The 57308-nt window shown below is 61.1% G+C and carries 51 protein-coding genes (2 of these 51 cut by a window edge); 38 read left to right on the top strand and 13 right to left on the bottom strand.

Annotated features, from left to right (window positions below; genetic code table 11):
- The 5 genes from NFR87_RS02480 to NFR87_RS02460 all read left to right on the top strand — a co-directional run.
- Positions 1–805 carry the 3' end of a hypothetical protein gene (locus NFR87_RS02480; protein WP_251445866.1) on the top strand. It extends 875 nt beyond the left edge of the window, so only the last 805 of its 1680 coding nucleotides appear in the window; its start codon lies off the left edge, out of view; its stop codon occupies positions 803–805.
- A 47-nt stretch (positions 806–852) separates the two neighbouring features.
- A complete protein-coding gene (locus NFR87_RS02475; protein ID WP_251445863.1) occupies positions 853–2649 on the top strand; it encodes an ATP-binding protein in 1797 nt (598 codons plus the stop codon).
- Complete coding sequence (locus NFR87_RS02470; RefSeq protein WP_251445861.1) at positions 2636–3952, top strand: hypothetical protein; 1317 nt, start codon at positions 2636–2638, stop codon at positions 3950–3952. Before NFR87_RS02475 ends, NFR87_RS02470 begins: the two co-directional genes overlap by 14 nt.
- A gap of 21 nt (positions 3953–3973) precedes the next feature.
- On the top strand, positions 3974–4792 hold the full coding sequence (locus tag NFR87_RS02465) for a two-component system regulatory protein YycI (protein ID WP_251445858.1): 819 nt from the start codon (positions 3974–3976) through the stop codon (positions 4790–4792).
- A gap of 107 nt (positions 4793–4899) precedes the next feature.
- Positions 4900–5271, top strand: coding sequence for a hypothetical protein (locus NFR87_RS02460; protein WP_251445855.1), 372 nt, complete (start codon positions 4900–4902; stop codon positions 5269–5271).
- An 84-nt stretch (positions 5272–5355) separates the two neighbouring features.
- On the opposite strand, the gene NFR87_RS02455 is transcribed toward NFR87_RS02460, so the two are convergent.
- Positions 5356–8478, bottom strand: coding sequence for an S-layer homology domain-containing protein (locus NFR87_RS02455; protein ID WP_251445852.1), 3123 nt, complete (start codon positions 8476–8478; stop codon positions 5356–5358).
- A 366-nt stretch (positions 8479–8844) separates the two neighbouring features.
- Between NFR87_RS02455 and NFR87_RS02450 the strand changes: the two genes are divergently transcribed.
- The 5 genes from NFR87_RS02450 to NFR87_RS02430 all read left to right on the top strand — a co-directional run bounded on the left by NFR87_RS02450 (position 8845) and on the right by NFR87_RS02430 (position 18439).
- Positions 8845–10593, top strand: a complete 1749-nt coding sequence (locus tag NFR87_RS02450) for an efflux RND transporter periplasmic adaptor subunit (RefSeq protein ID WP_251445849.1) — start codon at positions 8845–8847, stop codon at positions 10591–10593.
- A 10-nt stretch (positions 10594–10603) separates the two neighbouring features.
- Entirely contained in the window at positions 10604–11299 is a 696-nt protein-coding gene (locus NFR87_RS02445; protein WP_277613118.1) for an ABC transporter ATP-binding protein, read from the top strand.
- 20 nt (positions 11300–11319) lie between these two features.
- Positions 11320–12609: an ABC transporter permease gene (locus tag NFR87_RS02440; protein ID WP_420910697.1), complete on the top strand. Its 1290-nt coding sequence runs from the start codon at positions 11320–11322 to the stop codon at positions 12607–12609.
- Positions 12610–12627: 18 nt separating this feature from the next.
- Complete coding sequence (locus NFR87_RS02435; protein ID WP_251445843.1) at positions 12628–15051, top strand: S-layer homology domain-containing protein; 2424 nt, start codon at positions 12628–12630, stop codon at positions 15049–15051.
- A 361-nt stretch (positions 15052–15412) separates the two neighbouring features.
- Positions 15413–18439, top strand: a complete 3027-nt coding sequence (locus NFR87_RS02430) for an S-layer homology domain-containing protein (RefSeq protein WP_251445840.1) — start codon at positions 15413–15415, stop codon at positions 18437–18439.
- Between the two features lie 90 nt (positions 18440–18529).
- On the opposite strand, the gene NFR87_RS02425 is transcribed toward NFR87_RS02430, so the two are convergent.
- Positions 18530–18931 carry a hypothetical protein gene (locus NFR87_RS02425; RefSeq protein WP_251445837.1) on the bottom strand — a complete coding sequence of 134 codons (402 nt, stop codon included), beginning with the start codon at positions 18929–18931 and terminating at the stop codon, positions 18530–18532.
- A gap of 142 nt (positions 18932–19073) precedes the next feature.
- On the opposite strand from NFR87_RS02425, the gene NFR87_RS02420 reads away from it, so the two are divergent.
- On the top strand, positions 19074–19448 hold the full coding sequence (locus NFR87_RS02420) for a hypothetical protein (RefSeq protein ID WP_251445834.1): 375 nt from the start codon (positions 19074–19076) through the stop codon (positions 19446–19448).
- 88 nt (positions 19449–19536) lie between these two features.
- Here the strand turns inward: NFR87_RS02420 and NFR87_RS02415 are convergent, their stop codons facing one another.
- A complete protein-coding gene (locus tag NFR87_RS02415; RefSeq protein ID WP_251445831.1) occupies positions 19537–22581 on the bottom strand; it encodes an S-layer homology domain-containing protein in 3045 nt (1014 codons plus the stop codon).
- A 406-nt stretch (positions 22582–22987) separates the two neighbouring features.
- On the opposite strand from NFR87_RS02415, the gene NFR87_RS02410 reads away from it, so the two are divergent.
- On the top strand, positions 22988–23374 hold the full coding sequence (locus NFR87_RS02410) for a hypothetical protein (protein ID WP_251445828.1): 387 nt from the start codon (positions 22988–22990) through the stop codon (positions 23372–23374).
- A 78-nt stretch (positions 23375–23452) separates the two neighbouring features.
- On the opposite strand, the gene NFR87_RS02405 is transcribed toward NFR87_RS02410, so the two are convergent.
- On the bottom strand, positions 23453–23731 hold the full coding sequence (locus NFR87_RS02405) for a hypothetical protein (RefSeq protein ID WP_251445826.1): 279 nt from the start codon (positions 23729–23731) through the stop codon (positions 23453–23455).
- A gap of 75 nt (positions 23732–23806) precedes the next feature.
- Here NFR87_RS02405 and NFR87_RS02400 point away from each other — a divergent pair, with 75 nt between their 5' ends.
- The 3 genes from NFR87_RS02400 to NFR87_RS02390 are packed head-to-tail and all read left to right on the top strand — an operon-like array spanning position 23807 to position 26736.
- Complete coding sequence (locus NFR87_RS02400) at positions 23807–25291, top strand: carbon-nitrogen hydrolase family protein (protein ID WP_251445823.1); 1485 nt, start codon at positions 23807–23809, stop codon at positions 25289–25291.
- Positions 25292–25303: 12 nt separating this feature from the next.
- A complete protein-coding gene (locus NFR87_RS02395) occupies positions 25304–26134 on the top strand; it encodes a winged helix-turn-helix domain-containing protein (protein WP_251445820.1) in 831 nt (276 codons plus the stop codon).
- 5 nt (positions 26135–26139) lie between these two features.
- Positions 26140–26736, top strand: coding sequence for a hypothetical protein (locus NFR87_RS02390; RefSeq protein WP_251445817.1), 597 nt, complete (start codon positions 26140–26142; stop codon positions 26734–26736).
- 99 nt (positions 26737–26835) lie between these two features.
- Here NFR87_RS02390 and NFR87_RS02385 read toward each other — a convergent pair whose 3' ends face one another.
- The 5 genes from NFR87_RS02385 to NFR87_RS02365 form a co-directional block, all read right to left on the bottom strand.
- On the bottom strand, positions 26836–30075 hold the full coding sequence (locus NFR87_RS02385; protein WP_251445814.1) for an S-layer homology domain-containing protein: 3240 nt from the start codon (positions 30073–30075) through the stop codon (positions 26836–26838).
- A 377-nt stretch (positions 30076–30452) separates the two neighbouring features.
- A complete protein-coding gene (locus NFR87_RS02380) occupies positions 30453–32180 on the bottom strand; it encodes a phospho-sugar mutase (protein ID WP_251445811.1) in 1728 nt (575 codons plus the stop codon).
- A 138-nt stretch (positions 32181–32318) separates the two neighbouring features.
- Positions 32319–32807: a 23S rRNA (pseudouridine(1915)-N(3))-methyltransferase RlmH gene (gene rlmH, locus NFR87_RS02375; protein WP_251445808.1), complete on the bottom strand. Its 489-nt coding sequence runs from the start codon at positions 32805–32807 to the stop codon at positions 32319–32321.
- A 3-nt stretch (positions 32808–32810) separates the two neighbouring features.
- The gene (locus tag NFR87_RS02370; RefSeq protein WP_251445805.1) at positions 32811–33596 is read right to left on the bottom strand and encodes an MBL fold metallo-hydrolase; all 786 of its coding nucleotides are present in this window, start codon (positions 33594–33596) and stop codon (positions 32811–32813) included.
- 104 nt (positions 33597–33700) lie between these two features.
- The gene (locus tag NFR87_RS02365) at positions 33701–34993 is read right to left on the bottom strand and encodes a UDP-N-acetylglucosamine 1-carboxyvinyltransferase (protein WP_251445802.1); all 1293 of its coding nucleotides are present in this window, start codon (positions 34991–34993) and stop codon (positions 33701–33703) included.
- Positions 34994–35284: 291 nt separating this feature from the next.
- Between NFR87_RS02365 and NFR87_RS02360 the strand changes: the two genes are divergently transcribed.
- The 20 genes from NFR87_RS02360 (at position 35285) to NFR87_RS02265 (ending at position 48058) form a co-directional block, all read left to right on the top strand.
- Complete coding sequence (locus NFR87_RS02360) at positions 35285–35575, top strand: XRE family transcriptional regulator (RefSeq protein WP_251445799.1); 291 nt, start codon at positions 35285–35287, stop codon at positions 35573–35575.
- Positions 35576–35614: 39 nt separating this feature from the next.
- Entirely contained in the window at positions 35615–36826 is a 1212-nt protein-coding gene (locus NFR87_RS02355) for a PBSX family phage terminase large subunit (RefSeq protein WP_251445796.1), read from the top strand.
- A 19-nt stretch (positions 36827–36845) separates the two neighbouring features.
- Positions 36846–37985, top strand: coding sequence for a phage portal protein (locus tag NFR87_RS02350; RefSeq protein ID WP_251445903.1), 1140 nt, complete (start codon positions 36846–36848; stop codon positions 37983–37985).
- On the top strand, positions 37982–38899 hold the full coding sequence (locus NFR87_RS02345) for a hypothetical protein (protein WP_251445793.1): 918 nt from the start codon (positions 37982–37984) through the stop codon (positions 38897–38899). The genes NFR87_RS02350 and NFR87_RS02345 overlap by 4 nt, the downstream gene beginning before the upstream one ends.
- 26 nt (positions 38900–38925) lie before the next feature.
- Positions 38926–39276 (top strand): hypothetical protein, encoded by a 351-nt coding sequence (locus tag NFR87_RS02340; RefSeq protein ID WP_251445790.1) that lies wholly within the window; start codon positions 38926–38928, stop codon positions 39274–39276.
- A gap of 14 nt (positions 39277–39290) precedes the next feature.
- Positions 39291–40322 (top strand): phage major capsid protein, encoded by a 1032-nt coding sequence (locus tag NFR87_RS02335; RefSeq protein ID WP_251445788.1) that lies wholly within the window; start codon positions 39291–39293, stop codon positions 40320–40322.
- A gap of 66 nt (positions 40323–40388) precedes the next feature.
- Positions 40389–40736 carry a hypothetical protein gene (locus tag NFR87_RS02330; protein ID WP_251445785.1) on the top strand — a complete coding sequence of 116 codons (348 nt, stop codon included), beginning with the start codon at positions 40389–40391 and terminating at the stop codon, positions 40734–40736.
- A complete protein-coding gene (locus NFR87_RS02325; protein WP_251445782.1) occupies positions 40736–41062 on the top strand; it encodes a hypothetical protein in 327 nt (108 codons plus the stop codon). The genes NFR87_RS02330 and NFR87_RS02325 overlap by 1 nt, the downstream gene beginning before the upstream one ends.
- The gene (locus NFR87_RS02320; RefSeq protein ID WP_251445780.1) at positions 41059–41553 is read left to right on the top strand and encodes a hypothetical protein; all 495 of its coding nucleotides are present in this window, start codon (positions 41059–41061) and stop codon (positions 41551–41553) included. The genes NFR87_RS02325 and NFR87_RS02320 overlap by 4 nt, the downstream gene beginning before the upstream one ends.
- Positions 41550–42572 carry a phage tail sheath C-terminal domain-containing protein gene (locus NFR87_RS02315; protein WP_251445777.1) on the top strand — a complete coding sequence of 341 codons (1023 nt, stop codon included), beginning with the start codon at positions 41550–41552 and terminating at the stop codon, positions 42570–42572. Before NFR87_RS02320 ends, NFR87_RS02315 begins: the two co-directional genes overlap by 4 nt.
- Positions 42573–42583: 11 nt before the next feature.
- Positions 42584–42976 (top strand): hypothetical protein, encoded by a 393-nt coding sequence (locus NFR87_RS02310; protein WP_251445774.1) that lies wholly within the window; start codon positions 42584–42586, stop codon positions 42974–42976.
- A gap of 17 nt (positions 42977–42993) precedes the next feature.
- Complete coding sequence (locus NFR87_RS02305; RefSeq protein ID WP_251445770.1) at positions 42994–43392, top strand: hypothetical protein; 399 nt, start codon at positions 42994–42996, stop codon at positions 43390–43392.
- Complete coding sequence (locus tag NFR87_RS02300; RefSeq protein ID WP_251445767.1) at positions 43389–43589, top strand: molybdopterin oxidoreductase; 201 nt, start codon at positions 43389–43391, stop codon at positions 43587–43589. The genes NFR87_RS02305 and NFR87_RS02300 overlap by 4 nt, the downstream gene beginning before the upstream one ends.
- Positions 43586–44179: a hypothetical protein gene (locus tag NFR87_RS02295; protein WP_251445764.1), complete on the top strand. Its 594-nt coding sequence runs from the start codon at positions 43586–43588 to the stop codon at positions 44177–44179. Before NFR87_RS02300 ends, NFR87_RS02295 begins: the two co-directional genes overlap by 4 nt.
- Positions 44180–44190: 11 nt before the next feature.
- Entirely contained in the window at positions 44191–44772 is a 582-nt protein-coding gene (locus NFR87_RS02290; protein WP_251445761.1) for a LysM peptidoglycan-binding domain-containing protein, read from the top strand.
- Positions 44769–45704, top strand: coding sequence for a hypothetical protein (locus NFR87_RS02285; protein WP_251445758.1), 936 nt, complete (start codon positions 44769–44771; stop codon positions 45702–45704). Before NFR87_RS02290 ends, NFR87_RS02285 begins: the two co-directional genes overlap by 4 nt.
- Positions 45705–45709: 5 nt before the next feature.
- Positions 45710–46084, top strand: a complete 375-nt coding sequence (locus NFR87_RS02280) for a hypothetical protein (protein WP_251445755.1) — start codon at positions 45710–45712, stop codon at positions 46082–46084.
- Between the two features lie 5 nt (positions 46085–46089).
- On the top strand, positions 46090–46443 hold the full coding sequence (locus NFR87_RS02275) for a hypothetical protein (RefSeq protein ID WP_251445752.1): 354 nt from the start codon (positions 46090–46092) through the stop codon (positions 46441–46443).
- On the top strand, positions 46440–47495 hold the full coding sequence (locus tag NFR87_RS02270) for a baseplate J/gp47 family protein (protein WP_251445748.1): 1056 nt from the start codon (positions 46440–46442) through the stop codon (positions 47493–47495). The genes NFR87_RS02275 and NFR87_RS02270 overlap by 4 nt, the downstream gene beginning before the upstream one ends.
- Positions 47492–48058: a YmfQ family protein gene (locus NFR87_RS02265; RefSeq protein ID WP_251445745.1), complete on the top strand. Its 567-nt coding sequence runs from the start codon at positions 47492–47494 to the stop codon at positions 48056–48058. Before NFR87_RS02270 ends, NFR87_RS02265 begins: the two co-directional genes overlap by 4 nt.
- Before the next feature lie 59 nt (positions 48059–48117).
- On the opposite strand, the gene NFR87_RS02260 is transcribed toward NFR87_RS02265, so the two are convergent.
- The 4 genes from NFR87_RS02260 to NFR87_RS02245 all read right to left on the bottom strand — a co-directional run bounded on the left by NFR87_RS02260 (position 48118) and on the right by NFR87_RS02245 (position 54885).
- Positions 48118–48609: an S-layer homology domain-containing protein gene (locus tag NFR87_RS02260; RefSeq protein ID WP_251445743.1), complete on the bottom strand. Its 492-nt coding sequence runs from the start codon at positions 48607–48609 to the stop codon at positions 48118–48120.
- Between the two features lie 64 nt (positions 48610–48673).
- The gene (locus tag NFR87_RS02255; protein WP_251445740.1) at positions 48674–49630 is read right to left on the bottom strand and encodes a D-2-hydroxyacid dehydrogenase; all 957 of its coding nucleotides are present in this window, start codon (positions 49628–49630) and stop codon (positions 48674–48676) included.
- 47 nt (positions 49631–49677) lie between these two features.
- Complete coding sequence (locus NFR87_RS02250; RefSeq protein WP_277613117.1) at positions 49678–53106, bottom strand: pyruvate carboxylase; 3429 nt, start codon at positions 53104–53106, stop codon at positions 49678–49680.
- A gap of 168 nt (positions 53107–53274) precedes the next feature.
- On the bottom strand, positions 53275–54885 hold the full coding sequence (locus NFR87_RS02245) for a 2-dehydropantoate 2-reductase (protein ID WP_251445737.1): 1611 nt from the start codon (positions 54883–54885) through the stop codon (positions 53275–53277).
- Between the two features lie 292 nt (positions 54886–55177).
- Here NFR87_RS02245 and NFR87_RS02240 point away from each other — a divergent pair, with 292 nt between their 5' ends.
- The 3 genes from NFR87_RS02240 to NFR87_RS02230 all read left to right on the top strand — a co-directional run.
- On the top strand, positions 55178–56227 hold the full coding sequence (locus tag NFR87_RS02240) for a TRAP transporter substrate-binding protein (RefSeq protein WP_251445734.1): 1050 nt from the start codon (positions 55178–55180) through the stop codon (positions 56225–56227).
- A 102-nt stretch (positions 56228–56329) separates the two neighbouring features.
- Positions 56330–56848: a TRAP transporter small permease gene (locus NFR87_RS02235; RefSeq protein ID WP_251445731.1), complete on the top strand. Its 519-nt coding sequence runs from the start codon at positions 56330–56332 to the stop codon at positions 56846–56848.
- Positions 56845–57308, top strand: the beginning of a protein-coding gene (locus NFR87_RS02230; protein ID WP_251445728.1) for a TRAP transporter large permease. The gene runs 847 nt beyond the window's last position; the window shows 464 of its 1311 coding nt (coding positions 1–464); it begins with the start codon at positions 56845–56847; the stop codon falls past the right edge of the window. Before NFR87_RS02235 ends, NFR87_RS02230 begins: the two co-directional genes overlap by 4 nt.

Genomic DNA, 57308 nt, shown 5'->3' with positions numbered 1-57308 from the left:
GGTGGCCGCCAGCGACCCCAAGGTATTCCGTCTGCTGCCCGACGGGGGCTTTTGGGGTGGCTTCCTCTTCGCCTCCGACTACGGCCCCCCCGCCTATGCAGTCGCCCGGTTTGGGCCGGATGGGCGGCCCCGATGGAGCAGGGCCCTGCCCCAATTTACCAGCGTGATGACGGTCACCCAGGAGCGCGTCTATATTTCCGATACCAGCGATGAAGAGTGCCAGCGGCTGTCCTGGCTTGATCTGGAGGGGCGGCAGGGCTCCCAGGCAGAAGTGGAACAGAACACCCGGTTCCTTCTGCGGAGAGAGGGCCTCTATTTGGTCAGGACGGACTATCTCGCGCAAAAAACCACGCTTTTCCGTTTGGACGCCGAGCTGAATCTGCTGGGCCGGGTGGAGCTGCCCGGCTGGTGCAATTGGGATGTCGCCTTTTCTCCCAGTGGGGATACCCTGTTTTTGTCCTCTTATACCCAGGGCCTGTGGCTCCTGGATCCCGGGGATCTGTCCATCCGCCAACAGCTTCTCGTGAAGGACAAGCAGTGGGGAGCCTGGGCCGACCGGGCGGGCCGCTATTGGGTCTGCTCGGGCAGCGGCACCCTGATGGGCTATGACGAGACCCTCCGCCCCGTCTCCCGCCACCGGCTCAAGGGGGCGGTCTGCGGCGTCGTGGCCGGGGAGGCGGGCCTCACCGTGGCGGCCTATGACGAGGCCAAATACGATTACCGGCTGGTGGATGGAGAGCTGATCTCCAAACCCAAGGATCCCAAGCGTCCCTACAGCACCCTGCGGGTCTATCAGATCTCCTGATATATCCCCGCATAATTCCTTTCCATTTTCCCAAAGGGGGTGGCCCTGTGTTCCGCAGCCTGCATATGAAGCTCATGCTCATCATGACGCTGCTCATTATCTCGCTGATGACCGTGGTGGGCGCATTTTTGGTGAACTCGGTGTCCGGGTTTTATCTCAACCAGTTTTACGACCAGATGCAAAGCGTGTTCCAAAATGACGTGGAGTTCGTCCAGGATCTGCAAAATGCCGCCGAGGACGAGGAGGACGGTGCGGAGCAGATCGGGCAGATGCTGCGCACCTATACAGGCAATCTGGGCGTGGACGGCCAGACCCGGAACTATTATGTGCTGGACGCCGCCACCAGCGCATGCCTGACCAGCTCTGACAGCGCCGAGCACAGCGGGAACCTGCCTATGACCCACAACCTCTCCGCTGCCCTCACCGGGACGGTGGGGGACGCCTCCGACGCCTCGGCGGCCTATATGGACGTGGCCATCCCCATTTGCCGGGGAGGGCGGGACTATGTGGTCTACATCAAGGACAACAAGCAGACCGTGCAGAACCTGACCGGTCAGATGGTGACCCTCATCCTGGAGGCGCTGGCCTTTGGCATCGCCATTTCCGTACTGCTCTCCTTCCTGCTGTCCAAGACCCTCATCACCCCCATTGAACGGCTCACCGAGGGCGCGGAGGAGGTGGCGGAGGGCGATTTCTCCCACAAGATCGAGGTGGACTCCAGGGATGAGATCGGCGTGCTCACCGCCACCTTCAACAACATGGCGGGGCAGCTGAAAAACACCATCCAGGAGGTGGAAAACGAGCGCAACAAGCTGGACACCCTCTTTTTGTGCATGACCGACGGGGTGCTGGCCTTTACGCCCAGGGGGGAGATCATCCACTCCAACCCCGCCGCCGAGGAGATGCTGGGCCGGCCGCTTCCGGTGGGGGAGGTCATTGACTACGCCGCCATCTTCGGCGGCGGGGCGATCCAGGAGGAGCTGCTGGCCGACCGGCGGGAGGGCTATGTCTCCGCCAGCCTGGAGCTGGGAGGACGAAGCCTGGAGCTGCTGATGGCGCTTTTTGACAAGGAGCACCGGGAGCAGACCGGCGTGCTGGTGGTGATCCACGATGTGACCGAACGGCACAAGACCGAGGAGATGCGCAAGGAGTTTGTGGCCAACGTCTCCCACGAGCTGCGCACCCCCCTGACCAATATCCACTCCTATGCCGAGACCCTGGTGGACAACGCCGGGGCCCTGCCGGCGGACACGGAAAAAAACTTTTTGAGCGTGATCCTCAGCGAGTCTGACCGGATGGCTCACATTGTCCAGGACCTGCTCACCCTGTCCCGGTTCGACTCCGGCCGGGGAGAGCTGAACCTGACCTCCTTTTCCTTTGCCGAAGCCATCGAGAGCATGGTCAGCGCCAACATGATGGAGGCCCAGCGCCACGGCCACAGCCTGACCATGGTGCTGGAGCCGGGACTGCCCCAGATCACGGCGGATCGGGAGCGGGTGACCCAGGTGATGATGAACGTGGTGTCCAACGCCATCAAATATACTCCAGACGGAGGGAAGATCGAGGTCTCTGCCGGGAAGCTGGACAGCGGCCGGGTATGGCTGGAGGTCAGCGACAACGGCATCGGCATCCCCAAGCAGGACAGAGGCCGCATCTTTGAGCGGTTCTACCGGGTGGACAAGGCCCGCTCCCGGGAGTCGGGCGGCACCGGCCTGGGGCTGTCCATCGCCAAGGAGATCGTAGACCAGCATCAGGGAGATATCCGCATCGTGGACAAGCCCGAGCCCGGCCTTACCATCCGGGTGGAGCTGCCAGTGAGGGGGCCGAAGAATGGCAAGGCGTAAGTGGTCGCCGCCCATGGCCAGGCCCACCGCCAGACAGCGGGTGGTGGAGCTGTGCAAGGACGCGCTCATTCTGGCGCTGACCTGCTCAGCGGTGCTGCTGGCCCTCCAGACCCCCATGTTCTCTCAGATGCAGGACTGGATGGCCGAACCGGCGGAGCCGGTCTCAACGGTGGATCAGCCCCGCTATGAGGCGGTGGCCCCCTATCTGGTATCGGTGCGCAACGGTATGGGGCTCTATGGGGTGAGCTATGACGAAAATCTGGTGGGCCGGGCCTTTGACCGGATCTCCTACCTGCTGGGGGAGGGCTTCGCCACCGCCGGTACGGCGGAGAGCATGACCCGCCGCCAGTTCCAGGAGCTGATGGAAGCGCCGGGGCTGTACTGCGCCTTTCAGGGCACGCCGCCTATGAGTGTGCTGTCGGACTGGCTGGGCAGCGGGCAAGACATTTCCGGGCAGGCAGAGGCGCTGCTGCTGGCCTGGGACGGTACGGAGGTATGGCTGTGCTGGCGGACGGGCAACGTTTACCGCCGCGCCCGCACCCAGGTGGTCTATGAGGGGCACCTGGAGGAAGTCCTTGGGGAATTCAGCCCCAACGGCGCGGCCTTCGCCTACACGCTGACCCAATATGACAAGACCTACGGAACCCTGGATCCCTTTGTGCTGGTGCCCATGGTCGCGCCCCAGCCCCAGATATACGCCGCCTCCTCTCCGGATCTGGTGGGAGACCGGGAGGCGCTGGAGCGGGTGCTGGGCTCCCTGGGCTTTCAGTCCGGGGTGGATTTCGCCTACGAGTCCGCAGGCGAGCTGGCCATCAACGAAAATGGAGACCGGCTGCGGCTGAGCGCGGCGGGAAAGGTGACCTTCCACGCCGGGGAGGAGAGCCGCTACGCGGTGAGCGGCCAGGGGGAGACGCCTACTGCCGCCGAGGCCGCCGAGACCGCCTGGGAGCTGCTGAACCGGGCGGTGGGGCCCTGGAAGGGTGAGATGGGCTATGTCCTCTCCGGGGTGGAGGCCACCGCCGAGGGCTGGCTGGTGCGCTTCCAGGCCCGGCTGGGCGGCGTCCCCGTGTGGACAGGGGAGACCGGGGAGGCGGCCTGGTTCTCCGTCAAGGGCCACCGGATCAGCGATTTCAGCCTGAACCTGCGCGCTTGCGCAGGGACGGGATTGACCGCCACTGTGCCGGGGGAGCGGCTGGCCGCCGCCGCGATGGATTCCCTGCCCCAGGCGGGGGGGAAGCTGGCGCTGCGCTACAGCGACAACGGCCAGCTGGAGCTGACCGCCGGCTGGGTGGCAGAGGAATGACCGGGAGATAGGAGTGTCACCATGGGTTGGTCGAAGATCAAAAACATCATTATCCTGCTGCTGGTGATCGTCAACGTGTCCCTGCTGGTCATGGTGGGTCAGCGCTACTGGCGCAATGAGCAAAACCAGCGGGAGACCCGGCAGCGGGTCATTGCCATGATGGAGAAAAACGAGATCTCCTTCCTGCCCGCCGAGGTGCCGGGAGAGCTGGAGCTCACCGGCCGGCGGGTGGCCCTGGAGCCGCCGGGGGAGGCGGAGGCCGCCCAGCTGGCGGGAGAGCTCACCGGCCACAGGACGGTGGGCGCCCGCACCACCTGGGAGGGGACGCGGGGCACCGTGACCGTGTCCGCCTCGGGAGAGCTGGAGGCGGCGCTGAAGGGCGCTTATCCGCCGGAGACCGCCGACATGACTGCCCAGGGACTGGAGCTGCTTGCCTCTCTGGGCTTCCAGGCCCGCTATACCGGGCGGGAGGAGCAGGGGGACGATACCGTCCTGCGCTATGTCCAGCTCTGGGACGGGGCCCCCGTACCGGAGTGGACGGCGGAGCTGACCTGGGGCACGGAGGGGCTGGAACATCTCTCTCTGCGCCGCCTGGCGGGGACGGAGGAGACGATGGCGGGGGAGGAGACCATTGACGCCGCCACCGCCCTGGCCCGGTTCCTGGAGGCACTGAACCGGGAGGGCTATGTCTGTTCCCAGGTGACGAATTTGTACGCCGGATACGCCGCCACAGGCACCGGGACGGTGACGCTGCGGCCCACCTGGTATGTGGAGACGGACACCAGTCCCTGGCGGTTTGCCATTGACGGAGTGACGGGGACGGTAACGGCGGTGGAATAAAAGACGGAGGAGCGTGCAAAAAAGCGCAAAAAGGCCCCGAAGACGGTGTATGCCGTTTTCGGGTATCTTTTTGCGCTGTTTCTCCCGGTTTGAAGGGAGGTTTGACTATGTCAAGTCACAAAACAGAAAATTACAAGCTCCACATCTGGGAGGCGGAGGACGACTTTTTGCGGGAGGAGTTCAACGAGAACTTTGCCCTGCTGGATACCTCAGTGCGAATGGTCACCGGGGCCTATACCGGGGACGGCGCGGCCCAGCGCGTCATCGACCTGGGCCTCACGCCCCTGGCGGTGCTGGTGTTCCACAGCATGAGCGCCTTCGACGACCGCAAGGGCCTGGCCATGCCGGGGCACCCCTGCCGGGACATTGGCTCCGGCCACGAGATATACCTGGAGGTGGTGGAAGGGGGCTTCCGGCTGACCAAGGCGGGCGGCTGCGACCTCAACGGGCACGAATACCACTATCTGGCCCTTTGGTGAGGGCGCTCCAGGGGCGATAGAAAGACCCCGGACGGAATATCCGTCCGGGGTCCTTTTTTGCCTTTTCAGAAGTATGGGACTATCTTACTTCGCGGCAGTGAGGGTCAGGGTAGCGGCAGTGGAAGTCTTCACCTTGAAGGTGATGGTCTTGGTCGCGTTCGCATCACTATTGGTGAAGGTAACGCCGGCAGAGATGTCCTCAATGTTGGCGTCAGCACCCAGAGTGAAGGTCTCAGCATCAGTGGGAGCGGTGGTGCACTTGATGGAGATGGTCACGATGCCGCCCTTGATGACCTTGGCGCCGGCAGCGGGGTTCATGGTGACCTCATACACGCCGCCGTTACCGGTGACAGTGGTGGCGGTGGGAGCGGCAGGCAGAGTCATCTCCACCTTGGTGCCGAAGGTAGCCAGAGTCTCGTTGGCCAGGATGTTCTTCTCCCGGGAGGTCTCGATGATGATCACGTCCACCAGGCCCTTGCTGTTGGTGTGGTACACAGCATTGGCGTAGCCGTTGTCGGGGTTGAACTCCTGCACGCCGATCTCATCGCCGGCCTTGCCGTCCTTGGCGTTGACGTAGAAGATCTTTACGTCCTTATCCACGGTCTCGGTGCCCACAACACCCTTGCCGGTAAAGGCGGAGTTGACGTCGGCCTTCTCGGTGGCGGTGTAGAAGGAGAGCAGGTTGACCTTCTCGTCAAAGCTCTTAATGGCCACGGGGGCGCTCATCTTCTCGGCAGTGACAGCGGAAGCGGCAAACTTGATGAAGTCGCCGGTCTCATAGACGGTGGAGGTCTTCTCGTCGAACTTGACCACGTCCTTGGCCTTCAGGGAGGCGGTGGTCTCGTCGATGTGAACCACCAGATCCTCATCGCGGCCCACGGCCACCTTATAGGCCCAAACGGTGTTGTCCTTGTCGGTGGGATCGGCAACCTGGCCGTCCACGGAGGTGACAATGCCGTACAGGGTGTCGGCACTGTCGCTGACGGGCTTGGCGGGCAGCTCCACATAGGCGGCGGTCACCAGGCCGTCGCTGTTCAGGAACACGGCGACAGTTTTGTCAACAGCGGAGGTGGTGTCATTCTCCAGGCTGAACACGCCCAGGTCACGCAGGTTGTAGGCGTTGTACTTGACGCCGTTGGCGCCAGTGGTCTTTACGAAGAGAACGGCGTCGGAAGCGGCGGTAGCAGCGGTAGTGCCGTTATAGGTCAGCTTCTTGGTGTCCTTGTCCCAGATCTTGACGGAGCCGTTGCCGTTGCTGTCCTTGGCAGGCACATTGACCTTGCCGGTGCCGTTGTACTTGTCGGCAGTGGCGATGCCAGTGATACCAGTGCCGTCCACCACGTTCTTGATCTTGATGGAGGTGTCGTTAATGGAGGTGTACTCCACCAGCACGCCCTTGACAAACTTGCTCTCGTCAGAGCCGGGAACGACCTTGGTGGCGGGCACGGAACCGTCGGGGGTGGAGTTCTTGTCGATGACAACGGTCTTCTCGGTGCCGTCGGGCAGAAGGACGGTGATGCGGTAGGGGTTCAGCTTGGAATCGATCTTGTTGCCGCTGGAAGAAGGATCGTTGTCAATGATCAGGGCGTACTTGCCGCCGGTCTGCTCCATGGCCTGGATGGCAACCACCTTGCCGCCGGCCAGATACACCTTCACGGTGTCGCCGATCTTGCAGTCATTGCCGGGATTCCGAATGGCGTCGTCGGTGAGGTCGGCAATGGTGCCGGTAGCGGGCTCGCCGTTGATCTTGTAGGTGGTGCCGTCCACGGTGACGTTGACGTGCTTGCCGGAGTCGTTCTTGTAGCCTTCCAGCTTGCCCTCGGCGGTCTCAGCCTTGGCCACGGTGAAGTAGGCCTTGCTGGCGTCGGTGGCGTTGTAGTAACGGGTGTAGACCACCACGTCGTCCTTGGCAATGCCCTCGTAGACGTCGTTCTTGTCGATCTCGAAGGTGCCGGCGCCGGAGACAGTCACCTTGCTGGAGGTCACGGAGGTGACCTTGCCGGCCTTGACCTCGGTCACATAAGCGCCGTCGATCTTGCCGTCAGTGTTGCAGGTGAACTTGATCTCGTCCACGTTCTTCTCGCCGCGCCAGGTGGTGTTGATGGTGGCCACGTTGGCGGTGCCGGAAGTGACGTAGTTGGTCACGGTGGGGATGGAGGCGGCAGAGAGCTCGTACTTGCTGTCGTTGAACTTGATCTTGCTGGAGCTCTCGGAGTCCTGCAGGTCGCTCTTGGTGACCCGATAGACCTCGGTCACGCCGGTGTTGAACACGCCGTAAACGGTGTCCTTCTTGTCAGGACGGTTGGGGGTGCCGCCGGTCACGTCCTTGTAGACCACCTTGACCTGCTCGCCGATGTTCTCGATGCCCAGGTCGGAGGTGAAGGTGACAGTGGCGGTGCGGGAGGCCTCGTCGGTCTTGATATTGCCGGCGTTGGTCAGCTGGATGCAGCCGTCGTCCACGGTGGAGATGCTGTCATCGTTGCCGGCATAGGTACCGACCCACACGGTGGCGCCGTAGCGCTCCTCCAGGAGGGTGTTCTCGCTGTCAACATAGTTCCAGGAGACCTCGCCGTTGTTCTTGTTCTCGCCGGGGTTGACGATGCGGGTGTTGTTCTGAAGGCCGTTCCAGATCAGCTGGGCGGCGGTGTCACGGGTGGCGTTGGCGGCCATCATGACAGTCTCCAGATCCTCATAGAGGGTGGGGCTGGCCTTGCGGGCCAGCTCGTCGGTGTTGACGGCCCAGGCCGCACCGGTGAGCTGATAAGCCGCGGACTTGTAGCCCAGGGCGGTCAGCACCATTTTGGTGGCCTCGAGACCGGTGACGTTGGCGCCGGGATCGAAGGTGCCGTCGCCACGGCCGGAGATGATGCCCAGGTCATGGCAGTACTCGATCTCGCTCTCAGCCCAGTGACCCTTGATGTCGGTGAAGCTGGGGTTGGTCTTGACGCCGGTGTTGGTCTTGTTGCCGCCGTTCATGGCCACGGCGATCATCTTGGCCATCTCGGCACGGGTGACGTCGCCCTCAGGATCGAAGCTGCCGTCGGGCTTACCGTCGACGATCTTCAGGGCAACCAGAGTGTTCACGGCGTCGTCATGGGCGATCTTGTCGGCGTCCGTGAAGTCCGCAGCGCTGGCGCCCATGGTGAGAAGCCCAGCGAGCATCGCACCAGTGAGACCCAAGCTGAGGACGCGCTTGAGGTTGTTCATGGATATTTCCTCCTTTTTTATTTTGACGAAGTTTGTCGCCGGAAAGCATTGGAAAATAAGGATTTTTTCTGCTGCCTTCCAAGTATGACTCCCCTCGCCTTACGCACATCATCATAAACCATCTTTCCGCCCGCGTCAACACCATCAACCGATTTGTAACACAACCGTAAAAAACTTTGCGTGTATTGGAAATTGGACAAAAGAATGCAATTTGTGGGGAACTTTTCCCCGCCCTAAAACGTCTATATATATTATTAAGGTAACAACGTCAGAATTTTTTAAGAATTTGTTACCGCTTTGTCCTTGTTTCCGGAATGGAAGAGAACTATAATGAAGGACGATCAAGAACACGCAGGAGGGAACGCTATGTCCGAACAACAGACCCCGGTGGCCCAGCAGACCACCCCCACCCAAGCTATCAACAAGACCAGCAGCGTGAAAAAGAAGCAGAACAAACGGAAGATCCGCAGCGCCGTGATCGCCGTCGTCGTTTTGGCGGCCCTGGGCGTGGGGGGGTACTTCCTCTACGGCTTCCTGAACAAAACGGAAGAGATCGAGACCGAGATGCAGACCACCGAGGTGAATCTGGGCTCCATCACCTCCTCCGTCCAGGGCTCCGGCTCCGCCCGGGCCAAGGAATCCGCGGCCATCACCCTCACCCAGTCCGGCACGGTGCAGCAGCTCTATGTCAACGCCGGCGACGTGGTGACGGCGGGCCAACCCCTTTACACCATCTTCTCTCAGGCCGCTCAGGACGAGGTCACCTCCCGGCAGGACGCCCTGCGTACCGCCCAGGAGCGCATCGCCGACACCCAGAAGGACATCAACGACCTCTATAAACAGCAGAACAACCTGACTGTCCGCGCCCCCTTTGACGGCAAGATCACCGAGGTGGGCAAATTTACCGAGGGCCTGGATGTGGCCAAGGGCGCCACGGTATGCACTCTGGTCAACGACCGGAAGCTGAAGCTCTCCCTCTATTTCAGCTACGCCTATGAAAACGCCATCAGCGTGGGGCAGGACGTGAGCGTCTCCATCCCCGCGGTCATGGGCGGCTTCACCGGTAAAGTGGAAACCATTAACAAAGTTCACTACATATCGCCGGAGGGGGCCGACCACTTCGAGGTCATCGTGGTTTTTGACAACCCGGGCACCTTGACAGAGGGCATGAATGCGACCGCCGCGCTGGTGGACGCCTACGGCGCGCCCATCTATCCCTACGAAAACGGCAAAACGGAGTTTTACGAGGTACGGGAGGTGGTCACCGAGGCCGGCGGCCCCATGGTGAGCACCAACCTGCTGCGCTATGCCGACGTGAAGGCCGGCGATGTGCTGCTGGTGATGAGCTCGGACACCATCGACGAGGAGATCCGCAATCTCCGCAAGACTCTGGAGGAGAATCAGAAGGCGGTAGACGACGCCCAGAAGGCGCTGGAGACCGCCCAGGAGGCCCTTCAGGACTTTGACGCCGTGGCCCCCATTGACGGCACCGTCACCTCCTGCACTCTGGTGGAGGGCGGAGAGGTGAAAAGCGGCGACACCGTCATCACCATCTCCAACAATACTACTATGGTGGTCACCATCAGCGTGGACGACCGGAACATCGCCTACGTCAAGCCCGGCATGGGTGTGGATCTCCAGTCCAGCCGGGGCGACGGCAGCAGCTTCTACGGTGTGGTCACCAAGATCGACATGTCCCTCTCCGGCGACTCCATGGGCTCCGGTATGACCAACTACCCGGTGACCCTGGAGGTGGACAACTACGACGGAAGCCTGCTGGAGGGCATGTGGCTGAGCTACTCCTTCGTCACCAGCCAGTCTGAAAACTGCCTGGTGGTGCCCATGCAGAGCGTAAAGTACGTTTCCCTGGAGGACGGGGAGACCGCCTCGGTGGTCTTCGTTCAGGCGGAGGCCAAACCGGATAACGCTGTGGATGTGCCCATTCCCGAGCTCATGCCAGGCGAGACCCCCACCTATCCCTCTCAGGAGGACGGCTACTACGCCGTGCCCGTGGAGACCGGCCTTTCCGACAATTATAATGTGGAGATCAAGTCCGGTCTGAAAGGCGGAGAGACCATCTTCGTCAACTACTTCGTACAGCAGGCCTGGGGCTAAGGAGGCCGCCATGCTGATTGATATTAAAGACCTCTATAAGATCTACAACGAGGGGAAGGAGAGCGAGGTGCGGGCCCTGGATGGGGTCAGCCTTCAGATCGACCGGGGGGAGTTTGTCTCTATCATCGGCCAGTCCGGCTCAGGCAAATCCACCCTCATGAACATTCTGGGCTGTCTGGACATCCCCACTTACGGGGACTACCATCTGGACGGCACCGATGTCACCGAGCTCAGTGACCGGCAGCTGGCCCACATCCGCAATAAGCAGATCGGCTTCATCTTCCAGGGCTATAACCTCATACCTGCCCTCTCCGCCCGGGAAAATGTGGAGCTGCCCCTCATCTATCAGGGCATCGGCCTTGACAAGCGGCATGACCGCAGCGAAGCCGCCCTGGAGCGGGTGGCCATGTTTGAACGGGCCGGCCATAAGCCCAGCGAAATGTCCGGTGGCCAGCAGCAGCGGGTGGCCATCGCCCGGGCCATCGCCACCCACCCCAACATCATCATGGCCGACGAGCCCACCGGCGCCTTGGACTCCAAGACGGGCCGCCATGTGTTGGAGATCCTCCACTCTCTCCACGATGACGGCACCACCGTCATTCTTATCACCCACGACAACGGCATCGCCGCCACCGCCGAGCGCATCGTGCGCATCGCGGACGGCAAGATCATCGCCGACGGCACCCGAGAGGAGGTGGGCCTGTGAATATCTCCCAAGCGGTAAAGATGGCCGCGAAATCCATCTCCTCCAACAAAGGCCGTAGCTTTCTGACCATGCTGGGCATCATCATCGGCCTGGCCGCCGTCATCATCCTGGTCTCCTATGCCGAGGGCCAGAACTTGGCCATGAAGGCCTACTACGAGAGCATGGGTACCAACACCCTGTCGGTCTCGGCCTACAACTGGATGGATTCCAGCAACAATGTGGGCCAGCAGCTCTATGACTACTGCCTGGGCATGAAGGAGATCCAGGGCATCACCCCCAACGGCTATGTGAGCCAGGACGTGACTATCTCCTACGGAGCCAAGACCCTGGCCCGGAACCGGAACTACGGCGGCGGTATGGTAGTGGTAGAGGGTGGCGGAATGTCTGTGTCCTACGGAGGGGGCAGTGACGATCATTACCCCCAGATCCGCCTGGGTAACGACAAGTATGGCCTGTGCAATGACTACAAGATCGCCAAGGGCCGAGAGTTCAGCTATCTGGAGATCCAAAACATGAGCCAGGTGTGCATCCTGGGCTCGGACACAGCGGAGTACCTGTTTTCCTTCGCTGACCCCATCGACAAGATCATCTCGGTCAACGGTCTGCCCTTCCGGGTCATCGGCGTCTACCAGAGCAAGGCCGCCGGGCTGAACCTGGGTAACAGCGAGGACTCCTACTGGATGAGCGAGTCCATCAAGCGCAACGACCAGCTTCTCCTCCTGCCCAGCTCCATGACCCGTTACTTCAACAACAACGAGTCCATCACCGACTACACCGTGAAGGTCAAGGATTCCGACTCTATCACCAAGGTGGTCACCGACCTCAACGGCTTTTTGTCCAATATTGTCAACACCAACTACGGCGGCTACTATGTGGACAATCCCCAGCAGTGGCAGGACAGCCAGAACGAGGCTGCGGCCCTCCAGCAGCGCTTCCTGGGCGGCATCGCCGCCATCTCCCTGCTGGTGGGCGGCATCGGCATCATGAACATCATGCTGGTCACCGTCACCGAGCGGACAAGGGAGATCGGCATCCGCAAGGCCATCGGCGCCGAGCGGCGGAGCATTATCACCCAGTTCCTCATTGAGGCGGCTATGATCTGCGGGATCGGTGGTATCCTGGGTATTGTCGTGGGCTACATAGGCACCATGGTGGTCACAAAGCTATCCTTCGGGTTAGTGATGATGCCAGGTTCCAGTATCACTGCGGGAGCCTTTGCCATCTCCGTGGCCCTGGGCATCATCTTCGGCCTGTACCCCGCTATCAAGGCCTCCGCCCTCCAGCCGGTAGAAGCTCTGCGCGCAGATTGATTGAAGGAGACAACGCAAATGAAACTGAAACGCATTTTTGCCCTGGGCCTGGCCTTGAGCCTGAGCCTTACCGTCCTCCCCGCGGCCTCCGCCGCCCAGCAGACCCCCTTCCGGGACATCTCCGATCCTCAGCTTATGGAGTCGGTTCAGTTCCTCCGCCTGATGAAGGTCACCGACGGCGTAGGCGATGGGCTCTTTAACCCCAGCGGCACCCTGAGCCGGGCTGAGTTCTGCGCTATGGCTGTCCGGGCCCTGGACCGCGCCGACGAGGTGCCCACCCAGGAGGGCCGCACCATCTTCAAGGACGTCCCCTCCACCTACTGGGCCCGGGGCTACATCAATGTGGCCACCCAGTCCACCGGCACCGGCGACAACGCCACCCCCGGGATCATCCGGGGCGACGCCACCGGCTGCTTCCATCCCGACGATCCCATCACCTTTGCCGAGGCAGTGACCATCCTTATACGGGTGCTGGGTTACAACGACTCCAATGTGGGCTTCGGCATGGCCTGGTATGACGGCTATATCTCCACCGCCGCCTCCGTCGGCCTCACCGATGATCTTTACGTCGGCCCCACCGAAACCCTCACCCGGGCCCAGGCCGCCACCCTTTTCTATAACCTCTACTTTACCGAGCCCAAGGACTCCAAGGACAGCTACCTGGTCTCCATGGGCGGAAAAGAGGAGGAGGGCGGCATTGTCCTGGACGTGGACGCCACCGCTGACGACGGCACCACCGGCGCCGTGCAGACCACCAAGGGCACCTATAAGACCGACCGGGTCTTCGACGCCGCGCTGGAGGGCTTTGAGGGCAAGGCCATCCTGGATTCCGACGGCAAGCTCCTGGCCTTCCAGCGCAAGGAGGGCGCCAGCAGCCGCACGGTGAACATCATCTCCACCCAGGCCACCTACCTCACCATCTCCGGCGGCGACCGGCTGGATGTGGAGCCCGACACCACAGTCTACCGCGACGGAAAGACCACCACCTGGCGCGAGGTCTATACCAACGTCAAGTCCTCCACCTCCGTCACCCTCCATTATGGAGCCAACGGCAAACTCTCCTATCTCTTCTTCCCCTCCACCGACCCCGATTCCGCCACCTCCATGGTGGCCCGCACCGCCCCCAACGGAAGCGCCAATCCCTTTGCCGCCCTGGCCAATGGCGGGACGTACACCATGTTCAAAAACGGCGTGGCGGCCGACGCCTCTGACATCCGCCAGTGGGACGTGGCCACCTGGGACGCGGGCACCCGGGTCATTCAGGTCTCCGACCTGAAGCTCACCGGCGTCTATGAGAGCGTCACTCCCAGCCCCCAGGCCCCCATCACCGTCAAGCTCATGGGCCAGTCCTTTGACGTGCTCGCCTCCGCCCGCAGCGACCTGGCCGCCTTCAAGCCCGGGGACAAGATCACCCTTCTGCTCACCATAGAGCACCAGGTGGCCGGCGTGGTCTCCGCCGACACCGTGACCGGAAACGCCGTGGGCGTGGCCACCGTCACGGATACCACCGCCACCGTCAAGCTCCTTCAGAGCGGCCTGGAAGTCACCGGCGAAGTCCATTCCGCCGCCAAAGACCGCTACAACAACCAGCTGGTCACCGTCACCAGCTCCACCTCCGGCCACCTGAGTCTCGCTCTGGTCTCCGGCTCCACCCCCCGCGGAAATCTGGATGTGGCTACGCGCACCGTGGGAGATAAAGTCCTCTCCGAGAACGTGGTGGTCTATGACCGGGTGGAGAAGGGCGACATGGTGGCTGTGAGCTACGACCAGCTCCCCGCCACCGTCTCCCGGGACAAGATCGCCTTTACCTCCACCGACTCCACCGGGCGCATCAACTGCCTGGTGCTCAATGACGTCACCGGCGACGCTTACCAGTACGGGTATTTTAAATATGAAAGCGGGAAGCGGATCCCCGAATATAAGACCGAGGAAAAGGCTGTGCTGGATAAAGACGGCAAGCCTCTGACCGACGAGGATGGAAACCCGGTGACAGAAGAGGTCATCGTCTACGACGGAAACGGCAATCCTATCATTATAGGTTATAAAACGGAAGGCGCCCCCACCCTCTGCGTCAGGCAGGGCAGCGACAAGGGCGCGGAGACCACTACTCCCGCCGGCACCTTCCTCTCCACCGTCCGCAACAAGGTTCCCGGCGGCGTGGCCTACACCGCCGACGGTAAGGTGGCCGCCACGGTCTATCTCACCGCCATCACCGGCGTGGCCCGTGCCAGCTTCGACATGGACGACATGACCGTTACTGTGGCCGGGGTCTCCTGGCCCGTGTCCGACAAAGTGCAGTGCTACAATAACTCCACCAAAACCTGGTTCGCCCCCGGTGAAACCGGCCTGGAGGCCGCCCGCGGCTATGCCGACCAGCTCACCGTCTACTACGACCGCCCCGCGGCGCAGGGCGGCAAGATCCGCCTGGTGGTCATTCCCTAAGCGTCCCCTCAAAAGGCCCAGTCCAGTTGGACTGGGCCTTTTTTCGTCCTTTTTCTCCGCTTTCGCACATTACTGTGCGACTGCAAATTTCTCAGGTCTACCAAATGTCTACCAAAATCCCCCTTCAAACCACTGTCCCCCAAGGACTTCAAAAATTACCAATATTTGGTGTCTACCACATGTCTACCACCATCACTTTTCCGGCCGGGAAACGCTGTTTCCCGGCCGTTTTTTATGCTTTTCCTCACTTTTACGGCTGCACCAGTGGTGTCATACTTCCCTGAAAGTACTGGGAACACTAAGTTTCCAGGGATTTTAGGGGTAGGGCGAACCCGCCAAAATAAAAAAGGAGGAACAATCCATGAACAACCTCAAGCGCGTCCTCAGCCTGGGTCTCGTGGGCACCATGCTCTCCGGCATGATGGTCATGGGCGCCAGCGCCGCGGACTTCACGGACGTCGACAAGATCCAGCACGACGAAGCCGTGAACGTACTGGTTGCCCTGAAGGTCGTCGACGGCAAGCCCGACGGCAGCTTCGATCCCGAGGGCGACGTGACCCGGAGCCAGATGGCCAAGATGATCGCCGTCGCCATGAACGGCGGCAGCGAGGCCAACACCGGCACCAAGACCACTCCCACCTACACCGACATCAAGGGTCACTGGGCTGAGAGCTACATCGAGTACTGCGCCGACCTGGGCATCATCTCCGGCCGGGGCGACGGTACCTTCGATCCCGACGCCAACGTCACCGGTCTCGAGGCCACCAAGATGGTGCTGACCGCCATGGGCTTTGACGCCGAGGCTTACAAGCTGACCGGCGCCCAGTGGGCCGTGCGCACCGACGAGGTCGCCCGCACCATGACCGGCACCCAGGAGGGCGAGCCCAACATGTACGAGGATCTGGCCGGCGTCATGATGGCTGCCAACGCCAGCCGCGACACCGCCGCTCAGCTCATCTGGAACGGTCTGCAGAACCGCACCCGCACCGTGCAGCCCACCACCACCAGCGGCGGCGGCGTGGAGTGGACCTACGTGACCAACAGCACCAGCCTGCTCAAGCAGCGCTATGACGCCGAGGTCAAGGAAGGCCAGTTCAAGGGCAATGAGAAGACCGGCGCTACCACCACCGAGGGCGAGATCGTGGTGGACAACTGGAGCTTCCCCTCTGACTTCGACATCTCCAACATCGGCGAGACTGTCAAGGTCGTCTACAAAGAGGGCAAGGGCGGCGTCACCGGCCCCGACAAGAAGGACACCATCCTCGGCGTGTTCAACGCCAACAAGTCCCAGGTGGTCAAGGCCACTCTGAACGACGTGGCCGACGCCAAGGACGACCTGAAGAAGGGCAAGATCAAGGTTGCCGGTACTCTCTATGAGATCGACGACAAGGTGACCGTCCACACCAACTATGGCGAGTCCAGCAAGGATTACACCACCGCCAAGGCCATTCAGGACGACCTGAAGAAGGTCAACGGCGACGCCATCAAGGTCGTCATCAACGACGACAACAAGGTCACCGACATTTACCTGGTGCAGTCCTACCTGGCCAAGGTGACCTCCGTCACCTCCAGCAAGATCACCCTGTCCGGCATCGGCACCATCGACCTGGAGGACAACGATGTGGCCGAGGGCCTGAAGAAGAACGACGTGGTCGTGGTCACCAGCATCTACGCTGAGAAGACCAAGACCGACGACGCTCACTACACCGTGGCCAAGGCCGAGGTGGTGGAGGGCGAGATCACCTCCTTCGAGGGCACCAAGTCCGTGGCCATCGACAGCGAGAACTACAAGATCCGCGAGGAGAACCTGGGCAACTACAAGAACGTGGTGGACGACGCCTACACCGGCTTCGACGGCAACATCGGCAACACCGTGGCCGCCTACCTGGTCAACGGCTTCGTGGCCGTGGTGAACGAGCTGGAGAGCGGCGCTTCCGACTGGGCTCTGGTCATCGCCTCCAACGGCAAGAACTGGGACGCCACCAAGATGGATCAGGGCCGCGTGCAGCTGCTGAAGCCCGACGGAAGCAAGCCCACCTACAATGTGGACGAGAAGTCCGACATTCAGCTGGCGAAGGACAGCGTTGCTATCTCCAACCTCATCAAGTACTCCGTCACCAACGACGGCACCATCAAGATCAAGACCGCTCAGAGCACCACTGCTGCCAACGGCCAGAGCGATAAGGACGCCAGCTTCGTGAAGGTCACCGGCGGCGACCTGGTGTGGGATGACGACACCAAGATGCTGGGCGATGTGGCTGTGGCCGCCTCCGACGCCGTTCTCTTCGTGAACACCAGCGCCGACGCCACCGCCGACTACAAGTACTACAGCCTGCGCAACCTGGGCGACATCAAGGCCACCGACGCCGCTGGAAAGGACGAGGCCAAGGACGTTGCCTACGTGAAGGATTCCTCCGGCCGTATCCTCTACGCTTACGTTGATCTGGGCCGCGTGCCCGGCGGCGCCACTGCCGACACCCTGTACGGCATGATCACCACCGACCTGCGCACCGTGAAGGTGGGCGACGAGCAGTACAAGCAGGCCACCGTGTGGACCCAGGACGGCGAGAAGACCATCAAGGTCGACGCTGACTACGTTGGCTCCGACGCCAGCAAGCTGGATCTGAAGAAGGGCGCCTACATCTCCTTCAAGGAGACCAGCGACGAGCTGTACGACAAGACCACCGGCGAGATGAAGGTCCTGGCTGCCAACGTCACTGCCGCCGCTGTCAACAGCGTGCTGGACGTGGCCGTGGACAGCTACTCCGAGAGCGACAAGACCCTGAGCTACTACGTGAAGGGTCAGCTGGAGAAGACCCTGGCCAGCGGCGTCTTCGAGGCCAAGGACGGCGAGAACGCCAAGGTCAACGCCCTGGATAAGGACGCTGTCATCGTTTACGTGGATCGCGACAACAAGAAGGGCCTGGACGATGTGGGCATCAGCGCCTTCCCCGAGACCAAGGGCTATGCCAACGCCAAGCTGGTCTTCGACACTGAGAAGACCAACAAGATCGTGGCCATCATCTTCAACGCCAACAACGACACTGACGTCAACGGCAACGAGGTTGCCCTGGGCAATGAGGAGAAGGCTCCCGCCGTGGCTGTGACCAGCGCCGACCTGAGCAAGGACGCCGTCGAGATCACCGCCGCTGACACGGCTGCCGATGCGATCACCGTCTCCAACATCAAGCCCGACAACGCCACCGACAAGACCGTGACTGTCGAGTCTGCTGACGACACCAAGGTGATCGCTTCTGTGAGCGGCACTACCATCACTGTCAAGACTGCTGCCGGCCTGACCAACTCCGCCAACGGCACTGTGAAGGTGACTGTTAAGGTGGGCGGCGTTCAGGTTGGCGAGATCACTGTGACCATCAACATCGCCTAAACCTCTTAACGCAATCTGCAAGCACTAAAAAAAGAACCCCCGGACGAGAGATCGTCCGGGGGTTCTTTTCCCGCGTCAATTCGGCGGGGCTCAATAGAAGGCGATGTAGTGGTAGGTATCCGCACCCCAGTTGGTCCAAATGTAGTTGCCTTGCAGGCGGCTGCCCACCCGGAAGCCGTTCTCCACGATCTCCACCGCAGGCTTGTTGTCGGGGGTGCGGGCGGGCCGCTGGGGCAGGGCCAGGCCGCCATAGGTGTAGCTGGTGTTGCTGCCGCTGCGTATCACGCCGTCCTGGGTCACCAGCAGCACCGCCAGGGGCGTGAGGCCCAGGTGGATGACGCGCTGGGCCTCGCCGTCCCCGGCGTAGGCCCCGGTGACCATTCGGACTGAGGCGTCCAGCGCCTCAAAATTGTCATTGAACTCCTCCCGCAGGAAATCGTCCCCCGCCGCCCAGGTATGGAGCTTGTAATGCTCTGTTTTGTGACTTGACATAGATAAACCTCCCTTCAAAGGGAGTGGTGAAAACCGCAAAAAGTGTCCCGCAAAGGCACGCACCTTCCCCCGGGCCAGAATTTTCGCACTTTGGAGGAAACTTTTCCCCCCTCTTCACCTCTTTTGAGGAGGAATGATAACAATGTCAAGCAATTTGACCCTGAATTTTGGCCTTCACACCTGGGAGCCGGAAGACGACTTTTTGCGCACCGAGTTCAACGAGAACTTTGAGGCCATCGACGGCCACATGGCCCGCATGGCGGCGGGGGTGTATGTGGGCGACGGGGCGGCCAGCCGGGACATCGACCTGGGGTTCCACCCCCAGGCGGTACTGATGGCCAGCGGTGGGCAGTACCTGGCCATCAGCGGCTCGGGCAGCTACGGCGGCCTGGCCCTACGGGACAACCCCAGCGGCGGGGTCACCGTCACGGAGCGCGGCTTTACCGTCATCCAGCGCTACCAGGGCACCTACTGCAACCAGGAGGGCAGCAGCTACCACTTTTGGGCCTTTGGCTGAGAGGGAACAGGGAAAAAGACCGTCCCCGGGAGTGATCCCGGGGACGGTCTTTTTTGCTTTACAGCTGAGTCAGGTCAGGAAAACCTGATTACGCAGCCGCGCCGGTCAGAGTGGCGGACACAGCGCCGGTCACGGTGCCTTCCACGGTGAAGGTGCCGCTGGTGGCGACGTCATCAGCGGTAATGGTGATGACCAGGCCGCTGACAGTGCAGTTGGTGCCGCTGGTGGGGGCCAGAGCAGTAGCGCCGCTCAGGCCGGTGATGGCCAGGGTGATGGTGTCGTCCGCGGCGCCAGTCCCAGCAGTGCCGGAGACGGTCACGGTGTACTTGACCTTCTCTTTAACGCTGGCGCTGGTCTTGTCGGCCACGGCGGTGACCTTCACGCCGGCCTGGGTGACGTCGGTGGCGTTGCCCACGGTCACGGGGGCGGAAGCGGCGCCGCTGCCGTCGATCTTGTTGTCCTCGTCCACATAGATGGCCTTGATGAGGTCAGCCTCGTCGCCGGTGCCCAGAACCAGAGCGGCATTGTTGAAGTCGCTGCCGGAGATCTGGGTGTACTTCTGGATGGTGTTGTTGGTGGAGGCCTTGTTGCCGTCCATCTTCACGCCGATGATCACGGTGTCGTCATTCATGCGGTAGGAGGTGTCGGTGCCGGCAATAACGCCGTTGACGCCGTAGGTCTCGGTGGTGGTGATGACCAGCTTACGGGCGGTGTCGTGCTCCTTCACCTTGACGATGGAGGGAGACAGAGCCTCGAACTCGGTGCTGGAGATGGCGCTGTCGCTGATGGTGTACTTCACGAAAGCGCCCTTGGTCACGGCGGAGGTGCCCTCCACCAGGACGGTGTCGCTCTCGTCGCCGTTCCAAACGGTGAACTCGGTGCCCTTCTCGTTGTCAGAGCCGTAGGTGGTCTCCACCTTACCGGTGACGAAGCCGTAGCGGCTGCTGTCGCCGGCGCCGGTGGGCATGGTGGTGGTGGTCAGAGCAAAGGCGGCCACCTTGTCGCTCTTGGTGCCCACATAGGCATTGGTCTCATCCTTGGCGTTAATGGAGCTGGTGGTGTTGGCGTTGAACACCTTCCACTTGCTGTTGGTGGCATCATTCTCATCAACGAAGTAGATGAAGGCGATGGCGTCGGCGGAAACCACCTGGGTCACAGCAGGATTGCTGCCGTTGATCGTGGTCAGAACCTTAGTGTTCTTGTTGAAGGTGTGGGTGGTGGTACCGCTGGCATCCTTCACAGGAGCGACCAGGGTCATCTTGACCTCGGTGCCGTTGCGCAGGGTCTCGTACTTGACCATGACGGCGCCGGCATCTTCATTGATCGCGATCTCGTTGCCGTTCACGGTGCTGGTACTATTGGTGATAACTTTTACGGTGGAGTCCTTGTGCACGGAGAAGGTCTTCTCAGAGCCGTCGGCCAGGAGCAGCTTGACCTGGTCGGTGATGCCCTTCTGGGTGCGCAGAACCATGGCGAAGTCGGTCTCGGCAGAGATGGTGGCGCCGGCCACGTAGTACTTCTCGCCCTCGAGAACCAGCTTGTACTCGTCGCCCACGTTGAAGGTGGTGGTGGCGTAGTCGCTGAGAGCCTTGAAGTTGGCGGACTTGTCGTACCAGGTGCCGTCGATGCGCAGCTTGTCGCCGTCCTTGGCCTCGACCTTGCCCTCGACGGTGGTGAGCTTCTTCACCTGCTGCTCAGCGTTGGAGCCGTTGTAGAAGGCGGCGGTGGCGACCAGATCGTCCTTGCCGGCCTCATCGCCCACGAAGCGGACGTTCTCCAGATCCTTGGAGCCCACGCCCTCCAGCTGAACCTTGCTGCTGGTCTTGGACAGGACGGTGGAGGGAGTCCAGGTCTCAACGTAAGCCTTGCAGATGGCGCCGTTGTCGTCGGTGATGAACTTGATGGTGTCAGTGGACTTCACACGCAGGCCGTTGGCGGCGGTGTTGATCCAGGTGGCAAACTCGACCTTGGTGGCGTCAGCGGCGGAGCCGTGGACAGTGGAGCCGAGGGTGTCGGCAGTATTGCCGTAGTTCCAGATCACGGCCTTGTCGTTTTCATCTACGCCGGCCACGTCGTAGAGTACGTCGCCGAACTTGATGCGGCCGTTATTGACCTCGTCCTTGGCGTCCTGCAGGTCGCCCTTGGTGATGCGGTAGACCTTGGTCTCGTCCATGTTGAACACGCCGTAGATGGTGTCCTTCTTATCGGGGGCGTTCTTCTGGCCGCCGTTGCCATCCTTGAAGATGACCTTGAACTTCTCGCCGATGAAGGAGATGTCCAGATCGGAGGGGAAGTTGGCGGTGGTGGGGCTGATGGGGTTGCCGTTGGCGGCCACCTCGGCAGCGCCGCGCAGGCGGCCCTTGATCTGGATCTCGCCCTTGGCAGCGCCGGTGGCGCTGGTGTTGTAGTTGCCCTCGAAGGTGCCCTCGAAGATCTGGGCGCCGTAACGCTCGGTGAGCATCATCTGGCCGTCCTCGTAGGTCCACTCGATGGAGCCGGTGTTCACGCCGGTGGTGGGACGAACCTGCTTGGTGGTGTTCTGCAGGCCGTTCCAGATGAGCTGGGCGGCGGTGTCACGGGTGGCGGCATTGGCCATCATGACAGTCTCCAGATCCTCGTACAGCTTGGGGCTGGCCTGACGGGCCAGCTCGTCGGTACGGGTGGCCCAGGTGGCGCCGGTGAGCTGATAGGCGTCAGCGGCGTAGCCCAGGGCGGTGAGGACCATCTTGGTGGCCTCGAGACCGGTGACGTTGGCGCCGGGATCGAAGGTGCCGTCGCCGCGGCCGGAGATGATCTTCATGTCGGAGCAGTACTCGATGTAGCTCTCCGCCCAGTGGCCCTTGATGTCGGTGAAGGTGGGGTTGGTCTTTACGCCGGTGTTGGCCTCGTTGCCGCCGTTCATGGCGGTGGCGATCATCTTGGCCATCTCGGCACGGGTCACGTTGCCCTCGGGATCGAAGGAGCCGTCGGGCTTACCGTCGACGATCTTCAGGGCAACCAGAGTGCTCACGGCGTCGGCGTGCTCGATCTTCTCGCCGTCCGTGAACTCCGCAGCGCTGGCGCCCATGACCATCATGCCGGCAAGCATGGTGCCCACGAGACCCAGGCTGAGGACGCGCTTGAGGTTGTTCATGGATTGTTTCCTCCTTTTTTATTTTGACGAAGTTTGTCGCTTGAAAGCCTTGAAAAATAAGGACTTTTTCTGTTGCTTTCCAAGTATGACACCACTGGTGCGGCCACAAAAGTGAGAAAAAGCATAAAAAACGGCCGGGAAACAGCGTTTCCCGGCCGGAAAAGTGATGGTGGTAGACATCTGGTAGACACCAAATATTGGTAATTTTTGAAGCCCTTGGGGGACAGTGGTTTGAAGGGGGATTTTGGTAGACATTTGGTAGACCGGAGAGAAATCACAGTCGCAATTTACTGCGTAAAAGCGAGCGAAAAATGGGGAAAAAGCGCAAAAAGGCCCCGAAGACGGTGTTTGCCGTTTTCGGGTATCTTTCTGCGCTGTTTCTCCCGGTTTGAAGGGAGGTTTGACTATGTCAAGCAAAAAAACGGAGAACTACCAGCTCCACATCTGGGAGCCGGAGGATGACTTTCTGCGGGAGGAATTCAACGAGAACTTTCAACGCCTGGATGAGATCTTCGTTACCGGAAGTTATGCCGGAAGCGGGGCGGCAGAGCGGAGTATCGAGTTGGGATTCAAGCCTGCGGTAGTGCTGCTGTGTGACCAGAGCGGACGGATGGGCTATTTCACCAATTACAACGCCACCAGCGGCGGCCTGTTTATGCCGGGCTGTCCCATCAACGGCACCAACAACGGCCTGGCGGCGGAGGTGACGGAGCAAGGGTTCCGGGTGTGCCATGAGGGCTGGAATCAGGTCAACGCCAAGAATACACGCTATCACTACATCGCCCTGCGGTAAGGGAGAAAACAAGCCCCGAACCAAACGGTTCGGGGCTTGTTTTTATTTACAGCCGATCTACTGCGAAGGCAGTTAAGATCAGATGGTGAAGCTGCCGCTGGAAAGGGTGGCGCCGTAGGTGGAGCCATCGGTACCAGCAGTGATGGTGTAGGTATAGCTGCCGGCGGGCGCGGCGGTAACGGTGTTGCCGTCGGCGTCCGTAGCCCAAGAGCCAGTCTTGGTGCTGTTGGCGCCAGTCACACTCAGCTTGCCCACGGCGACCCAGAAGTAGTGGCCCTCGCCGTCGGCGCTGGTCAGGGTGCCAGCCAGCACCGGCACGCAGAAGAATACAACAAAAACACAACAATTTTCTTGCATTTCTGCTTGTCTTGTGGTATATTTGAATTGAAAAAAGATTCCCCTCAAGGGGATAGAAATAGAGGCGATAGAGAAATGCCAGAAGATGACCCTAAATATGAGCTGGTGCACGGCGGCACATTTTACGATCTGCTGACCGTTTTGTGTTGGAGAATAGAGCAGTTGGATGACGATGCAAAGGAAAAGCTGTATAAACAGGCGGCAAATTGCTGGGAGGATAGAATAGAGGACGTCAAGACCCGTTTCCCCTTTTTGCGCGCGGATGAAGCGCGCCCGACCCTCTGCGCGGAGCTGACGGAAGAGATCCTTGTCACGCTTGAGGAAGCCCTGAAGTGCGAGCCGGTCGACTGGGTGCTCATCCTATGTGTGGCTGTGGCTGTGGACGACCTGATGGAGTGGCCCGCCAACAGCCGGAGCTTTACCCGCCCCCACCCCGTTTTTGACGTTTCGGATTCTGATTTTGCCAGGAATGAATTAAAGGCTGTAGATGTGTCGGACTACATCGAGATGCTTGTATCCCTCAACCCCCGGACCCGGTCAGAGTTTGGGGATATCATACCGCGGCTTCCGTGTGATTGGGAAAAGGGAGGTTTCCGAAGCTCGGAAAGCCTCCAGCGCGACCCGCTGAGCTTTTTGCGGCATTATCTGTGGGTGCCGCCCGGGTCGAAATGGGAGGCGGAGCATCTGCTTGTGACTCTTTGCGACAAAGAGCCGCTGAAGCTCATAATGTCCCCCCTGAGCAGCCAGGCACCCTTTAAGGCCGGCACGAAGCCGGGCGAGGATAACTTCTATGTTCGCTATTCTGAGACGAAGGCCAATGAGATCACAGAGCGGGTCAAACGGACGATAGACGCCGCGAGGGCGGAGAATGCGCACATTCTTCTCTTTCCCGAGATGATGGCCTCGCCCTCCTGCATCGCACAAAGCGCCGCCTATTTACAGGAGGGATATGGAAATCGTCGCCCCGGATTGGTTTTCCTTCCCACCTCGGAATATGAGCGCGACGGAAAGTGGGTCAATCAGCTGCTCGTTTTGGACAGCGATGGCAACTGCGTGTTTGGGTATAATAAGCAGTGGGCTTTCGAGCTTGACGCCTCAAAGGGGAACAGGAGAGCCCTCCGCTATGAGCCCATCGAAGCGGACAATAAATTCTATGTGCTCCATGTTCCCCATGTAGGACGGATCGGCATGATGATATGCGCGGATACTTTTGAGAGCGGATATCTGAAGTATGCGTTGGAGCGGTATAAGCTCACCCTGCTGCTGCATATCGTTTTTTCACAGGGCGAAGATCGGTTGCTCCGAAGTCTGTCCGATACAGAAAAGGGAATGTGTGACGTGGTGCTGTGTAATACCTGTGCGGTCTTGGGCGGTAAGACGAGCCCTGCCGAGAGAGCACCGCTGGTGGCGGCATATTTGGCAAACGGGCACATGGGGTGCATACGCAAAGAATTTCGTGGCTGCGGCGCGCCGGATAGCTGCCGGGGTTGCACGCTGACAGTAGAGCTCCCAACGTCCTATGGAACTGCAATACCGGAGCTCCAATATAAAACACTGTAAGGAAAATCAAATATGAAAAATCAACAGACTACGATCAGCACAAAGGAGAATGTCCTTCCTACGGAAAAAAGTATCAGCGATGCCCTTATCCAGTTCACGCAGGAAGATTTGGACGTGGCAGAATTGCATCAGAGCCTAACTGAATTTGCGGATCAGGTGGGGCAGGCCCTTTCCCACCTGGAAGAAGAGGGCTCCTTGCCGCAGCGAGAGGCGCTGATTGAGGCGGTGGGAAGAGTCGCCGGCGGACTGCGCAGTTACACGAGAAAAAAACATTCCATCCGATTTTACTACTATGGAATGTTCCAGGAAAAATATGACGAATTGAAGCGCCAGGAAGAAAAAGCAAAGCAAGATCGGCAGCTTCAAGTCGTAGCGGGCCGAAAGTATTTCCCGAAGATCATAGAATACCTGTATCAGCACGGAACCGCTCAACAGATCAAAATGGCGGAAGACGTTGGAATGGATCGATCCAACCTGTTTCGGGAAATGAAACTGCTGGTGGACGTAGGGCTCGTGGATCAGAGGAAGATCAGGAAATACAGATACTATGACCTCACGCCATACGGCTATCGCATTTATCGGACGCAGTATAGCCGCGCCAAAAGGAAAACGTCACATACAGATAAGGATCCATATCAAATATCGGATATTTTTTATCGTGTGGAAAAAGAAGTGATAGACGTGGGGACGATTTGTGGACATCCCCTATCGCCTGAATTAAAGGTATTGGCTTCAAGCAAGTCTCATAAGGTCTATAAGGAACATTTATATCAGTTGGTATCCGCAAGAGATGCCGAAAAAAAGCCGGATGAATTTACTTTGGTTGTAAAAATGGAGGGATAAGCCCTATGCTGAGCAAAATTGAAAATGAGTTGAAAAAAATCAAGGAAATAGACCCAAACTGGGCCGGCAAGGCGGCGAATCTGGATTTCGATTCCCCTGAGCTACGAAAAGAAAAATGGGGTAAGAGGTATTTCGCCCTGTTAAACCAAATACAGAACGGGATCAAACAGGGAGAAATTGAAAAAGAGGCCGCTATCGACCTGTTTGATAAAAAGCTGCAAAAGCAGGTAGACGTTCACCTCCAGAGCCTTCTGCGCCCTTATCTTGCTTTTGCGAAGATCCGGGAGCTGGAAAAGGAAAATCTGCTGCAGGTCAAATATATGATAGACATCATATGGGAGCAGTATGTGTTGCGTTTTAATCCGGAGCTGACGCTGGATATGCCGGGCGACATCGCCAAAGAGGAGCTGACTGAAATTGGGCAGACGCTGGGTGCGGCTGCATTTACCTGCGTGGAAAGGAATTTTAGCTATGAGGGGATCTTGACACTGCTAAAAAAGAACCTGATGCTCTCAGACGGCTTAACCGAATACCTTGCGAAAAAGTTCGATCAGGATTTCAAGGAGCTTCGCATCAACTATTTGATCCGGAAATTGAGATAACAGGCGGCCCTTCCCTTTCTCCGTGTAAAACAAGCCCCGAACCAAACGGTTCGGGGCTTGTTTTTATTTACAGCCGATCTACTGCGAAGGCAGTTAAGATCAGATGGTGAAGCTGCCGCTGGAAAGGGTGGCGCCGTAGGTGGAGCCATCGGTACCAGCAGTGATGGTGTAGGTATAGCTGCCGGCGGGCGCGGCGGTAACGGTGTTGCCGTCGGCGTCCGTAGCCCAAGAGCCAGTCTTGGTGCTGTTGGCGCCAGTCACACTCAGCTTGCCCACGGCGACCCAGAAGTAGTGGCCCTCGCCGTCGGCGCTGGTCAGAGTGGCAGTCTCGGTGTAGACGACCGTGTTGGAACTGTCCTTGATCTCCAGCTTGACTTTGTCGTTGGTCGTGTCAGCGGTGAACTTGAACACGCGCAGCTCATTGGCGGCAGCGGAACTGGCCAGAGCGGTCTTGTCGGAGGGCACGAAGGTGCCGTCCTCCATGGCCAGGATGTCAGCGGCGGACAGAGTACCCTGAGTGGGGGTCACGCCGTTGATGTTCTCCTCGTTGGAGGTCTCCACGAAGATGGCCTTGACCTTGCCGCTGGTGGCGTCCTTGATGAGAATGGCGTTGGCATAGCCAGTAACGGCATCAAAGGCGGTGATGGAGCCCTCAGCCTCGGACTTGTCGTTCTTGGTGTCCACGTAGATGATGGGGGCATCCTTCTCCAGAGCGTCGGTCTTCTGGCCGATACCCTTGATGTTGCCGTCCTGGGCCACGGTGCCGGTGTAGTAGGTCACGTTGGTGGCCTCGGCCTCCTTGGTCCAAACAGCGATGGTCTGAGCGCCGAGGGTGACCTTGGTCACATCGTTGGCGTTATAGTTGTCGTCGCTGGTGCGGTCGAAGAAGACCAGGTCGCCCTTGCTCAGGGGCGCGCCGGAGGCCACATCCACGTTGACGGTGTAGCTCTCGCCGTTGGACTGCACGGTGTAGGTGTAGTAGTCCTTGATGCGGCCGTTGAAGGCGCTGACGATGCCGTAGACCTTAGTGTCGCTGGCGCCGTTGGGGTTGCCCTGGTAGTTGACGAAGGCAGCCACGACCTTGCCGTCCTTGTTGATGACGGTGGTCACGCCCTTCTTGGGAGTGGAGGTGGTGCCGCCGATGCCGAAGCTCTTCAGGTCGCGGAGCCGATAGACCTTGTACTCAGCGCCGGAGAGAAGGAGGTTGTCGCTGCCGGTCATATCGGCAGCGGCGGGTACAGCGGTGGTTCCGCCGGTCTGCTTGGTCTCCATGAAGACGACGCAGTCGTTGGTGACCAGGGTGGCGGCGTTGGCGGCGGCAGCGGAAGTGCCGGAGCCGAAGGTCTTCTTCTCGTCGTCATAGGCGCCCAGGTCGGTGTAGCTGATGGCGCCTTCCTTGGTGACCTTGGCCTGGCCGTCGCTGGTGGTGGTGTAGGTGACGATGTCGCCCACGGAGTAATCGGTGCTCTGCGCGCCGGAAACGCTGTCCTTGTGAACCTTGATGATGGAGGTCTTGCCCTCGCCGTCCATCACCTGGAGCTCCAGGCCGGAGAACACACCGCCGGTGGTGCTGACGCCGCCCTTGACCTCGGTGACCAGGGAGTAGTTGCTGGCAGACTCAGAGGTCTGGACAGCGGCGCCCACATAGCCGTTGACCATGTAGAGGCAGACTTCCTCACCGATATAGGTGTTGCCGGTGTCCTTGAAGGTGGTGATGGTGTTGTCCTCGTCGGGAATGGCGGTGCCGGTGAGCATGAAGGTAGCGGCCTTGTTGTAGACCTTCTGAGCAACGCCGTCCACAGTGACGGTCTCGCTCTCCTTCCAAGCGCTGACCTCGCCCTCGACGGTCTCGGCCTTCTTCACGATGGTGTAGGCGTCGTCGTCGGTGGCCTTAGCCTTGTAGAGGACGGTGACGGCGACCACGTCGCCCTTCTTCAGGCCCTCTTCCACGTCGTTGTCCTCAAACTTGATGGCGCCCACGTTGTTGTTCATCGTGATCTTCTCACTGTTGACAGCGGTGACGGCGGCCAGCTTGGTGGTGGTGACGTAGATCTTGGTGACCTTGTTGGTGTCGGGATCGATGATAGCCTTGATGGTATCGCCGGTGGCCTTCTTCAGGTCGTCGGTCAGCGTGTTGTTGCCGCTGCTGGTGCCATTGGTGAGAGTGGCAGTGGAGTAGTTCTTCAGGCCGTTGGCGGTGAGAACGTCGCCGGTGCGGGTGACCTGGTTGGCATAGTTGACGATGACGTCCACGCCGACATCAGAGGTGGCGTTGCCAACGGTGACGTTGGTGGTCAGGTCATACTTGACACCGCCGATGTTGATCTGAGCCTTGGCGGACTTCTGATCCTTCACGTCGGCCAGGGTGCCGGTGACCACACGGGTGGCGCCGGTGTTGAACACGCCGAAGATGACGTCCTTGGCGTCCAGAATGCCCTTGGTGCCGCGGGTGCCGTCCTTCCAGATGACCTTGACTTCCTCGCCGATGTTGGAGATGTCAAAGTCGGAGGGGATGCTGGCGCCGCCCACGTTGATCTCGCCCTTGACGCTGGTGTCGCCGGTGTAGTAGTTGCCCACGAAGGTGCCGGTGGTCACATTGGCGTTGTAGCGCTGGTTGAGCAGGGTGGAGCCGTTGGTGATGTAAGTCCACTCAACGGAACCGGAGTTGGTGTTGGTGGTGGGCTGCACGGTACGGGTGCGGTTCTGCAGGCCGTTCCAGATGAGCTGGGCGGCGGTGTCACGGGTGGCGGGAGTGGCCATCATGACGCTCTCCAGGCCGTCGTACATGCCGGGCTCGGAGTGGAAAGTACCACCGTTGTCCGTCCAGCCGGTGCCGGTCATGGTGCGGGCGACCTCGTCGGTGCGGACAGCCCAGGAAGCACCGGTCAGCTTATAAGCGGCGGCGTCAAAGCCCATGGCGGTCAGAACCATCTTGGTGGCCTCGAGACCGGTGACGTTAGCGCCGGGATCGAAGGTACCGTCGCCCCGGCCGGAGATGATGCCCAGGTCGGCGCAGTACTCGATGAAGCTCTCCGCCCAGTGACCGCCAATGTCGGTGTAGGTGGGAGTGGTCTTGGTGCCGGTGTTGGCCTCGCTGCCGCCGTTCATGGCGACGGCGATCATCTTGGCCATCTCGGCACGGGTCACGTTGCCCTCGGGGTCGAAGGAGCCGTCAGGCTTGCCATCGACAATGTCCAGGGCAACCAGTACGTTCACGGCTTCGTCGTGCTCGATCTTGTCGACGTCCGTGAAGTCCGCAGCGCTGGCACCCACAGTGAGAAGCCCAGCGAGCATCGCACCAGTGAGACCCAAGCTGAGGACGCGCTTGAGGTTGTTCATGGATTGTTCCTCCTTTTTTATTTTGACGAAGTTTGTCGCTTGAAAGCCTTGAAAAATAAGGACTTTTTCTGTTGCTTTCCAAGTATGACACCACTGATGTGGCCAAAAAAGTGAGGAAAAGCATAAAAAACGGCCGGGAAACAGCGTTTTCCGGCCGGAAAAGTGATGGTGGTAGACATCTGGTAGACACCAAATATTGGTAATTTTTGAAGCCGTTGGGGGACAGCGGTTTGAAGGGGGATTTTGGTAGACATTTGGTAGACCGGAGAGAAATCACAGTCGCAATTTACTGCGTAAAAGTGCCCGAAAAATGGGGAAAAAGCGCAAAAAGGCCCGGCCTTTTTTGGAAGGCCGGGCCGCTGATAGAGTGGTACGATTTACTTTTTCAGGGTCTCTGCCCAGGCGGCGTACTTGGCCACCTTGTCGGTGCACTCGGCTTTGGAGGCGCCGCTGGTGAGGATATAGACCTTCACCTTGGGTTCGGTGCCGGAGGGACGGACGATGAGGCTGGTGCCGTCGGAGAGCTCATAACGCAGGACGTTGGAGCCCTTGAGCTCCATTTGGCCTCTGGCGCCGGAGGAGACTGTGACCACGGAGCCGTCCTTGTAGTCCTTCTGCTCCTTGACGGCCACGCCGGCGATCTCTACCGGGGGCTGGGCGCGCAGGTCGGCCATGAGTTGGGCCATTTTTTGCAGGCCATCCAGGCCGGGCATGACCAGGTTCAGGGTCTTCTCCTGGTAATCGCCGTACTTGACATAGAGCTCCTGGAGGGCGTCGTAGAGGGTCATGCCCCGGTCGTAATACCAGGCGGCCATCTCGGAGGCCACCAGAGAGGCGGTGACGGCGTCCTTATCCCGGACGTAGTCGCCCAGCATGTAACCGTAGCTCTCCTCGTAGGAGAAGATGACCTTTCCCTCGCCGGCCTCCTCCAGGGCGTTTTTCTTTTCCGCCATGAACTTGAAGCCGGTAAAGGTGTCGAACATCTTCACGCCGTTGACCTCGCAGACCTTGCGGGCCATCTCGGTGGTGACGATGGTTTTCAGGGCCACGGCATTGGCGGGAAGCGTGCCCATACGCTTTTTGGCGCCGATGACATAGTCCAGAAGGAGAACGCCGGTCTGGTTGCCGGTGAGGACGATAAATTTGCCGTCCTTGCCCCGCACCATGAGGCCGATGCGGTCGGCGTCAGGGTCACTGCCCAGGATGAAGTCGGCCCCCTCCTTGTCGGCCAGCTCGATGGCCAGGGCAAAGCCCTCGGGGTTCTCCGGGTTGGGAGAGACCACCGTGGGGAAGTTGCCGTCCAACACCATTTGCTCCGGTACGCAGATGACGTGCTTCATGCCCAGACGCTTCAGAGCCTCGGGGATGAGCTTGTGGCCGGTGCCGTGGAAGGGGGTATAGACCATTTTGAACTGATCGGCCACCTTGGCCACCACGGCCTTATCGGTGGCCTGGCCCATGACATTGGCAAGGAATTTTTCGTCGGTCTCCCCGCCCATGATGGTGACCAAGCCGGCTTTTACGGCCTCGGCGTAGTCCATGCGCTTGATGCCGTCAAAAATGTCGATCTCACCCATTTTCTTGGCGATGGCGTCGGCATGGTGGGGGGGGAGCTGGGCGCCGTCGGCCCAGTAGACCTTATAGCCGTTATACTCCTTGGGGTTGTGGCTGGCGGTGACGTTGACGCCGGCGATGCAGCCATACTCCCGGATGGCAAAGGAGACCTCCGGAGTGGGGCGCAGGGCGTCGAAGATGCGGGTGGGGATGCCGTTGCCGGCCATGACGGAACAGACCTCCTCGGCAAACTCCCGGCCATGGTTGCGGCAGTCATGGCAGACGGCCACGCCCTTCTTCACCGCATCCGGCCCCTCGGCCAGGATGACCTCGGCAAAGGCCTGGGTGGCATGACGGATCACGTGGACGTTCATCTGGTGTAGACCTACGCACATCGTGCCCCGGAGACCGGCGGTACCGAATTCCAGAGGGGCGAAGAAACGGGATTCGATCTCTTTGTCGTCGTTGGAGATGGCTTTTAGTTCAGCCCTCTCGGCCTCGCTAAGCGCGGGAGAGGCGAGCCATTTTTCGTAAGTATCACGATAGGACATGGGAAACGACCTCCATTCCATAATTTGGTACTGTAATTATAGCACAAAGAGGGGGCGCGGTTCAATAGAGATTTGGGGAAGTTCCATAAAAAAGAGAGAACCCCGGCCGCGCCGGGGCTTGGAAGCCTGTGGAAGGCGTTATTTGTGATAGGCGGAGCCCTCGTTGATCTTGAAGGCGCGGTAAAGCTGCTCTAAGAGCATGACACGGAACAGGTGGTGGGGGAAGGTCATGGGGGACATGGAAAGACGGTCGCCGGCCTCCTGTTTCAGCGCCTCGTCCAGGCCATAGGAGCCACCGATGAGGAAGACCAGACGCTTGGCGGCGCCGTCGCCCCAGACACTGCCCCGAAGTTTGGCGGCCAGCTCCTGACTGGAGCGCATACGGCCCTCCACGCACAGGGCGGTGACCTGAGAGTGGGGTGGGATTTTGGCGCGGATGGCGGCGGCTTCCCTGGCGAGGGCGGCGTCGATCTGGGCCGGGGAGGGGTTCTGGGGTAGCTTTTCCTCGGCGAGTTCCGTGATTTGCAGACGGCAGTATGCGCCCAGCCGCTTGACATATTCCGCCGCGGCGTCGGCAAAAAATTTTTCCTTCAGCTTGCCCACGCAGATGATATGCACATTTACCACGGGTCACACCTCATATCGGGGAGAGAGTTCATTTCGGGGGGCGGCGGCCAAAAGTACGTCCCGATGGGGATCTATGCCTGCGGCGCGGAAGATGGTTTCCGCCGTCATCAGGGCGTGAGCGGGGGTGTTGTTCTCAGCGGAAAGGTGGGCCAGAAGGACGGTCTTGGCCCCCTGCTCCACACAGGTCAGAGCCAGACGGGCTCCGGCCTCATTGGAGAGGTGGCCCTGCTCGCCGAGGATGCGCCGCTTGAGGGGATAGGGGTAGGGGCCGGAGAGCACCCAGTCCACGTCGTGATTGCTCTCGCAGACCAGCAGGTGGGCCCCCGACACGGCGGAGAGGACTTCCGGCGTGACATGGCCCAGGTCAGTGACCAGGGCGGCCTTACGATGCGCCGCTTCGAAGGTAAAGCCCATAGACTGGGCGGCGTCGTGCGGGGTGGGGAAGGCGGTGATATGGAAGGGGGGCAGGTCGAAGCTGTCACTGGGGGAGACGGGATGGAGGACATCCTCTATGGCGGCGATACGGTAGCACAGCTGCCGGGCGGTGCCGGGGCTGGTATAGACAGGCAGACGGTACTTTTTCATCAGAGTGGCGAGACCGGCGATGTGGTCGGAGTGCTCGTGGGTGATGAGGATAGCGGAGAGAGACCGGGGGTCTATTCCGCAGATATCCAGAGCGGTGGTGATCCGGCGGCAGGAGACGCCGGCGTCGATAAGCAGGTGGGCGCCCTGGTGGGAGAGAAGGGCGCAGTTGCCGGAAGAACCGCTGGCTAAGGTTCGAAGCTCCATGTGTTGGCTCCTTTATATGTAAGAGATAGGTCTTTGCCGCTGGGGGGAGGGAGTGATCGCATCAAAAAAGCGGCAGCAAAGCTGCCGCTCAAAATCGACGGGATTCAGCCCACCTGGGCGGCCTTGGCCTCGTCGGGGGTCACGACCACGCGGATATCCGCGCCGATGCCGGAGAGCTTGCGGACGATGTCCTCATAGCCGCGCTCAATGTGGCGCACCTGGCTGATCTCGGTGGAGCCCTGGGCGGCAAGGCCGGCGATGACCAGAGCGGCCCCGGCCCGGAGGTCGCAGGCCTCCACGGCGGCGCCGGTGAGCTGGCTGACGCCCTCGATGACGGCGATCTTACCGTCTACCTGGATCTGAGCGCCCATACGGCGGAACTCGTCCACATAACGGTAACGGTTGTCCCACACGCCCTCGGTGAGGACGCTGGTACCCTGGGCCAGACACAGACAGGCGGCCACCTGGGGCTGCATATCCGTGGGGAAGCCGGGGTAGGGCAGAGTCTTGATATTGGTGCGCTCCAGAGGACGGTTGCGGCGGATAAGGACGGCGTCGTCCATCTCCTCTACTTCCGCACCCATCTCGATGAGCTTGGCGGTGATGCATTCCAGGTGCTTGGGGATCACGTTCTTAATGAGGACTTCACCGCCGGTGGCGGTGACGGCGGCCATATAGGTGCCTGCCTCGATCTGGTCGGGGATGATGGAATAGCTGCCGCCGGAGAGATGATCCACACCGCGGATCTTGATAACGTCAGTGCCGGCACCCATGATGGAGGCTCCCATGGAGTTGAGGAAATTGGCCAGATCTACGATATGGGGCTCTTTGGCGGCGTTTTCAATGACGGTGGTGCCCTCGGCCAGGACAGCAGCCAGCATGATGTTCATGGTGGCACCTACGGAGGACATGTCCATGTAGACGGTGGTGCCCACCATATGGCCGTTTTCGGCCGTGGCACGGATAAGGCCGCCCTTTACGTCCACCTCGGCGCCCATGGACACAAAGCCCTTGATATGCAGATCAATGGGACGGCCGCCAAAGTCACAGCCGCCGGGCAGAGCTACCTGGGCGGAGCCAAAGCGGCCCAGCATCGCGCCGATAAAGTAATAAGAGGCGCGAATCTTCCGGGCCAGGGTATCGGGCACCATGGCGTTACGGATATGGGAGCAGTCGATCTCCACCGTGGTGCGGTTGATCGTCCGCACATCGGCGCCCAGCTCCTGAAGGATATTCAAAATGAGGGTCACGTCACTGATTTGGGGGACATTTTCGATCCGGCAGACGCCGTCTACCAAAAGGGCGGCGGGGAGGATAGCCACTGCGGCGTTTTTGGCGCCGGAGATGTCCACCGCACCGAAAAGCGGCTTTCCGCCGCGAATCACATATTTCGTCAAAATATAAGCAGCTCCCTTGCTCATATCCCTTGAAAACACACAGTTTCGAGGAATGTTGTAGGGCCGGAAAGGATCCCGACCAAAATCTATTGTAACCAGTTTCCTGGACAGTACGCAAAAATACATTGTCATTATAGCACCATAATGTAAAAAATGTAAAGATGATTTTCCAAAGTTTCCATAAGAACCTGGAAAAAGTTTGGGCCGGGAAGAAAAGAGGCCGTCTCTATTTGTATGCGGACATGAAACAAAAACGGGGCAAAACGGGGGAGGTGAAAGGGGGCGGCCCGGATGGAGAACCGAGAAAAGGTCTTGGAGAAGATCAAAAAACTGGCCCAGAGCCCCGTCAATGACGCAATACGCCTGGCGTTTATTGGTGAGGACGAGATGGAGCTTATCAAGGGGCTGGATCTGTCGGCGGTAAAAGAGATCAAGCGCAGCGGCGACGGGGCGGTAGAGCTGAAGTTCATCGATAGGGTGGAGACCCTGAAGTGGCTGGCGGAGCATATGGAGTCGCCCCAGGCGGATCAGCTTTATCGGGCGCTGGAGAAGAGCGCCAAGAGGGAAAAAGGGGAGAGCTGATTGTCGGTTCAGACTTTTTCAGACAAGCAGAGACAGGTGATGGATTGGTGGTGCGACGCCTCTCCGTGGCGGGACTGGGACGCCGTCATCTGTGAGGGGGCGATCCGCAGCGGCAAGACCTTCTGTATGGGGCTGTCCTTTTTCTGCTGGGCCATGAAGCGGTTCCAGGGGGAGCAGTTCGCCCTGTGCGGAAAGACCATGGGAGCCCTGCGGCGCAACCTGATCAGCCGGCTGAGGCCCGTATTAAAGGAGCTGGGATTCTCTGTCCGGGAGATAAAGAGCCAAAATACCCTGAAGGTACGTTTCGGCGGACGGGAGAACACCTTTTACCTCTTTGGCGGCATGGGAGAGAACAGCGCGGATACCATTCAGGGGGCCACCCTGGCGGGGGCGCTGCTGGACGAGGTGGTGCTATTGCCCCGGTCACTGGTAGAGCAGACGGTGGCCAGGTGCTCCGTGGAGGGGGCAAAGGTTTGGTTTTCCTGCAATCCGGGCAGTCCGGAGCACTGGTTTTACCGCGAGTGGGTGAGCAGGGCGGAGGACAGACGGGCCCTGCGGGTGAGGTTCACCATGAGGGACAACCCCTCTTTGAGCCCCGCGGTGCTGGAGCGGTACGAACGCAGCTTCCAGGGGAACTTCTACCGGCGGTACATATTGGGACAGTGGGTAGGCGCGCAGGGGCTGGTATACGACTTTTTTGACCGGGGCATGGTGGAAAGCGTGCCGGCGGGGGAGATGGAGCAGTGGCGCATCTCCTGCGATTACGGGACAGTGAACCCCATGTCTATGGGACTTTGGGGAAGACAGGGCGAGGTCTGGTACCGGGTGAAGGAGTTCTATTATGATTCCCGGAAAGAGGGACGGCAGAAGACCGATCTGGAGTATGCGGCCGATCTGGAGGCTCTGGCGGCAGGGCGGCCCATCGAGCGGGTGGTGGTGGATCCCTCGGCGGCCAGCTTTATGACGGCCCTGCGGCAGCGGGGGTGGAAGGTCTGTCCGGCGGAAAACGAGGTGCTCTCCGGCATCCGGGTCACAGCCGACCTGCTGCGGCAGAGGAAGCTGGTCATCTGCGAGGGCTGCGAGGACGCCATTCGGGAGTTTTCCCTCTACCACTGGGATGAGCGGGCAGTGGGAGACCGGGTGGTGAAGAAAAACGATCACGCAATGGACGACATCCGCTATTTTGCGGTGAGCCTGGGGAGGACGGAACGGTTCATCGGAGGTTTCGGTGTGGAGCGGACGGGCTGGTAGGAAGGGAAGGAGCGGAAGGATGAAGTGGTTTGAACGAAAGAAGACGGCGGCTCCGACAGTACAGCTTCGGGAGGGGGAAAGGCATCCCTTCGGCGCGCTGGACGGATATGTGCCGATGAGAAGCGGAGAGATCGCGCTGTACCGGGCCATCCGGGAGGGGGTGCCTCTGGTGGACGCCGCCATCGGGAAGCTGGTGCGGCTGGCCGGAGGGGTCAGGGTCACGGTACAGGAGGGACAGGAGGAACTGGAGGAGTTTCTGCGCTCGGTGAACACCGGCCGGGGACAGCGGGGGATTCAGGCCTTTCTGGACACTTACCTGGATTCCATGCTGGTGTGCGGCCGGGGAGTGGGAGAGATCGTGGTGGACTGGGAGGGCCGGGAGGTGGAGGCCCTGCTGTGCGCCGACCCGGCCCGGGTGGTCTTCAAGGAGGGGGAGAGCCCGCTGGAGTTCACCATCTGCGCCCGGAGAGGGGACGGGACGGTGGAGGAGCTGCCCCGGCAGGAGCTGCTTCTGTTTACCCCTTATCAGCCGGAGGTAAACGAGCCCTACGGGGTGTCTCTCATGCGCTCTATGCCGTTTTTGACGGGCATTTTGCTGAAGATCTATCAGGCGGTAGGCGTCAACTGGGAGCGGATGGGCAATGCCCGGTTCGCCGTGGTGTATAGACCCGGCGAGGGGGACGCCCACTGGGCCCGGGAGAGGGGCGAGGAGATCGCCAGGGAGTGGTCGGCGGCCATGCAAGCCGGGAAGAGCGGAAACGTGCGGGATTTTGTGGCTGTGGGTGATGTGGAGATCAAGGTCATCGGGGCGGATGGACAGATCCTGGACAGCCAGGCCCCGGTGCGGCAGATCCTGGAGCAGCTTTTGGCCAAGACGGGCATACCGCCTTTTTTGCTGGGACTGTCCTGGTCGTCTACCGAGCGGATGAGCGCCCAGCAGGCTGACATGATGACCAGCGAGATCACCGCCCTGCGGCGGATGCTGACTCCGGTGGTGGAGCGGATCTGCGAGACATGGATGCGGCTTCACGGCTACGCCGGGAAGGTAGAGGTGGACTGGGAGGACATTACGCTCCAGGACTTGGTGGAGGAAGCCAGGGCGGAGCTGTACCATGAACAGGCGGAACAGCTGAGAGCAGAGAGGGAGGAGACGGAATGAGGATCATAAAGGAGGCAAATGCCGGGGGCGGGTGCCCGGTGAGCGGTGAGGAGCTCTCGCGCATCAACGCCCTGGCCCGGAAAGAGCTGACGGCAGAGGAGGTCTACACCTTCACGGTACGTCTTTGCGACAATGAGGTGGACCGGGAGTGGGAGCGGTTTCCCAGGGAGACGTTGGAGGCGCTGGGCGAGATGTTTGTGGGGAAGAGCGGTATTTTTGACCACAACTGGTCGACTCAGGGACAGAGCGCGCGCATCTACAAAACTGAGGTGGTGGAGGAGCCCGGTTTGACCCGGGCGGGGGACCCGGCCTGCTATCTGAAGGGGTGGGCCTACATGCTTCGCACCGAGGGCAATGCAGAGCTCATCGCACAGATCGAGGGGGGCATCAAGAAAGAGGTCAGTGTGGGTTGCGCGGTGGAGAGGGCGGTTTGCTCTATCTGCGGCGAAGAGCTGGGAACGTGCGACCACGTGAAGGGACGTACATACAACGGCAAGCTCTGCTGGGCGGAGCTGACTGGGGCTAAGGATGCCTATGAGTGGTCGTTTGTGGCGGTGCCTGCCCAGCGGAGGGCCGGGGTCATGAAGGGCATGGGGCCCGGCCTGAAGGAGCTGGCCTGCCAGAGGCCGGAGACCTGCCGGGAGCTGGAGGAGCTGGAGAAGGCCGCCGGATTGGGGCGGCGGTATCTGGAGGAGCTTAGGGCCGAGGTGCTCCGGCTGGGGGCGGTATGCGAGCCGGAGCTGGACGCGGCGGTGGCCCGCTCCATTGCCGGGAAGCTGAATGAGGAGGAGCTGAAAGCGCTGAAGAGCCTCTTTTCCCAAAAGGGAGAAAAAAAGTGGGCCGGGGGCGCGCAGCTGACATACATGGCGGTCAAGGAGTCCCCGTCTGAGAGGGACGGGGCCTTTTTGGTATAACATTTTTGATGGAGGAGGAGCAGGGTATGACTGGTAAGGTTTCGTTTGAGGGGATCGGAGTGGTGACAGCCACCTTCTATGCCGGCGAGGGCGTAGAGGCGGGGCAGGTGGTGAAGCTGAGCGGGGACTCCGCTGTGGACAGCTGCGCTGCCGGGGAGCGGTTCTGCGGCGTGGCCGAGGCCGTCCGGGAGGGCTGCGCTTCGGTGCAGGTGACCGGACTGGCCCAGGTGAAGTGTGAGGACAAGACGGTGGCGGCGGGTCATGTGAGCCTGACGGCAGACGGAAAGGGCGGCGTGAAAAAGGCCGCCAGCGGCGATAAGAGCCAGGAGTATCTGGTGGTGGCCGCCGGGGACGGCAGCGTCACCATCAAAATGTGAGGAGGTACGGGCAGATGAGTTATCAGTTTGACAATTTGAAGCTGGAGAAGGGAATGTACGGCGTGGCGGGGAAGAGCTTTACCGCCGTGCTGGAGAGCGAGGATCCCTCGGAGCGGTATAAGGGCACCGCTCTGGAGGGGCTGGACGCCTATCAGCGGCAGCTCAAGCGGTTTGACATCAGGGTCAAGGGCACCGGCAGCGACGTGGTGGACAAGTTTTTCCAGTCCGCCCAATCCGCCGTCCTGTTTCCGGAGTATGTGAGCCGCAGCGTGTGGCAGGGCATGGAGGAGAACAATGTGCTGCCCTCCATCGTGGCCGCGGAGACCCACATCGACGGCATGGATTACCGCTCCATCTCCTCTGCCGCTGGCGGCAGCGAGAAGGAGCTGCGCCGGGTGGAGGCGGGGGCGGCCATCCCCCAGACCATGATCAAGGCCCAGGGGAATATGGTCAAGCTCCACAAGCGGGGCCGGATGCTGGTGGCACCCTACGAGGCCATTCGTTATCAGAAGTTGGATCTGTTTTCTGTGACCCTGCGGCAGATCGGCGCATACATCAGCCGGAATCTGCTGGAGGACGCCATCCAGGTCATTGAGAATGGGGACGGTAATGGGAACGCCGCCGAGAGCTTCCAGGTGGGCACTGCTCCCATGGGCGGCACCGCCGGGAAGCTGACCTATAACGAACTGGTGGACTTCTGGGCCCAGTTTGACCCCTATGAGATGAACACCCTGCTGGCATCGGGGGACATGATGGTGCAGATGCTCAAGATGGAGGAGCTGCGCGATCCCATGACGGGGCTGAATTTCCAGGGCACCGGCAAGCTCACCACGCCCCTGGGGGCCAATCTGATCCGCACCTCCGCCCTGGGCCAGGGGAAGGTCATCGGCCTTGACCGGCGCTATGCCCTGGAGATGGTGCGGGGCTCTGATGTGACGGTGGAGTACGACAAGCTCATCGACCGGCAGCTGGAGCGGGCCGCCGTGACGGTGGTCAACGGCTTTGCCAAGGTATTCCAGGACGCATCCAAGGTGTTGACGGTCTGATGAGATTATAGGCCGGGAGGTGTTCCGCCTCCCGGCCTATATCGCAAAAAGGAAGGAGGGAACGAAGTGGTAGAGAGCATCGTGAAGACTGCCGTACTGCTCAGCGGACGGGAGGAGAGCGAGGAGCTTACCCTTCTGTGCGGTCATGCCGCCGAAGCGCTGGCAGGCCAGCTTCGCGGCGGTCTTACCCCGGAGGCGTGCGGCGCGGCCTTTGTTTTGGCGGGCGCATGGCTGGCCCTGGCGGAGCTGGAGACGGCGGGGGAGGGGGATGTGACCTCCTTCACCGCAGGAGATGTGACCATCCGCAAGAGGGAGGGCGAGAACCGGGGAGAGGCCCTGCGGATGCAGGCGATGCAGGTGATGAAGCCGTACCTGCGGGACGAGGGGTTTGTTTTTCGGGGGGTCAGAGGCTGATGGAGAGCGGACTTTGGAGGAAGCTTCTGGGCCAGTATGGACAGAAGGTAAGCCTGTGCCGGGGAGAGGAGCGCGTTCAGGTGCGGGCCTTTTTTCAGCCGGTGCGGGAGAAGGCCGCGGGAGAGGAGCCCACGGTACTGGGGATAGCTCCGGTGGGGAAATGGCTCTATTTGGGCCCCGCAGAGGAGAAGCTGGAGGACGTGGATACTTTGATCTGGGCAGACCGGCAGTTCCGGCCCATCCGAAAGAGGGAATATGCCATCGGCGAGGAGACGCTCTACCGCTGGGCGGTGGCGGAGGAGATGGATGGGGAGTGTGAAGTATGAGAGACACGGCGACACTGCGCCAGGCGTTGGCGGAGTACCTGAGACAGTGCGGGCTGGAGGCGGTGACCGCCTGGGGGCAGGCGGGGCGGCTGCGGCCGGGAAGGGCCGCGGCGGCGGTATCCCTGCGGGCCATTGAGGGCGGCACGCCGGGCTTTCGGGACTATCTGGGAGAGTGGTACGACCTGGGCAGCGGTCAGTGGAAGGAGCGCTACGGCAAGAAGGTGGAGCTCACCTTCGGCGTGGATATCTCCGCCGCCACGGCGGAGGAGGTGCAGACCGGGATAGACGCGCTGGGTGCCGCGCTGAGCCAAGGTGGGCCGGAGGGGCTGCGCAGCGTGGGCTTTTCCGCCGGAGAGACGGTCTATGATCAGACGGCAAAACGTTATGTATGCCCTGCTCAGGCGCGGTTTTCGGCCTGGGCGGTGGCGGAGACCGGGGAGGAGGACGGAGCCTTCCTGGACTTTGAGGTGAAGGGAGAGAGCAAGGTATGAATGTGACAGAACACCAGAGGCCGGGCGTGTACTCGGTCTACAATACTTCCTCGGTGACCAGCGGCCGCTCCGGCAGCGGCAGCGTGGGCCTGGCGGCGGTGTGCGCCGCGGGGGAGGCGGGAAAGGTCTATACGCTGAACAGTTATGAGCAGGCGGTGAGCGTCTTTACGGAGAACGAGGCCATCACCGGGCTCATTCGGTTGATCTTCCGCAACGGGGCGGCCAAGGTGTACGCGGCGCCTGTAAGCGAGGAGAGCGGCTACGCCGCCGCCTTTGCCGCCCTGGAGAAGATCGGGGATATCCGGGTAGTGACGTGCGATTCCCACAAGCCTTCGGTGCAGCAGGTTCTGCGCAACGGGGTGAAAGCCGCCTCTGAGGCCCGGAGGGAGCGGCTGGGCGTAGTGTGCAACGAGACAGGGGAGGCGGCGGCCAAGTTGGTGGAGCGGGCCGGCGCCCTCAACAGCGAGCGGATGGTGCTGGTGAGCTCCGGCGGCGCCGAGGCGGCCGCCGCCCTGGCGGGGGCGATCGCCGGGGAGAGCGACCCCGCTGTGCCTTTGGGCGGCATGGAGCTGAAGGACATTACCGAGCTGGAGACGGAGTGGACGGACAATGACATCGACGCTATGGTGCTGGGGGGCGTGACGCCCTTGGAGGCCACCGGCGGCGTGGTCAGTGTGATGCGGGCGGTGACCACCCGCACCAAGACGAACGATGTGGAGGATCCCACCTGGCGGGAGCTGACCACCATTCGGGTGGTGGACAATGTGATCCCCGGCCTGCGGGACGCGCTGCGCCTGCGCTTCAACAGGGCCAAGAACACGCAGCAGGGCCGGGAGGCCATTCGCAGCCAGGTGATCGTGGAACTGGAGAAAAAGCTGGACGAGGAGATCATCACAGGGTATGACGGGGTGAGGGTATCCGCTGTGGAGGACAAGCCCACGGTGTGCCTGGTGGAGTTTCAGTTTACGGTGGCCCACGGGCTCAACCAGATCTGGCTGAGCGCCAGCATCACGGTATAAGGGGGAGGCATATGATCGCAAATCAATTTCCCACCAGCGCAGACATCTATCTGGAGCTCAACGGGAAGAAGCTGGCGGTGGTACAGAGCTACTCCGCCCAGACCACCAAGACCAGCTCTGTGGTGGAGGCCTTCGGCGAGAGCGAGCCGGTGGCCACCATCCCGGGGCCCAGAAAGCACACGGTAGTCCTTACCCGGCTCTACGCCACCGAGGAGGCGGCCAAGGGGGGTATGAGCTTCCATGAGCTGGAGGATTTCAATTTGGTCATCTGCAAGCCGGACAGGCGGATCATCTACTCCGGCTGCCAGTGGCAGGATCTCAGCGAGACGGGGAAGCTGGGAGATATGGTGCTGGAGAAAGTGACCATTGTCGCCGCCCGGCGGGTGGAGACCGCGCTGCGATGAGGAGCGGACTGTTGAATATGCCCCGGAAAAAGGATCTGGGGGACGGCTGGACGGGACGGCTGCTTTCTGCCAGGGAGGAACTGGAGGCCTGGAGCGAGGGGGAGGCCCTGGCGCAGGGGGAGAGGGACAGGGCGCTGTGCTCCAACGCCTGTCTGCTGGCCCATGCCCTTTTGCGGGAGGGGGAACCCGCCTTTGAAAGTGGAGCGGAAGTCCTGGAGGCACTGACGGCGGGACAGATCGCCCAGCTGGCCAAGAGATGGCGGGACTTTGACCGGGAGTGCGACCCGGCCCCCTGGGACGAGAAGGCGGTGGACAGGGCAAAAAAAGATTGGAGCACGCGCCTTATGAGCGCCTTCAGTGGCGCGTGCTCAAGGCTTTTGGAGCGCTGCCCACCGAGGAGCGGGTCGGGGCGATGACCCACCGGGATTACCTGTGGTGCGCCCTCAATCTGGTGCTGGATGGAGAGGAGGAGCTCTCGCGGCTGTGTCCCAGCTGCCGGGCGGAGGCCCAGGAGGGGCGGTGCCCGGTGTGCGGCGCGAGGGTGGAAGAGTGCGGAGAGAACCATGGGTTCGACATGGAGCGGTTTCGCGCCATGGGAGGTGAGAGGGCTTGACGGATTATTTGGAAGAGGCTCTGGGCTTTGACAGAGAGGAAGAGATGGACTGGGGGCTGGAGCCTGGGGCATTTTGGGCGGTGAGAGCCGGGGAGAGCGGCGGCGCCCAGGGACTGCCGCAGGATGACCGGAGACGCACGCCCGGAGAGAGCGGCGGCGAGGATATGGAAGAGGCGCAGAGGGAAGCGGCTGGGCGTCCGTGGCCCCGCGCGCTGACGGCGGAGGTACCGTTGGACTTTCAAGCGGAGGAGGCGCATCTTCGAGCGGGAGGCGCGGCGGCCATTGGGCAACGGCCGCCGCGGCCGGAGGAAAAAGACGTGTTAAGCTCTAGGGAAGCGATCGGGACGAGTCTGGAGCGTGCGGGCCCCGCAGAGGTTTTTTGGCAGGAGGCGGCGGCCGGAGAGGCCCTGCCGCTGTGGGACACGCTGAAGGCGGCACAGCGGGGGACGCGCTTCGTGCAGGGGGAGCGGAGAGCTTTCTCTGTGATCCTGCCGGAGAGTACGGCGGCAGAAGGGCTGAGTGTGGAAAACCTTGACCGGGCGGTGGAGCGGGACGCCTGGCGGTATGGAGGGGATTTTGCCCTGCGTTAGGAGGAGATGTCATGGAGCTTGCACCCATGCGGTACAAGGATTTTGTCTGGCCGCACAACCCCAGGGTATACACCATCGAGTATAAACGGGAGATGGGGCTGCACAAGGTGCCTTTCGGCCGGTATCACTTGCAGGATCTGGGGCCGACCCGGCGGGTGATGAAAGGCCAGGGAGAATTTGTGGGAGAGAAAGCCTATGAGACCTTTCAGGCGTTGGCCTGCGTGTTTTACCAGGAGGGGCCGGGGGTACTGGTGCATCCGGTGTGGCAGGCGGCCAACGCCTATTTTGTGGAGCTGAGCTTGGCCCAAGAGCCCAGAAAGGACTATGTGAAATACACATTTACCTTTTGGGAGGGCTACAACGGCTATCAGCCCTACGCCAGAAGCGCGCTTACCTACAATGGCGGGGGGACGGCGGCGGTGACACAGAGCGCCGGGACAGCCGAAGAGCTGTGGCACACGGTGGCCAAGGGAGAGTGCCTTTGGAACATTGCCCAGCGCTATGGTAAAACAGTGACGGAGGTCATTGCCCTGAACCCCCAGATCAAAAACCCCAACCTGATATACCCGGGAGAGAGGGTGCGGCTGCAATGATGACAGGATATTTGCTCACCGCCGGGGGCGGCAGGATCGACCTGCCGCCCTTTACGGCATGGAAGCTCAAGCGCACGGAGAGCGTACCCTGCGACAGCTTTGAGGGGCACTGCATCTGGGACAGTGGGCTGGAGCCCTTGCTGGAAAGCGCCTGCCGCTTGATCGTGGAGGAGGATGGCGCGCGGCGGTTCACCGGACTTTTGGACGAGTATGAGCTGGGGTGGGGAGAGGCAGGCGGCGAGCTCTTCCTCTCCGGCCGGGGCCTGGCGGCCCTGCTGCTGGACAACGAAGCGGAGGGGCAGGACTACCAGGTGGCCACCCTGGCCGATATTCTGCACGATCATGTGGAGCCCTACGGGATCCAGGTGAGCTATATAGCCTCCTTTCCGCCGGTGCCGGACTTTTCGGTGGAGACGGGCGCCAGCGAATGGCAGGTGCTCTACGACTTTGCCCGGTACCACGGAGGAATACAACCCCGCTTTGACGTGTGGGGGAACCTCTTTGTGGATGGAGCGGTACGGGGGCAGCGGCTGACCATCGACGACCGCAGCGGCGTTACCGGTGTTCGCTGGCGGGATCGGCGGTATGGGGTGTATTCCGAGATCCTGGTGCGCGACCGGGGAAGGCTGGGCACCCAGCGGCTGGTGAATGAGGACTTTGCCCGCCAGGGAGGGCGGTGCCGGCGGGTGATCACGATGCCGGGAAAGAGCGCCTATCAAGCGATGCGCTATTCCGGGCAGTTCCAGCTGGATCGCTCCGCTGAGGAGCGGTTTCGGGTGGAGGTGAAGCTGCCGGGGAGCTGGTTCTGTGAACCGGGAGACCGGGTAGAGCTGGCTTTGACCCGGCCGGCTCTGACGGGGACGTGGACGGTGCGGGAGACCGAGGCCGTGATGGATGGCAGCGGAACCGGCGTAAAACTGACTTTGGGGTGAGGAGAATGTGGCTTTCGAGACGGCCGCGGCGGGACGGCCGTGGCGGCGCACTGACCGGGACGGTGACGGTGCCGGGGCAGAGCGCCGGAGTGTGGCTGGAGGGAGAGCGCCGGGGCGTGACGGTATACGCCCCGGGTGGCTACCATTGGGCGCCGGAGCTGGGAGACGAGGTGCTGGTGCTCAAGACGGGCGAGAGCGGAGAAAAAACCTGCGCTGCAGGCGTTCCGGTGGAGGGCACTGTGAAACCCGGAGAGGTGCTCATTACCGGCCGAAAGTGTAGTCTGCGCCTGGGGCTGGACGGCACGGTCTTTGTGACGGGACTGCTGGTGGTCAACGGCACCCAGGTGGGGCCGCCGCCCCCGGATGACAGGGAGGGGTAGAAGCAATGGCGCTGATCTTACGAGCGGGGGATTATGTCCCGGATGAAAAGGGTGGGTTCCAGAGCGCCCAAGGGGCGCAGGAACTGCTGGAGCGGGCCCTCTGGAAGCTTACGGTGCGGCGGGGGAGTTTTCCCTTTCTGCCGGAGCTGGGCAGCAGGCTCCACCTGCTGGGCCGGGCCCCGGCGGGGGAGCGGGAGGCCCTGGCGGGGCAATATGTGGCGGAGGCCCTTGCCGATGAGGACGTGACAGTAGACGCCGTCAATCTGACCCAGGAGGGAGACCGGGGGATGCTGACGGTGAGGCTGCTCTGGCATGGGGAGGCATTGACGGCAACAGTGGAGGTGAGCGGGTTAGGATGAAGACCATTGAGGAGATCTATGACGAGATGCTCTCGGTGTTTCGGGAGGAGACAGGGATGGAGGCCTCGGCAGTGAGCGATCTGTCGGTGAAGCTCTACGCCGTGGCGGCCCAGGTCTACGGGCTCTATGTCCAGACCGACTGGCTTGCCCGGCAGTGTTTTCCCCAGACGGCCCAGGGGGAGTGGCTTGACCGCCACGCCGCCCTGCGGGCGCTGGAGCGGCGCGGCGCCTTGCCGGCGGAGGGCATGATCCGTTTTTCGGTGGACACCGCCGCGGGAGCCGATCTGATCATCCCGGCGGGGACGGTGTGCACTACGGCGGGACTGGTGCGGTTTGAGACGGCGGAAGCGGCGGTGCTGCCCGCCGGGGCTACATCGGTGGAAGTGTTTGCCCAGGCGGTGGAGGCCGGAACGGCGGGAAATGTACCCGCCGGAAGCATCCTCGCCATGGCCGTGCCGCCGGTGGGGGTGAGCCGGTGCGTCAACGCCGCGGCCTTTACGGGCGGCGCGGACGAGGAGAGCGACGAGAGTCTGCGCGCCCGGGTGCTGGAGACCTATCGGCGGATGCCTAACGGCGCCAACGCCGCCTTTTACGAGCAGACGGCCCTGTCCTTTGAGCAGGTGGCCGCCGCCACTGTCCTGCCCCGGAACCGGGGCATTGGGACGGTGGATGTGGTGGTCTCCGCCATGAGCGGTCTGCCGGGAGCGGAGCTTTTGGAGGCGCTGGACGACCACTTCCGGCAGCTGCGGGAGATCGCTGTGGATGTGGCGGTAAAGGCCCCCGCGGTGAAGCCGGTGGACGTGACCGTGGAAGTAAAGGCCGCGGACGAGACGCGGCTGGAGAAGGTGAAGGCCGATGTGGAGCAGGCGCTGCGGGACTTCTTTTCCGGAGAGCGGCTGAGCCAGGATGTGCTGGTAGCCCAGCTCTACCAGCTGGTCTTTGGCCGGGATGGAGTCGTCAACTGCGTTATCACTGCCCCCGCGGCTGATATAGCGGTGGCGGACGGAGAGCTGCCCCAGCTGGAGACGTTGACGGTGGAGGTGACGGCATGAGCCATGCTCAGCAGCTTTGGGAGTTGCTGCTGCCCCTGGGGCCATACAGCCGGCAGGGGATCTACACCGCCGGAGAGCTGGCCGGAGAGGGGCGGGCGCTGGATGAGGTGAGCGACGCCCTCAGCGATCTGGAGCGGGAGGCCATGCTGGATACGGCGGAGGGGGAAGGATTGGAGCGGCTGGAGAGCCTTCTCATCCACCGGCCGGTGGCGGAGACGCCTCCCGCCCGAAGAGCGGCCTTGGCGGCGCTGCTGCGCATCGGGGGAGACAGCTTCACTCTGGCGGCCATCAACGACAATCTGAAAGGCTGCGGCCTTAACGCCCAGGTCAGCGAGACCGGGAACCCCGGCGTGGTGGAGGTGCGGTTTCCCGATGTGCCTGGTATTCCGGAGGGCTTCAAGCAGCTGCGGAAGATCATTGAGGAGATCCTCCCCGCCCATTTGCAGGTGAACTACGTCTACTGGTATGTTACCTGGCAGATGGTGGAAGATCGGTTCCATACATGGGGCGCCATCGAGGAAGGCGGCTACAACTGGGACACCCTGGAAAAGCTGGTGAAATAAGGCCCTTGTTCCCACCAAAACGCCCCCGGCGGAGATGATCCGCCGGGGGCGTTTTTTTGTTACGGAAGCCATGGGGAGAGATACGCTCTGGCCTCCTCCGCTGTTACCGGCTCCCGTGGAGCCAGACGGCCCTCCCGCCAGGGCAGCCGTCCGGTGACGCAGGCCCGGTAAAGGCTGTCGTCTGCCCAGGGGGAGATATCCTCCCAGTCATTGCAGGCCGCCGCCCCGTCTCCGGCCCAGTCTTCCCGGCCCCACAGGGCGTCATTGCGGCGCAGGAGAAGGGCGCACTCCTCCCGGCTCAGGGGCCGCTCCGGGGCGAAAAGGTTGCCGCCCACACCTTGAACCAGGCCCTCTTCATAGGCCCAGGCCACCGCTTGGGCCACGCCGTCCTCTGAAATGTCGGTAAAGGGGTGGGCGGTCTTGTCGAAGGGCACACCGCCGGCGGCCTCCCACAGCAGGAGGACGAAGCCGCCCCGGGTCACCGTCTCTGCGGCCCGGGCGGGGAGCGGGCAGAGGGACAGAACAAGAAGACAGATAAGGATGCGCCGCATAAAAATACCCTCCTGGCAGTTTTTACCAGGAGGGTATCATTTTTTGCAGACGAAACCAAGGGAATCAAAGCACCCGATTGCGAAGGGCCTCATGGGCATTGAAGCGGCGCAGGTTGTCCAGGGCGATGTGGACAATGTTCCGCACGGTCTGGGGCAGGTGGTCGCCGCCGCCGATGTGGGGGGTGAGCACCAGATTGGAGCAGTCCCAGAGGGGGTGATCGCCGGGGAGAGGCTCCGGCTCGGTGACGTCCAGCGCCGCGCCCCAGAGTTTCCCGGCTTTCAGCGTCTCCGCCAGGGCCAGGCAGTCCACGCCGGAGCCCCGGCCGGCGTTGATGAGGATGGCGTCGGGCTTCATGAGGGAGAGCCGGGCGGCGTTTATCAGGTGGATGGTCTCCGGGGTCTCGGGAAGGGTCATGGCCACCACATCGGCCTTGGGAAGCCAGGCATCCAGCTCAGAGAGCGCGTGGAGCTCGTCTATATGGGCCACGGCCTTGTCGGGATGGCGGTTGAGACCCACCGTGTGGGCTCCCATGGCCTTCACCAGGCCCGCAAAGTGGCTGCCCAGGTCGCCGGTGCCCAGGAGAAGGACGGTGGCTCCGGTGAGGGTCTTCACCCGGCCCTCATCGATCCACTCCCGGGCTTGCTGGTGATCCCGGTAGGCGGGCAGGCGCTTCAACAGGGACAGGAGGGAGGCAAACATGTGCTCTGAGACCGCCTGGCCGTAAGCGCCCACGGCAGAGGTGAGCATGGCGCCCTGGGGCAGGGCACCCGGTTCCAGGTAGGCGTTGACCCCGGCAGACCAGGTCTGGAGCCACTTCAGACCTGTGGCTCCGGTGAGCATATGGGGTGGGACGCAGCCCAGGATCACCGTGGCCCGGGCGATCTTGTCCAGGGAGGCGGTGTCCAGGGTGAAGGTCAGGTCGGGGGCGGGGCAGAAGATGTGGTCGTCATTGGGTGCGGCGGCAAGGAAGTCGGCCCGCTCCTCGTCAGTGAGGGGGAGGAGGTTCAGGATAGTTTCCATAGGAAATGCTCCTTTCGAAAAATAGATCAAGCCTTGCGCTGGGGATCTTATTTGATGGTGATGAGCAGCTCGCCGGCCTTCACCGCAGAGCCTTCGGAGACCAGGATCCGCTCCACCACGCCGTCCATCCGGGCCACCACGCTGGTCTCCATCTTCATGGCCTCGATGACCGCCAGGACTTGGTTTTTCTTGACCGTGTCTCCAGTTTTCACAGCGAGCTTGGAGATCATACCCGGAATGGAGGAGCCCACTTGGCTCTTGTCGGCGGGATCGGCCATGGGGGTGACGCTGACCTGCGCTTCGGCGGAGGGATCGTCCACGGCGATCTCCCGGCGCATGCCGTTGAGCTCGAATTGGACGTTGCGGGTGCCGTCCTCGTTCAGGTCGCCCAGACCCAGGTACTTGACCACCAGGGTCTTACCGTCCTCAATACTGATCTGATTGGTCTCCCCCAGAGCCATGCCGTCAAAGAAGACATGACTGCCCATGCGGGTGATATAGCCGTACTCCTGACGGTGGAGACAGAACTCCTCCACCACCTTGGGGTAGAGGCACCAGGACACCACCGTGCGGTCGCTGGCGCCGGGGTAGAACTTCTCCACCTCGGAGCGGGCCGCGGCGAAGTCCACAGGGGGCAGCAGCTCGCCGGGGCGGCAGGTAATGGGCTTTTCTCCCTTGAGCACCACCTGCTGCAGCTCCTCGGGGAAGCCCCAGGCGGGCTGGCCCATCATGCCCTTGAAGTAGCTCACCACAGAATCGGGAAATGTCAGCGACTCGCCCTGGCTCACCACCGTCTCCGGCGTCAGGTCATTCTGCACCATGAAGATGGCCAGGTCACCCACCATCTTGGAGGAAGGAGTCACCTTTACGATGTCCCCCAGCATCAGATTTACGTCCCGGTACATCTCCTTCACCGCGTCGAAGCGGTGGCCCAGGCCCAGACTTTCCACCTGGGCCTTCAGGTTGGTGTACTGGCCGCCGGGCATCTCATAGCGGTAAATGTCGGCGGAGGGACTGGTCACGCCGCCTTCAAAGCGGCCATAGCGCAGGCGTACGTCCGCCCAGTAGTCGCTGAGCCGCTGGAGAGGGGCAAAGGGGAGCCCTGTGTCCCGCTCCTGCCCCCGAAGGGCGGCGGCCAGGGCGTTGAGGGAGGGCTGGCTGGTGGCGGAGGACATGGATTCCACCGCGCAGTCCACCACGTCCACTCCCGCCTCGGCGGCCATGAGATAGGCGGCGATCTGGTTGCCGGAGGTGTCGTGGGTGTGGAGGTGGATGGGGATGCCCACCTCCTCTTTGAGGGCCTTCACCAGAGTCTTGGCGGCGTAAGGCTTCAAAAGACCGGACATATCCTTGATGCAAAGCATATGGGCGCCCCGGCGCTCCAGTTCTTTGGCGAGGTTGACATAATATTTGAGATCATACTTGTCGTGCTTGGGGTCGGCCAGGTCGCCGGTGTAGCACACGGCGGCCTCACAGAACTTGCCCTGCTTGAGCACCTCGTCCATGGCCACCTCCATGCCGGGCAGCCAGTTGAGAGAGTCGAAGACGCGGAAAATGTCGATGCCGCAGAGTGCGGCCTGGTGGATGAACTCCCGCACCAGGTTGTCCGGGTAGTTGGCATAGCCCACGGCATTGGCGCCCCGCAGAAGCATCTGGAAGGGGATGTTGGGGATGGCCTGACGCAGGATGTCCAGCCGCTCCCAGGGGGACTCGTGAAGGAAGCGGTAGGCCACGTCGAAGGTGGCGCCGCCCCACATCTCCAGGGAGAAGCAGTCCTTCAGGATCTCCGCAGTCCCCGGCGCGGCCAGGGCCATGTCCCGGGTGCGCATCCGGGTGGAGAGAAGGGACTGGTGGGCGTCCCGAAGGGTGGTGTCGGTGATGAGGAGCTTTTTCTGCTCCAGCACCCAGCGGCTGAGCGCCTCAGGGCCCTTTTCATCCAGCAGGGCCTTGAGGCCGTCCTCCTTTTTCATCGCCCGGGAGGGGACGGGGAACCGGGGGATCTCCAGCTGCTTGCGCTGGGTGTCGGGATTTTTCACCTGGATCTCGGCGATATAGCGCAGCACCTTGGTGGCCCGATCCCGGCTGTTCTCAAACTCAAACAGCTCGGGGGTCTCGTCGATGAACTTGGTGTGGCAGGCCCCGGCCTGGAACTGGGGGTGGGTGAGGATGTTGGTAATAAAGGGGATATTGGTCTTCACCCCCCGGACATGCTCCTCGCTGATGGCCCGCCCGGCCTTGTGGCAGGCCCCGGCAAAGGTGTTGTCCCAGGCGGTGACCTTTACCAGCAGGGAGTCATAATAGGGGGAGATGACCGCGCCGGTATAGGCGTTGCCGCCGTCCAGCCGGACGCCAAAGCCGCCGCCGGAGCGGTAGGAGGTGATACGCCCGGTGTCGGGGGCGAAATTGTTGGCGGGATCCTCGGTGGTGACCCGGCACTGGATGGCGTAGCCGCTCTCCCGCAGGTCGTCCTGGCTCGCCATGCCGATGCGGGGATCGGAGAGGGGACAGCCCTGGGCGATGAGGATCTGGGAGCGGACGAGGTCGACACCGGTGACCATCTCGGTGACGGTGTGCTCCACCTGGATGCGGGGGTTCATCTCAATGAAGTAATAACCGCCGTCCTTGTCCACCAGGAACTCCACAGTGCCGGCGTTGACATATCCCACCTGCCTGGCGATCTTCACTGCGTCGGCGCGCAGCTTTTCCCGCACCGCCATAGGCACACTCCAGGCGGGGGCGAACTCCACCACCTTCTGGTAGCGGCGCTGGAGGGAGCAGTCCCGCTCCCCCAGATGCACCACGCCGCCATAGCTGTCGGCCAGGATCTGTACCTCGATGTGCTTGGGCTCCACCAGGTATTTCTCGATAAAGATGTCGTCGTTGCCGAAGGCCTTCTTGGCCTCGCTCTTCACCAGCTGGAAGTTGGTCTTGACCTCTTCCGGGTTGTCGCACCGGCGCATCCCCCGTCCGCCGCCGCCGGCGGCGGCCTTCAAAATGACGGGGAAGCCGTAGCTGAGGGCCTTTTCCACCGCTTCATCGGCGTCCTTCAGGGGCTGGGTGGAGCCGGGGATGATGGGCACGCCGCAGGCGATGGCCGTGGCCTTGGCCGCCAGTTTGTCCCCCATTTGGGCCAGCACGGCGGAGGGAGGGCCCACAAAGGCGATCCCCGCCTTCTCGCAGGCCCGGGCAAAGTCGGCGTTCTCCGAGAGAAAGCCGTAACCCGGGTGGATGGCGTCCACCCCCCGGCGCTTGGCCAGCGAGATGATGCCGGGGATGTCCAGGTAGGCGCCCAGGGGACTTTTGTTCTGTCCGATAAGATAGGCCTCGTCTGCCCGGGTGCGGAACAGGGCGTAGGTGTCCTCGTTGGAGTAAATGGCTACGGTGCGCAAGCCCAGGTCGTAGCAGGCCCGGAAAATGCGGATGGCGATCTCTCCCCGGTTGGCCACCATCACTTTTTGAAAGGTCTTCTCGCTCAAAGGGTTTCCCGTCCTTTCCAAGATGTTGGACTGTAGGGTTCTATTATATTGGTTCCAGGGTATTTTTGCAACAGAAAAAGGGGAAGTTGCAGCAGAGAGCACACGCCCGGAGAATTTCTCCGGGCGTGTGCTCTTAGGTTTGAAAACAAACGCTCCCTCCGAAAGAACTCAGCGGGGGGCGCCGAAGCATTCCAAAACCGAGTTGGCAATATTCTCTGCGTCCAAAATGTGCTGCTCGAGCTGGGAGAGGCACCGGCGATCCCGAGACAGAAGAAGCTCGTAAATATGCCTGTGCTTTTCGAAAAACTCAGCGGCATAGCGCTCGCTATAGTCGATAAGGGTGTTGAAGTTCATCAGGGTATAGAAAATTTCGGCATTGCTCTCCCAGGCGTTAGAGAGGAAGATGTTCTCCGCCGAGGCAACCAGAGCCCGGTGGAAGCGTACGTCCAGGTCATACCAGTCTACCTCTTCGGCCGGGCGGGTGCAGCAGTCCTCAATGATCCCCAGGATCTCGGCCAGTTTGGGGTAGACTGAGCCGCTTTTCTCTAACGCCATCTCCACGGCCCGGTTTTCAATGAGCCAGCGAAAGTCGTAGAGATTTTTTACCTGCTGCTCGGAGAAGGCCACCACTTCCCGGCGTCCGTTGGAGTGGATGATGATGAGCCCTTCGCCGGACAGGATCTGCAAAGCGGTGCGCACCGAGCTGCGGCTGGCGCCGTACTGCTCTGCGAGCTGGGTCTCCACAAGCTTGTCTCCCGCCTTGTATTTTTGCTTGACGATATCAATGCGGATCTGGCTGGCGATCTTTTTCGGCGTGGCGATGGAAAGCTTGCCGGTAGAGAGGCGTGGCGGCTCCGCGGCGGCGGCCAGGTCGCGGTTGTGCTCCATCTGTTTGATCTGGGCGTTGAGCCGGTCGCTGACGGGGGTGGGCACGCCCAGCTTTTGCCCCAGCCGGGTCACATAATCACCAAAAATATCGGTCTCCAGCCGGCGGCCCATCCAGTAGTCCTGAAGCATGGAGGAGCGGCCCTCGGGGGAGAGGCGAGCCAGTGTATGCTCCCAGTCCTGAATGGCCTGCTCCCCCAGTACTACACCACACTGCCGGGCCAGAGCACAGACCTCCTGCTGGGCATAACGCATGACCTCCATGGCCTCCCGGTTTTCCCGGAACTGCCCGTAGGTGAGCTGATAGACGGTGCTGGCCTGGTTAAAGCCCGCGTTGACCATAAGCTTGTACCACATCTGATATGTGATGTCGTCCACCCGCCGGGCGGTGAGGCCACAGCGGCGGACAAATTCCTCCAGACGCTCAGTGGCCTGACTTGGCATGCCGTCCCGCTCCCCAAAGAGGATAACGCCGGAACTTTGGCAGTGAACCTGCCGCTGATTGCGGTTGGTGTCCGCCCCCACCACTGTGGCACAGAGCACGCACTCTGGGCCAAAAGCCTGGGCGAGCTGATCCTCGCTCTCCATTCCATTGAGCAGAGAGAGGAGAAGGGTATGGGGCCCCACCAGGGGAGCCATGGCCTGGATGGCCTCTTCCAGATCGTATGACTTCACCGCCACCAAAATCAGATCGGGGTGGAAGTCTGTCAATTCCGCCGGGGGGCGGCAGTCCAGCTTTAGGGGGATGCCGTTGAGGAAGATGGGAGCGGGGACGGCGTTGGGGCGAAGCACACCCCGGACTTCCACTGTGGGGTCGCCCCGCAGGATCTGATCGGCATAGCAGGTGCCTAAAGCACCCAATCCAATGACAGCTACCTTTTGGATAGGTTCCACATGACACTCTCCCTTCCTTATGGTCGAAACTATTATAACAGAAAAAAGGAGAAAGTTCATCCCCCAATTGAGATAATCGAAGGAAAAGGGGCGCCGCTTGTAAAAATAGACAGAAATCTGAGGGCTGGTTTGTGGAGTTCTACAAAAAGTAGGACAATAAAAAATAAATGTCGACATTTTAGATAAAAGTATTGACTTTATTTTTAAAATGACCTACAATTCTGGTTAAGAAGGCCGTCACTTACGCGGCGGCCCAAAAGGAACGGTTCAATAATCGAAAGGAGTATCCAAAATGAAAAAGAAGAATGTCCTTGCATTTGCACTGTCTGCCAGTATGCTCCTGGGCCTGACCGCCTGCGGCGGCGGAAGCGCCAGCACACCTGCTCCTGCCGAGTCCAAGGCCGCTGAGGTTACCGAGTCCCAAGCCGCCGAGCCGGCCACGGAGACCAAGTACCTGAAGGCCGGCCACGTCTTTGCCGAGGGCCACCCTGTCTACGAGGCATTCCAAGAGTCTGCCGAGCTGCTCTATGAAAAGACCAATGGCCGCTATGGCCTGACCGTCTACCCCAACGGTACTTACGCCAACTACACCGACAGCATTACCGCCTGCCAGATGGGCGATCTGGACATTGCCTGCCTGGATTCCGCCGCCGACTGGCTGGAGGACGCCGGCGTTCTGTTTGCCCCCTACTGCTTCCAGAGCTATGAGCACTGGAACAAGTTCAAGGCCAGCGATCTCTATGATGAGATGCGCGAGGCCATCGGCAACGCCGTGGGCGGCATCAAGCAGCTGAATATGTATAACTTTGGCTTCCGTAACCTCACTGCCAACAAGGAGATCCGCACCCTGGATGACATGCAGGGCCTGACCCTCCGCTGCGTGAACTTTGCCCCCTACTCCACCCTGGCTGACGTTTACAACGTGGCCATTACCTCCATCCCCATCGAGGACGTGTACATGAGCCTTCAGACCGGCCTGGCCGACTGTGAGGAGAACCCCCTGACCCAGATCGTCACCATGAAGTTCTACGAGGTTCAGAAGTACCTGATGATGACCCAGCACATGCTGGCCTGCTCCTCCACCATCATTAACGAGGATCTGTGGAACTCCCTGTCCGATGAGGACAAGGCCATCTTTGAGGAGGTCTTCACCCGCCAGGGTGAGCGCATTGACGAGCTGACCCAGGAGAACGAGGCGGCCCTGACGCAGACCTGCATCGAAAACGGTATGACCGTCGTCGACGACATCGACACTACCCCCTTCCGCGAGAACGCCGCCAAGGTGGTGGAGGACTATCCTGCCTGGCAGAACTGGTACGACCAGATCCAGGCCATGGCCTGATCGATCCGTCTTCCTTTATCAGCGGACATGGAGAGGGCCCGCAGCGCAGGACGCCGCGGGCCCTCTTTTTTTCAAAATACCCTATAGAAAGGCAGGTCTGATATGGAACAGATATACCGAGGCTTCTCTGTTGTAAACGCCGCCCTGCAAAAAGTGGAGAAGGTTTTAGGCTGTATCGCTTTGGCAGTGCTGTTTGTGGTCATGGTGGTCAACGCCGCTCTGCGCTACCTGTTTCAGAGTGGCCTGAACTGGTCGGATGAGCTCAACGGCTTCCTTTTCGTCTGGTTTGGCTTCTTGGCGGCGGTTTATGCCATGAGTACTGATTCCCACTTGCGCATCACAGCCCTCACCAACCTTTTCCCCAAGGTGGTGCAGTATCTTCTGCGCCTGGTGATGAACGTGATCATGATCGTCATGTTCCTGCTCTATATGAAGCCCCTGCAGAACCTGATGCGCACGCTGCCCATTTCCAACGTGATGCGCTGGCCTATGAAGAATGTATATCTCATTCTGCCCATTGCCTTTGGCGTGATGTGCGTACATATCCTGTTCAACATGCTTCAAGACACTGTTACGTTTCTGCGGCAGCGCAGGGACAAGGGAGAGGGGGAGAGCAAATGAGCCCACTGATGATCTTCCTGGTGAGTTTTGTGATCCTGTTCCTGCTGGGCATGCCCATCGCGGGCGCCATGATCACCTCATCTTTCCTCTATGCCCTCAATGCCGGGATCGGCCTTTCCGTGATGGGAACGCGGATGTTCACGGGCCTGAACAACTTTGCCCTTATTGCCATCCCCCTGTTTATTCTCACTGCCGAGGTGATGAACCGTACCTCGGTCTCAGACCGGATCTTCGGCTTCTGCCGGGATATGGTGGGCTATATCCCCGGCGGGATGGGCCATGTGAACATCACCACCTCCATCATTTTTGCCGGCATGTCCGGCTCCGCTGTCGCCGATGCCGGCGGCATCGGCAACCTGGCCTATCAGGCTATGGTGGATGAGGGTTTTGACGAGGAGTTCAGTGCCTGCACCACCATTGCTTCCTCCACCGTAGGCCCCATTATCCCGCCCAGCATCCC

Origin of the sequence: Vermiculatibacterium agrestimuris, from assembly GCF_943193085.1 — a bacterium.
Lineage (GTDB): Bacteria > Bacillota > Clostridia > Oscillospirales > Oscillospiraceae > Vermiculatibacterium > Vermiculatibacterium agrestimuris.
The sequence above is the reverse complement of the archived record's forward strand: the minus strand, read 5'-3'. Positions and strand labels throughout refer to the sequence as shown.

What these genes read in the sequence shown, in the direction of transcription:
- NFR87_RS02280 (WP_251445755.1), top strand. Translation starts at nt 45,710, where the DNA reads ATGTGGCTTTCGAGACGGCCGCGGCGGGACGGCCGTGGCGGCGCACTG.
- NFR87_RS02400 (WP_251445823.1), top strand. Translation starts at nt 23,807, where the DNA reads ATGCCAGAAGATGACCCTAAATATGAGCTGGTGCACGGCGGCACATTT.
- NFR87_RS02350 (WP_251445903.1), top strand. Translation starts at nt 36,846, where the DNA reads ATGAAGTGGTTTGAACGAAAGAAGACGGCGGCTCCGACAGTACAGCTT.
- NFR87_RS02240 (WP_251445734.1), top strand. Translation starts at nt 55,178, where the DNA reads ATGAAAAAGAAGAATGTCCTTGCATTTGCACTGTCTGCCAGTATGCTC.
- NFR87_RS02425 (WP_251445837.1), bottom strand. Translation starts at nt 18,931, where the DNA reads ATGTCAAGTCACAAAACAGAGCATTACAAGCTCCATACCTGGGCGGCG.
- NFR87_RS02315 (WP_251445777.1), top strand. Translation starts at nt 41,550, where the DNA reads ATGAATGTGACAGAACACCAGAGGCCGGGCGTGTACTCGGTCTACAAT.
- NFR87_RS02460 (WP_251445855.1), top strand. Translation starts at nt 4,900, where the DNA reads ATGTCAAGTCACAAAACAGAAAATTACAAGCTCCACATCTGGGAGGCG.
- NFR87_RS02285 (WP_251445758.1), top strand. Translation starts at nt 44,769, where the DNA reads ATGATGACAGGATATTTGCTCACCGCCGGGGGCGGCAGGATCGACCTG.
- NFR87_RS02440 (WP_420910697.1), top strand. Translation starts at nt 11,320, where the DNA reads ATGGCCGCGAAATCCATCTCCTCCAACAAAGGCCGTAGCTTTCTGACC.
- NFR87_RS02420 (WP_251445834.1), top strand. Translation starts at nt 19,074, where the DNA reads ATGTCAAGCAATTTGACCCTGAATTTTGGCCTTCACACCTGGGAGCCG.
- NFR87_RS02325 (WP_251445782.1), top strand. Translation starts at nt 40,736, where the DNA reads ATGGAGAGCGGACTTTGGAGGAAGCTTCTGGGCCAGTATGGACAGAAG.
- NFR87_RS02415 (WP_251445831.1), bottom strand. Translation starts at nt 22,581, where the DNA reads ATGAACAACCTCAAGCGCGTCCTCAGCCTGGGTCTCGTGGGCACCATG.
- NFR87_RS02370 (WP_251445805.1), bottom strand. Translation starts at nt 33,596, where the DNA reads ATGGAGCTTCGAACCTTAGCCAGCGGTTCTTCCGGCAACTGCGCCCTT.
- NFR87_RS02270 (WP_251445748.1), top strand. Translation starts at nt 46,440, where the DNA reads ATGAAGACCATTGAGGAGATCTATGACGAGATGCTCTCGGTGTTTCGG.
- NFR87_RS02430 (WP_251445840.1), top strand. Translation starts at nt 15,413, where the DNA reads ATGAACAACCTCAAGCGCGTCCTCAGCCTGGGTCTCGTGGGCACCATG.
- NFR87_RS02465 (WP_251445858.1), top strand. Translation starts at nt 3,974, where the DNA reads ATGGGTTGGTCGAAGATCAAAAACATCATTATCCTGCTGCTGGTGATC.
- NFR87_RS02310 (WP_251445774.1), top strand. Translation starts at nt 42,584, where the DNA reads ATGATCGCAAATCAATTTCCCACCAGCGCAGACATCTATCTGGAGCTC.
- NFR87_RS02340 (WP_251445790.1), top strand. Translation starts at nt 38,926, where the DNA reads ATGACTGGTAAGGTTTCGTTTGAGGGGATCGGAGTGGTGACAGCCACC.
- NFR87_RS02355 (WP_251445796.1), top strand. Translation starts at nt 35,615, where the DNA reads ATGGATTGGTGGTGCGACGCCTCTCCGTGGCGGGACTGGGACGCCGTC.
- NFR87_RS02435 (WP_251445843.1), top strand. Translation starts at nt 12,628, where the DNA reads ATGAAACTGAAACGCATTTTTGCCCTGGGCCTGGCCTTGAGCCTGAGC.
- NFR87_RS02265 (WP_251445745.1), top strand. Translation starts at nt 47,492, where the DNA reads ATGAGCCATGCTCAGCAGCTTTGGGAGTTGCTGCTGCCCCTGGGGCCA.
- NFR87_RS02455 (WP_251445852.1), bottom strand. Translation starts at nt 8,478, where the DNA reads ATGAACAACCTCAAGCGCGTCCTCAGCTTGGGTCTCACTGGTGCGATG.
- NFR87_RS02300 (WP_251445767.1), top strand. Translation starts at nt 43,389, where the DNA reads ATGACCCACCGGGATTACCTGTGGTGCGCCCTCAATCTGGTGCTGGAT.
- NFR87_RS02470 (WP_251445861.1), top strand. Translation starts at nt 2,636, where the DNA reads ATGGCAAGGCGTAAGTGGTCGCCGCCCATGGCCAGGCCCACCGCCAGA.
- NFR87_RS02305 (WP_251445770.1), top strand. Translation starts at nt 42,994, where the DNA reads ATGCCCCGGAAAAAGGATCTGGGGGACGGCTGGACGGGACGGCTGCTT.
- NFR87_RS02335 (WP_251445788.1), top strand. Translation starts at nt 39,291, where the DNA reads ATGAGTTATCAGTTTGACAATTTGAAGCTGGAGAAGGGAATGTACGGC.
- NFR87_RS02450 (WP_251445849.1), top strand. Translation starts at nt 8,845, where the DNA reads ATGTCCGAACAACAGACCCCGGTGGCCCAGCAGACCACCCCCACCCAA.
- NFR87_RS02260 (WP_251445743.1), bottom strand. Translation starts at nt 48,609, where the DNA reads ATGCGGCGCATCCTTATCTGTCTTCTTGTTCTGTCCCTCTGCCCGCTC.
- NFR87_RS02390 (WP_251445817.1), top strand. Translation starts at nt 26,140, where the DNA reads ATGCTGAGCAAAATTGAAAATGAGTTGAAAAAAATCAAGGAAATAGAC.
- NFR87_RS02380 (WP_251445811.1), bottom strand. Translation starts at nt 32,180, where the DNA reads ATGTCCTATCGTGATACTTACGAAAAATGGCTCGCCTCTCCCGCGCTT.
- NFR87_RS02385 (WP_251445814.1), bottom strand. Translation starts at nt 30,075, where the DNA reads ATGAACAACCTCAAGCGCGTCCTCAGCTTGGGTCTCACTGGTGCGATG.
- NFR87_RS02290 (WP_251445761.1), top strand. Translation starts at nt 44,191, where the DNA reads ATGGAGCTTGCACCCATGCGGTACAAGGATTTTGTCTGGCCGCACAAC.
- NFR87_RS02395 (WP_251445820.1), top strand. Translation starts at nt 25,304, where the DNA reads ATGAAAAATCAACAGACTACGATCAGCACAAAGGAGAATGTCCTTCCT.
- NFR87_RS02410 (WP_251445828.1), top strand. Translation starts at nt 22,988, where the DNA reads ATGTCAAGCAAAAAAACGGAGAACTACCAGCTCCACATCTGGGAGCCG.
- NFR87_RS02345 (WP_251445793.1), top strand. Translation starts at nt 37,982, where the DNA reads ATGAGGATCATAAAGGAGGCAAATGCCGGGGGCGGGTGCCCGGTGAGC.
- NFR87_RS02235 (WP_251445731.1), top strand. Translation starts at nt 56,330, where the DNA reads ATGGAACAGATATACCGAGGCTTCTCTGTTGTAAACGCCGCCCTGCAA.
- NFR87_RS02405 (WP_251445826.1), bottom strand. Translation starts at nt 23,731, where the DNA reads ATGCAAGAAAATTGTTGTGTTTTTGTTGTATTCTTCTGCGTGCCGGTG.
- NFR87_RS02255 (WP_251445740.1), bottom strand. Translation starts at nt 49,630, where the DNA reads ATGGAAACTATCCTGAACCTCCTCCCCCTCACTGACGAGGAGCGGGCC.
- NFR87_RS02320 (WP_251445780.1), top strand. Translation starts at nt 41,059, where the DNA reads ATGAGAGACACGGCGACACTGCGCCAGGCGTTGGCGGAGTACCTGAGA.
- NFR87_RS02275 (WP_251445752.1), top strand. Translation starts at nt 46,090, where the DNA reads ATGGCGCTGATCTTACGAGCGGGGGATTATGTCCCGGATGAAAAGGGT.
- NFR87_RS02445 (WP_277613118.1), top strand. Translation starts at nt 10,604, where the DNA reads ATGCTGATTGATATTAAAGACCTCTATAAGATCTACAACGAGGGGAAG.
- NFR87_RS02360 (WP_251445799.1), top strand. Translation starts at nt 35,285, where the DNA reads ATGGAGAACCGAGAAAAGGTCTTGGAGAAGATCAAAAAACTGGCCCAG.